Raw genomic sequence first — 56,780 nt, 5'->3', positions numbered from 1 at the left:
ATCAGATCTGTCAGCTCCATCCGCCCGTGGGCAGTGATTTGCTGAACAGGCCAGTTGAGACGACCAGCGATCTCGGTGATACCTGAGGTTTTGCCAGACCCGGTAGGGCCGGTTACGAACAATGCGTCACCGCCAGGCTCTTTGAGATAGGCCAAGACCTCTCGCAGAAACTCTTTGCGGAAAACGTAGTTGGTATCAGTGGCAGGGATGAAAGGGTTTGAACCGTCAGCGTAGCCGATGGCCGTTACCTTCTCCGGAATGCTGGGCATACCGAAAACCTTGCTTACTGAGAATTGAGAGTATTGAGACATAGGTGCGCTCCTATTGTGACAGGCGCACCACGTCCCGAACCGGGCGGATGCGCCCGGTTGGGCTAGTAAATTAACGTTAATTTGCTGTTTGTTTTTGGCGACCAGCTATCGCACTTTTCGCTCTCCGAAGAGAACAAAATCTGCTTACTGATGGTATTCACCATGAGTAAGAAGACTTTTAAGGAGCGAGGAGAGTAGCCTCTCCTGGAGGCCACTCCCTCAATGGACGAACATCACCACATCGTCGTTTTGACCAATGACCCCGGTTTCTTTGGCCCACTTCACTGCTTCACTGTGCGCCTGGTAGGAGCTGGAATACAGTTTCGGATCAAATTTCACCTCGCGTCCATCAGCCAGATAGATGATGCCTGCGTGATCGTCGTAAACATGAAGATTCTGTTGCATTCGACATTCCCCCTGTAGCTTGTCGTCAAAGCCAACTGACACCAGAAGACTTTGAGGACAAGCCACAGAGGCTTGACCAGAAAGAGAGGGGTTGCCCCCTCCCTTTGCGTTGACTATCAGCAGTAACCGAACGATTCAGCGATTCTCACGAAAGGACGAGAGATTGCCCAACCAGTAGGGATACACAAAGCGATGATAGCGATTTCCATGATGTTGCTCCTAAGCAAAAAGGGGCAACATCCCCGTCGGGGTATGGTTGCCCCGATGGGTTTGAAAGTGTCGAAGATTACTCAGCGACAGTTATTACCAAACAAGTTCCTTGCCCTTACGAAGGTAAGTCGGGATTTCGAGATAATCCCAGTCAGGTTCTTGTTTAGCGACTTCTTGAACTTGAGTTACCTCAGGTTCAACGACTGCTTTGGCTTGTTCAGCCTTGGCAGCACGTTCTTTGATGACGGCCTGTACAGACCGCATTGCAGGAACTGCGAATTTGTTCCAAAGGAACAAACCGATACGCTGGAACACTTTAGCGAGAACGATGAAGGAAAAAGCAAATGCCTTCGCGCCTACGTACAGTGCGCCCAGAGATGCAAGCAGAACTACAATGAAAGTGATGATGTGCATGGTGTTGCTCCTATGTAAAAAAACAGGGGCAACACCCGAAAACCGGGAGAAGCCCCCGGCTTGGGGTTAAGTAATGCCATACGGCATAAGACTAGATGCTGTTTGTTTTCGGAGACCAGCTATCTCACCTATAGCCGCAGAGCGACTAAGATGATTCAAATATAGCTCACCTTTGCTAAACAGAAAACGCTGTAACTGTCCATTTTGGGCACTTCGAGAGGTCAGGTTACAGATTGACCGCATTTATCCTTTCCAGTGCGTTTATCTGTACCTCAAATTTAGGAGTATCTCTAATGGCAGAAGCACAAGTAGCACTGGACACAAACAACGACCGCAGCAACCACTACTCTCGCCCTGTTTTCAAGCAAGTTCTGAAAGTAAATAGCCTCCAAGCTCAGCGCGTCATGGAACGCAGCTTTGAGCGAGTTTCCAACTCCCTGTTCTCCATCGACGTGATCCTTCGCATCATCGGTGAGCAGGACGAAATCGACCAGGTTGAAACCGTCATCCTGGAACACATTTCCAAGGTCTCCGAAGACCTGGACAAAGCTACCGCCCAGCTCAACAAGCTGATGGAAGACAACGGCATCGACATGATGCCCGGCTACACCAACCCGAATGAATACACCATCGAGATCAACTCTCCTCAGGTTGCTCAGTTTGCACACCTGATCCGCAAACTGGATACCCTGATGGGGATCGTTGACACTCTCTGGCTGAACACCGTACTGACCAGCAAGCAGCGCACCGACGCCACTTACCAATGGCAGCAACGCCTCATCAAGCTGGCCGGTCGAATCATCGGCATCGAGAAACGGGCTCGCATTTCCGCCCACAGCAAAGGCAAAGAAGGTGAAGTGGCCGAAGCCGCTCCGGAATCTGCAACCGGCGACAAGGAAATCGCAGACGAAGCCGAGAAAACAAAAGCAGCATAACCCAGCCCAAACCTTTGCCCCTCGCCCGAGGGGCTTTTTTTTGTCTTTTATGGTTGCATTTTTTGATGCTGTGATATTATCGAAGTAAATCAGATTCAACTCAGGTAAGAACGGAGAACAACATGAAAAAGGCTTTAATCACCACCGTGGCTCTGGCTGTAGCAGCTCTATCTGGCTGTGCATCCACCAGCAGTTACGAACCCACAGCGTACAAAACCAATCACAGTCGCGCTTACAACATCGCGGAGGCCGGTGGCCTGGTAACAGGCATCCAAGACGCTTCTGTTCCGCGTGACAAGCTGGAGCGTCTGACCGACACCAAAACGTTTGGGGCAGCCTACGTGCTGTCTGGCTACATGTCCCCTCAGCTCGGAATGACCGACTGGCAAGGTGGCTTGGTCAACCTTGCGAACTGGGCTATCGGCCCCAAACAGCATGGCGCTCGCAATAGCTTGATCGCTTGGATGCCTGCTAACGAAGCAGTTTCACCGGCAGACGCTCAGGCCAAATTTCTTTCACATGTGAAAGTTTCCATTGAGTCAGCGCTGACTGATTTGGGTGCCAATTTCACGCTTCTGTATGACAAAGATGGTCGCCTAACCTATCAGTTCTACAAGAATGAATGGGGTTGCCCGACGTGGGTGAACGGACAAAGTAAGGTAGCTGACATGTGTTCCGTTAAGGTGAAAATCGTGGAGCCTCGCCTAGGGTCAGCTCCTAATTTTGTCTCTGGCGTTCAAGGTACAGCGTATGCCTTCACATCAGGCCATGAGACCGCATACAACTTTGTGAATGTCGGTAATGGGGCAGCAAGCCATGCTCCTCAGCAAGCGATCTACGCAGCTATTAGCAAACAGCTACCAGCTTGGGCCTACCTCTACCTTGCTCCAAAATCGGTTGAGCTGGATAATGGCGAAAAAGTTGCTTTCCCTTACCTTCTTGATCAGGGAAAAGCAGAGTTATTTGTTTACCCAGAAGCGTAATCAATCTACATGAGAAAGGGGCCGAAAGGCCCCTTTTTTTATCCACCACCACCAGTTGGCGCGCCTGTTTGAGGGTCTATGCTGTTTGTCGCCTCTTTTCGCTTCGCGTCAATATCAATCCCTTCCAACCGCTCCAACGCCCTTTCCTGAGCATTCTTCCGCGTCCCGTCAATATTGAAGTCATTCCCTGCTCCAGTCAGCGAGTCGAGATTTATTGAGGCCGGATCAGGGAATTTACCGTTCTGCTGTAATATCCCAAGCCACTCATCCAAATTAATTTTGCTCCAATCAATTTCGGCAATTTTATCTAGTGGAATCCCTTCACACTGAGGATTTTTGGGGTCTCCAAAGTTCTGCCCCAATTGAGGGCGAACCTGTTCTTGTATAATACGAGAGAGCGGAGAATTGAAGCAGCAATACGCTTCTCTTTTTTCAATACAAGCGCCCAACACCTTAGATTTACAATAAGAGCCTACATAGGTGCAATTCTTGAGCGCTCTTTTGGCGTTCATAGTGAACTCTTCTTCCTCGCACTTATAAATCATCTGGATCATCACCATCGCAACGACATAGACGGTATATATCGTCATGGCAGTGCTAAGCCATGTTGTCGCAGTCTCCATCATTGCTTCGGCAGCTTGTTCAGATGCTGCGGCAGCCGCCTGCTCTGTTGCTGCATCTTGGCCTGCTGATTTCATGACATCCATCATCACTTCTTTGACTTGCTCTTTGAGCTGGTCAATGAGTTGATCAACAAACTGCTCTACAGGCTGGAAGAACGAATCAACAGCACCTGAAACGTTCTCTATATAACTTGTGAACGGTTTTGTGACTTCTGTCCACCCTTGAAGGGCAGGTTCCCTAAGTACCTGATAAGCACCTTTAAGCGCATTACCATCAGTCAGCCCCATCACTGCGCCATCGAGCTTTGGAACGGCCATTATTAGGTTCAGATAATCGGCAAGAGATATATTGGTTGGCTTTTCACAGCAATCAGAAACTCCCCCAACAGCTATCTTGCATTCGCCAGCTTCCCCTGCAAAAGCAGAGCAAATAACGTTTTCATCCCCGGTAGGATTGTCATCCCCATCTTGGCCTGTGCAGCTCATATCCTGCGTCATGAATTGGGCTGCATTGAGCAACGCAGTAGCGCGAGCAAAATCAGTGCTTTGTGTTTTGGTCAAATCAAGGCAGTCATCTCCCATGCAGCGTATAGGCCCACCGCACTGGTACTCAGTTTCCTTTTCCAAGGTCGGAACAGAAACATCTGTACCACAGTCATAAGTATCCTCGTGGACGTAGCACGTACCAGAACTTCCCTGAGCACCATCAACACATTTGGAACTGATGAAGCCGCACTGAGGGTTTTCTTCATATTTCTGACAGCTATCGAGATTCCCGCCCGTGTTTACCGGACAGTGCGTTTCACCTTGAGGGTCTGTCCAGCAGTCCATTTGCCCCTTATAAAAGTCATAGTCAGCTTTAACTCGAACCTTTTTGCATAGTTTTGGAATACCAGGCAAAGGTGACGGCTTGAGTTGAGATTCGCAAACTTTGATCCCATTGATGACTGTGCAGCCCGTAGCATCAGTCGGGTCATCTATACATGTGATCTCGCCTTCCGCAAAACCATCTACAACCCCTTTGGCTGAATCCATGCAGCTCTGTGGAGCCCACTCATCCTTGGTAATGGCTTTTGATGGGTCATAGCGTAGCTTTATGCGGCCAAAACCCTCACCTGCGCCAGTTACTGAAACGCGGATCTTAAACGTAACAACATCACCATCTTTCACATTCTTGAAATAGGGAGTGACATCAATATTAGGGTTTCGCTCCCAACTTGTTGACAATTCACATCGGCCAGCCGTTTCTGGAGGGAAATTGCCGTCAGGGCCGGACCATACTTTAGTTTCCTGACCTGATTTACCAACCCAAACTTGCATGTAGTCATCCCACTTGGCGTACTCAAGAGTTGCAGACACTATGGCGTCTGGATTACTGACTTGGACCCGCGTGTATTCCTCATAAATCGAACAGTTGCCACTCCAGTAGTCGTTACCAACTCGGCCAATCCACAACTCAGTACAGCCTTCTCCACAAGATTTGAGGTTATATGGACCATCATAGTGCTTCACCACAGAGGCATCGTAGTCATGGACAACCTCACAGTCCGCGCTTTGATCTACAACACGCTGACACCGTTCATACTCTGGAATGTGGGCGTTGATAGTATTCTGATTGATGGTTGTTTCGGCAGAACAATCCCCAAAGCCACCTGCGATGAGGTCCATATCCTCATAGGTCTTTTTGCTTAGATTTAGTACAGGGTCATTACTGAAATCAGGGCGTGATCGATTAGAGGCATCGAGAAGAACCTTGTATGCCGCACCAGAGATTGATGGATTAGCACTATTGGCATCACTCCACAGCGACCCTTTTGCATTATTCCCCACGCTGTCCATGTCATCGCCAGAGTCGTAAATGCCTTGCAGACCGCCCACATCAGGTTTATTGGCATCAGGGAAGTAATAACTATCAGGTTTATTGTTGGTCCCGCTCGTTCCGGGGAATAGATCATTGACATTAATCTGACTCCCCCCGTTCATTTGGAATTGACCGTCTTTCAACGTCGGCATAGAGATTGTGCCATCTTGCACAGTCCCCGAGCTCGACTTGAATGAGTTTGAGAGGTTTTGTCCGAAAGCCTGGGCCTCTTTACCCACCGCTGTGATGTCCTGGTCTTGGCTACCGTTAGCGTAGGAATGTATCGGCAGCGCAGACATGGTTACTGTCAACAGCGAGGCCACAGCTTTCATAAAGTAATTATGACTTCGCATTGTGTTCTCCATTTCAACCTTCCCATGCTATCTGAGAAGACAAGGGCCACCTGTACGTGTAGTGGCCCTTTTGGGGCATAATCTAAAATGCCCGTGCAAATTCGTTAGGGTCTGCTCAATTGTTACAGCAATCATTCCATCGCCAGATGGTGTAAATAGGGTCTTGCCCAATTGCCGGTATAGTTCGCGCCAGACCCCACGTAAGAGTGGATTCGCCAATTACGTGAGATGAGTTTGTCTCTGGAACCGGATGCAATAGCGTGAATTTGTACTGCGTTTTGGGTAGTGTTGGGCTAATAACACCTCTACACATAGCCTCAGAACCCATTGTCTTCCACGCTAACCCCCGGCGATGCAAAGCAGCCAGAACCCTTGTGCTAAGAAGACTGCTATCGCGGATAACACCTTTTCCACCATTCTGGTTGCCACTAAATGGATACAGGGTGCCCCATGAACCAGCACACCAGAAAAGCTGTTTTAAAGGTTTTCCAGCGGTTGATGAGACAGCATCAGCAGTACACGCAGCCGCCGCAATTGGGTTTGCTACTGCCGCCGCCTCTGGATTGGTAAAAAAAGCGAGCTCATCATTGTTCCAGGTCGGGTCGAGCTCCGACATGTACATGATGTCGAGATCCATATACCCATCAGCATTACAGGTCTGCTTAATAAATAAATCGAGCATCACCAACAGAGGAAACGCATAGTAGTGATAGTGCATAAAAGAACCATCACCACCATCCATGTCTCCCATGCCATGATGCCCTTGGTTAGTCCTATCAAACGGGAACCTGACACCATTCAAGACAGATGAGCAGCCAGGCACTCTCTGAAATTCAACAAGCCGTGCTGGCTCCCACATAGAAGTGGTGACTCCAGGCCGAGGGACCCCTAGATTATCCTCGCACATACACAGAGGGTTGCTTACGGCTTCACTCGGGAATGATCCGCCTCCACCACTTATAGGAACCCCTGCTACTTTGATGGGAAAAATACAGCTCCAGCAGATGTCAGTAATCAGTTTTCCGCCGATTACTTCCGCATTCTGGCACCCAGGGTCAGCCGATACCGAACGAACCCAAAAGACCGCGCTAACGGCAATGACCCGTAGAATTTTTTGCATCATGGTAAGGCCTTTACGTAATTCAAGTGTTTCTCCATGACAGCAGGCTTCCCGTGATAGAAACCTTGTTGCCATGACAGTCCAAGTAATTTGGCGCTCTCCCCCAATGGGAAGCTCTCCACCTGCTCAGCAATGAGCTGTATGCCTTTTCGGCGGCAGTGGAGGATGGCCGAGTAGTCTTCAAGCGACCGCAGTCTTCTCGCGTCAAACTTGCAATAGTGCCAGTCATAACGACTCAGGCGCTCCAGCGAAGAGTTTTTGTCTCCATAGTCATCCAGCGCCAGCTCAACCCCTATTTCGGTAAGAGCCTCCCATCTCAATGCGAGAGAGGCATCCTGAATGCCCTCGGTAATCTCGATGACAAGCCGTGATGAGTGATTCTTAGCAATGTCGCGGACAACCCTCCACCACGCTTTGAAAATGACGTCTGATTGCAAAGTATGTTCAGAGACATTCAGAAAAAGAGCTGGGTACAGATCCAAGCAATAATGAAGGTTGTCCTGAATGAACCGTGCCATCTCCATATCCACCAGCCCCCAATAAGGAGGTGATGACAGAGAGGATGGTGTAAGAACCCGGCCTTCGTCGTACCAACGAGCCAGTACCTCAGCAGCGACAAACGAACCTGTGCCGACGTCTTTAATTGGTTGGAAAGCCGGGGCAAAAATCATTCACCGCCCTCCTCAGCAAGTTCGCGGACAACAAACTTCTTGCCTCTGGCAGTAATGACGCTCGGTGTGTGCTCCAGCTCGAACCGGGTAATCAGATCTGGCGTCAGCAGATATACCGGCGCGTCAAAGTTGTCGGTGACACTCTTGTAGGAATCCCAGCCTTTGTCTTTGTCGAACTCTGTGGCGATATAGGTAATCCGTTGTACGCCAGGTTCCTGCTTAATTTCAGGCAGCTTCTTGGCGAGCAGCTCCATTTGCTTTTTGTCCAGCGGGTCGAAAACTACGACCGCTTGGGTAAATGGCCGCGTTCCAGGCTTGCAAACTTCCTTCGGATCGCACAATGGGTTGATCACGTCACCCGCGTGAGCGAACACAGTGCCATCCGGAGTGCTGATGTCACTGGTGATCATGACGCTAGGGTCAATTTCTCGTGTTCGAGATTTTGGCGCTCTGGGCAGCTCATTGAAATTCTGCTTGGTCCAGAAGCGCTCTATAGCCTGTTTCTTCTTCTCTTCCCAGTCGATATTGGCAAGGCGTTTCTTGGCAACATCAATAAGGTCTGGCTCACTGATTTTCTCCACCGGCCCCTTAACGCCGAGATCGCCTTTTTCTCCGTTATCCACTTCCCGAGCCAACCATACCGGGTCGGACAACCCGGAGACCTGGGCGACGACGTTTGGTTGTTCGCCAGGCAGCGGCTCATCCTCCAGCATCACAATCGTGGGAACGGCTGTGATGTTGTACGTTTTGAACAACGTAGGGTTGATGATGATGTTCGGCACTGGGTCTTTTTTGGCCGCGAGCGCCTGAATAGCTTTAACTCCCTGCCCCAAGTTCATTCCTTCCGGGATGCCACGGAACACAATTACAGAATCAGGCTGGCCTGACACCGCCGTTAGGACGTCATCTAACCCCTGTTCGCCAAGAGACAACGAGGCGAAAACCAGTATCCGATGGTCAGAGTAGATACCCTTTTCAGCCTGTTTCCGGTGCATCTCCTTGAGCGTTGGGTTAGTAGTTTGGAGCTGCTTGAAAAATGCCTTGGCTTCGGCCTGAGCCTCGTCCATGTGTTGGTTTTGCAACAGAGATGGCATTTCCATCTTCTGGGCCTTTTGGGCAATTTGCTTTCCTTTCTCAATAAGCGCCTTATCCTGCTCTGTGAGCGGAGACTCTTGAGCGTATGCCCCGCCAGCCACAGAGAATATCAACGCCACCAGAACGCTCTTAGAACAGGGGATATGCGCGGCCAATGATCTGATCATTTTTCACAGTCCCCCAGTAACGTGAGTCGAAGCTGAATGGGCTTTTGCCCATAAACCAGTAGTTATTCTCTTTCAGCGTGGTCTTGCCGTAAAAGTGGCTCTCTGGCAGATGTAGTTTCCCTGCGAGCTGGAGCCCCTCTCCGACGACATCACCATTGACGGTGATCTTCCACTTATCGTTGATCTCGACTTTATCCCCCGGCATACCGGTGAGGATTTTGACCATGCGAGTCCCGTCCTTGTAGAAAGGCTGCATGTTCTTGGCTTGGAAGGCGTAAACAGCTCCCCTCTCCAGAGTTTGGTCGTTCAGATCAATGAGGAAGAAGGTGTAACCCGGCAGGCACTTCTCCTGTTGTGGATCAATGCCAATACGGTAGCGGCTGGCAAAGGCCGCACCAGCAGCCCAAAGAACCAGTAGTGTCACACCGGCCTTAACCCCGAAGCGCTTCCAGGATTCCTTTTTGACGAAATACTTCTTGAGTGGAAAATTCATTTCAGCACCTCATCAGGGAGGTACACGTCACTTGGAGCACCGACGACAGCACTTGCGTCAAGGACCAAATAACCTGCGTCTTTCAACTTCAAAATTGCGTCATTGGTCTTGACCATCAGTCTTTCAACTTCCTCCTGAGAGGCACCAGCGGGATACGCCGACGCCACTTTAGCGAAGTCAACCACGACCACTGGCGGGGTTTGATTCAAACGCTGATGGATGCTTGCCGTTTGTTCGCTCATCACGTAGTAGCTACCGCCGAAGCCACCAGCGGCACCGAGAATGGCGGCGATTGCGATTGATTTAATGTCCATTACTGTCTCCCTGGTTATGCAGCCTGCTGACGGCTTCGCATCACGGCCTTGATTGCCTCAGGAATGCTCATGCCTTGTTTCACAAACTGGTCGATGGCGTTAACGTCCACCGGATCGGTCGAATAAAGCAGCTTCTGGAAGTCGCCCACTATCAAGCGTCCGACGCCCATGCCGCTCTTCGATTTGATAAAGATTTCTGAGTACACGCCCTGGATGGTGTGTACCGTCTTGAGGGTGTGGAACCCGCCCTCTGAAAGGGTCAGACGACCGCTACGTTTAACAGATTCCACGGTTTCTTCGGTTTGGCCGAGCAAGTACATGCTGGCCGAGTTCTCCGCGATGGCGCGGCCCACTGCGTTCTCATAGAGGTCGTTGATGGACTGCGTTGCAATGACAACGGAGCCACCGTACTTACGGAATTTGCGGTAGGCATGTTCCATGAAGACCGAGACCTCGCCCTCTTTGAGCAGGTCCCAGGCCTCATCCACGATGACGACTTTCTTGCGGTTACGTTCACCCAGGAATACTTCTTGCTGGATCTGGTAAATAAGCTGGAGCAGTACAACCTGACGCAAGTGCTTACGCCCTTGCAGTTCATCGAGCTCCAGTACAGTGAACTGGTTCTGGAAGCTGACGTTGTTCTTGCGAGAGAAGTATTTCCCGTAGCTACCTTTCGACGTAAAGGCGTAGAGCTGCTGACCAATATCCTTGAGGCGCTGGTCGTTTTCTTCTTCCAGACAGCGCTCAGCGATGTCGTCAACCTTCATCTCTTTACCTTTCTCTTCCCACAGGCGAGAAAGGACCTGTTTCAGCGCAGAGATTTGCCATTCATCCAGCAAGCCTTTGGCCGACGCCATTGCACAAACGAGGCTGACAATCGCGTCTTCTTCGTCCTCGTAGTTCTGTATGAGCTCGAACGGGTTGAGGCAGACGTGCGTTCCTTCTTCAAAGTGAACGAAGTCGCCATTGAGCATTTCCGACAGCTTCTGGTAGGACTTACCGGCATCAATAACCCAGACCTGAGCACCCTCGGACAAGTAGGAAAAAATCAGTTCGTTGGTAAGGAACGATTTACCCGAGCCGGATTCGGCTGCGATCACCAGGTTTTTGTTGGTATTACTGTCGTGAAGAGACAGACTCATGAGCTGGCCGTTGCGGGAAATCAGCGCTGCATGATAGGTCCCGGTCCCCTTCCATTCCCCAAACACCGGCAGGACCACAGCCGCCTGCTCGGTTGTCATGGTCTTGTAGCGGAATAGGTCTCGCACTGCATCCCGGTCTGTACAGAATGGCAGGCAGTTGAGGAACATCGGCAGAGCAACGAACTTATCCTCCATCAGCTCGAACCGAGATTCACGCCAGATGTTTCGTGCGGCCATCGCCGCCGCTTCAACACGTTCTTTGGTTGGAGCAAATAAAACCACCGAGTAGGTGATCTTGACTGGCTTAGCCCCCTCTTTCATGGACTCATAGAGAGTGTCGAAGCTCTCCTTTTTGTCCGCCAGCACCGGCACGAATTTGAGCATCGGCCCGTAGGCTTGGTTTACAGTGAACTGGCGTTTGCGCTCCAGAGTGTTTTTCGTGCTTTCTGCCTCAGGGAAAAACACATTGGTCACAACCATGTAGTTTTCTTTGATGCTGGAGTTGCCGCCGCTGAGATCCCCGGCATAGGTCAACGCATCACCAAAGTAGAAAACGTCAGGCAGCTTTTTCGCTGACATGACTTTCGCGTGGTAGTCCCCCAGCCTGATGCCGTTCTTGCTGACTTCCACATCAGTGCCGTAATCGAAGATTTGCTCGCAGATGGGCTTATCCATCTCCCAATCCACAGAGTCATGTCGCCATGAAGCATCCGGCCCCCAATTCAGGATGGTGCTCATGATCCGGATGTAGTTCACCGCCGTCATTGTGCGGGGACGCAGACCAACGGTTTGAAGCGATGATTCGACCTTCGTGCGAAGCTGTGCGAGCTGCTGGAGTTCGCTTTCAGTCGGGTTATTGTTCTTGATGGGGACTTTGCACGTAACGAACAGCTTGAGGTCTTGGATCAAGCCATTGTCGTAGATACCTTTGTTGGTCTTGGCAAATATGCGTTCTGTCGTGTGGTGCTGGAGGAAGTTAATCCGTTCCTTGATGACAGATGTCAGCAGCTCGTGACGGAAGCCATCACGCAACCCCATCATCCGGTACATCTCCTGATTGATGTCCGGGGAGCGGAACAGAACAAACTGGAGCGTAGTCTTCGACGGGAACTCCTGATTCAGGAAACCGTTCATTCGCTCCTGAACTTTTTCATCGGCACCACACAGGGGCTCACACATGAAACCAAAGCCTGCACTGTGGTCATCCATAAGGAAGACATGATCGTCTTCGTCATAGGCCAGGACAGGAATAATCCCGGCAGCTCGCAAGTGCTCCGGGATCAACGTTTCTTCGAGTTTCTTTTTGATGGTTACGATCATTCAACACTCTCCAACCATGATTTCAGGTTCTTCGGACGTCCTTTGCTGACACGACCATCCGGAGCAACCACGAACGGAACGCCCTCAATCCCAATGAAATGAGCTGTCAGCAGCGTTTGATCGTATTGGCCGGGGTCGCAGGTTTCTTTTGAAGGAAGGGAACCCAAGGTGTTGTTCATCAGCGCATTGAGCGCGTGGGTTTTGTCTTTCGCGCAGTACAAGTTCTTTGCCAAGCGGTTGGACTCAGCACCCAGAGCAGGAATCACGATAAATTTAAAGGTGTAATCATCCACCAGCGATTTGGCATCACCCATGAGCTGATGGCAAACCGCGCATCTAGGATCGACAAAGACCACCACCTCTTTGTCACCACGCCCCATCGAAACGGTGTTCAGCGTGTCCACATCCATGCCCATGCTCTTGAAGTGGATACGCTCCGCTACATCCCTCATTTGGGACATCGTGTTGAGGGGCTTCTTGCTCCACAGGTCGTAGATTTGTCCTGAAATAACAAATCGCCCGTTTTCAGAGAGGAACATGATCTGCCCATCACTTTGGACGGCTCGAACCCCTTTGATGGGTAGCTCTACGATGTCCTCTATCTTCGCCGCTCTGGGATCGGTGATTTCCAATTTCGATGACGCATGAGCCGTGCCGGTAATAATCCCGAACACCATCAGCGCCCCGAGTAATTTTGTCCGCATGTCTATCCCCTAAGATTGGATTACTGGATGCTGGGCAGTGTATCCGGGGGAGGGAAATAGACTCGCCTCTGTAATAGCCCAATTTGGACAATTCCAGCGCGATACAAAAAAAAGCCCGGTCTGAACCGGGCTTTGAGAGGAATGAACCTTAGTTCATGGTAACAGCTTCGGATTTGCCACCAGAGTCATCGACCCCAACCAGAGAGATGGTCGGCATCGTTTCATAGGTGCCCTTGCTGATAGTCACTCGATCAGAGCTGATGCTCTGCAACTCACCGGCAATGGTCCATTCGTAGGACTTCATGCGGCCATCGGTATCTTCGCAGTTCGCATAAACGATCCACGACCCAACGGTCTCTCGTGAGCTCAGGCTACATGCAGGCAACTTGTTCTCTGCCACATTGATGTTCACCTCGCCCTCAGCTTCATGCCCCATTTCTGAGGTTATTTTCAGCTTGATGCTGTGCTCACCAGCGCCCAGAGTTGCTCTGCCGTAGTAACCGCTGCTTTCCAACGGCGTACCATCTACCGAGTAGACGCGAGTCGAAATACGGTCGCGTGGGTGGCCGCCAGAAATGTACGGTCGCAACAGCACATCCAGAGGCTCACGCTCGTATTTGTTCGAGCCAGAGTATTGCAGGTCGATAGCATAGGGCTCTGCCTGGCCGATCTTGAGCGGTTGCTCGATCACGGTTTCATGGCCGCGAGCATCACGGACAGTCACCTTGATGTTGTAATCGCCCGGCTCATTGATCACAAAGGACCGGACAATATCCTGCCGCTGATCCTGAATCACTGCGCCTTCCGGCAACTCCCACTCGTAGGTCGGTTCTTCCAGCTTGCCGTTGAAGGCAATTGGCCGCACTGACGCGGTGATCGTCGCAGGAGCCACGTCAGCGTTCTTCCTGACCTGCATTCCGAAGCTCGGCCATACATACTGCCACACGCGGGAGCGTAGGCTATGCGAGGCTTCTGCACCCTGATCTCGGTATCCTTCGATCCAGGTGGTGTACTTCGTTTCTACAGTAGCCTGGTTGAGGTCAGTGTCCGAAGGCACGTACTCAGCAGTATCACCCTGCACAATTGAGCCATCAGGCAGCGTGAAGAACCCGTTCAGCTTCACGTCCATCCCACGGTAAGGCAGGCTGGTTTCGGCTTTGAACACATACTTCTTACCGGTCTCAATGACTCGCGGCCCTGTCACGTAAGGACGGGGGGCCTTCACTGCTCGGAAGTCAACTGCCGTTTTCGCAACTTCATAGGCATAGCCGTCATCAGCCGGTGCAGTGGCAGAGCGCACACGAGCCCACAGGCGGTATCGGGTTTCTTCATCGCTCGAAAGCGTGATGCTATCCCCTGTCTGCGCGTAGGTTTTGCCACCGTCAGTAGACCACTCAACAATGGCATTGCCACCGGAGATTGGCTCATCGTTCAACGTCAGGTTCGCTGTGTACTTGCCTTCACTTCCGACAAACAACGTGGTCGGGCCGATAACAGCAATATCAGGTTTGTCGTAAGCGACAACACTGACCGCTTCGGTGTACTTTTCCGCACCTGAGTTGACGTTCACCACCTTGGCCCGAACCTGGTACTCCCCCTTATCGAAGGTCTTCACAAGCTGATACTTGTATCGATCTTCTGGGATGAACTGCTCCCAGGTTTTACCGTCGTCCTTACTGGTTTCCCACACAACCTGGCCGGTAGCCCGGAGATCCTGACGGTCGTCCAAAGATAGCTTGAACACAGCAGTGAACGGAGCTTCACCAGACAACTTGCGAGCCTCCACGCCAGCACCGATGGCACCACCACGAAGCACTGTCAAGAAGGCAGGTCTGATAGACAACTCTGTGCGGTTGTAACCCTCAACAGGGCTTTCCAGAACAGCCTCAGCAGCGATACGGACGGAGGAAGTATCCACACCAGACAGGTCTACTGAGAACTGAGCTTCACCGTTCGATGCTTCCGCATAATCAGTGAGCGCAACCGTCTCGTTGTAGGCCTTTTGCTGGATCAGGCGTACTTTCCACACCCCCATCGTGTTAGCGTCATAGTCACCATCAGGTTTGTACTGATCACGGATGAGAACCCTAACCGGCAATGCCTGGGTGTCAATCGCGGTATCACCTTTAACTTCAACGATAGGACGGATACTGTCAGAAGGTGCAGAGATAGCCCGGTAGACAACCTCAGTCTTCACATCAGGCACCTTGTTGTAGGCCGCGTTCACCTTGTAGGTGGTCTCCTCCCACAACGCTCGCTCATCGGTATTGATGCGGCGATACACCTTATTGGTGGCACCCCATCCCGGAGTGAAGGTCTCAGACTCAAGAACATCAGAGTTGCGCGATATGGCAATATCCAGATCAGCTCGTTCAGAGTTGATAATGGCATCACCCAGGTAGTTACCTGTCATCGGCACCAAGTAGATGTTGTCTTTGAAGTTGTAGTCGGAGGCTAGTTCAACGGTCGGAGCTGGTGGGTCAACCGCTTCGACATTGAAAGTCTCGTCGTTCAACGTCACCCGAGTGCCGTTACGGGTGAAAATACTTACCCGCCACCCCAGAGGGTGATCACCGTTCTCGGCCAGGGAACCTGACAACGAAGGAGATTCCGATAACGGGTCTTGGACCAGTCCATCGGGGATCTGCTGCCACTCGAACAGACAGGTGCGGCTTGCACTGCCAACAGCTTTGTTCGCGGCCTCGTTTTTCGCACGGTCAGCACTGAGAGTGATTGAACAATCAGGACCTTTGCTCTGCTTGAAGTTCACATCAAAGTCTTCAATGACGCGATTCACCTGAGCAATGTCATCAATCGGGGTGTAACCAACAGAGCCATAGGCAGTAGTTACCGTCAGGTTCTGAGAGCCAGACCCAACTTTTACCTTGGAACCGTCACCACTGAACAGGTACAGGCTGTATTCGACAGGTTGTTCACCAATGCTCACAGCCTGCCCCACCAGCCCGGCAACTTTCATCCCGTTGTTGTCCTGCGTAGTTTGTTCAGCCTCATCCGGAGTTCTGTCCCATTGGAGCAAACACACCGGGTCACGAATTGGGTCTGCGGCCATAGCCACATCCTCTTTCGTGGTGAACCGGCAAGGCACACCCGACTCTGGCAGGGCATAGATTTTCACCGGGTCAATAACCTGGCGAATTGTCCATGATTCAGCCGAGAGCTTGGCCGTCCCTTTCCAGGTATTGATGTCCACAACCAAGATGGGTGAGTTCGGCGCGGAGGTCATGACAAGAAGACTGGAAGAGCCGACCACATCAGGAACAGCCGGTTTAACCGGAATGCTCAAACGACCACCTGACGCACCGAAATCATGTTGGCTCATGATCCCCATTGTCTGGCCCGGCTCGATACGCACCCCATTCACCACCAGCGGCACTTTCGCATCAGAACGGAGGGTCGCAAACACGTCGTATGAACCTGTCACGACAGCACCATCACTGAGCGTCAGCGGCTTGGTCTCGATGATCCGCTTGCCATCTGCATGAACAAATTCATGAGTGACAGCGGGGACCATAACCTTGCCATCCATCCCATCCGCCAGCATCACCTGACGCGGTTTGTACTCGAAGCCAACCGCCTTTTGAACCGCGTTGCCTTGTGCGTCCTCACCGGAAACAGTCAGCGTGTAAGATTCCCCTTCCTTCAAAGACGGGAACATTACCGGGTACTCAAGGCGGAATCGACCTTTCGACTCCTCACGCCAAGACAACTGCACCTTGTCATCGGCTGGGCCTCCGACGAGGGCAATAGAGGTCAGCTTAGGACTCGGGTCGGCAGTATCAGTCAAGGTGATTACAACATCATCCAAAGACTGGATTGGTGCTCCATCACTGATCGATACGGTTAGTGTCGGCGCTGAATTATCTATGCTCATAGCATATTGGGAGCCAGTGAATACCTGCTTAACCTCATTACCGAAAGCATCTTTAGCTACGAGAGATATGCCGGTATATGTGCCCTCTGACAGATTCTCAGCAGAAAATGTGAAAAACCAATCATTTGTGCTACTACGAAGAACTTCAGTACGAGACAACGGACGTTCTTCGCCAGTCGAGGTTATCGCAGACGCACTTGAGTTGTTAGAAATAACCCACTGGTTAACACCCCAACCGTCAAATGAATCAGGCTCACGGAAATGAGCTTTAAAAATCCGCCCATTTCGTTCTAACCCAGCAATTTCAGGAGGGTTAAGGTCATAGCAGAACGTTGCCCCAATCCGATCAGACGGAAGTTCAGGCTTCCCTTCCGGTCGAGACCAATATCCAGGCCATGAACATGAGCGCCCACTGAACGATATATCCGTATCCACTTCTGCATAAGAAGCATTTGCCGGAATTTTAGTAGTAGGCAACCAAGATCCCCATAACTCCTGAGCGTAAGGTCTCGGCTCAACATGAAATCTCAGTTTTTTATAATGGTTAACTGAGCTCATATTAATGGTTTCACCGCGGACCCACTGACCATCATCCCTAAGATATTCAACATACTTACCGATGGGAGCCAAGCTAACCGATGGATCAGCTTTCACACTGACGGATGTATTACCAAGAGAGTTCATAACCCAGTCGTAAATAATAAACGACTTAGTTTTTGTCCCATGTTGCTGGAATACATCAGCTTGCGTCTGCCGATAATCATATGTACCGTCTTCGGCAATGATATTGCCTTCAATACAGTTTTTATAATCACACCAGTTACCGCTTTGAGCACCGTAAGGTGAAGAAGGATAGGAGTTTGTTTTGGGTATCCGGTAGAGCACCCTGTAGGTATCGGAATAAATGGTCATTCCGTTCTGATAAGGCGCAAAACCTGATAGGGCCTGACCATTAACCTTAAAAGTTGAGGCCTGCGGGTTCTTAGGGTCATACACTGCTACTGGCTCAGGATTCTCTCCAGACTTTGCACCTACTGAATCCCAAGCAATAGGATAGGCTATTGACCCTTTGTTCCCTGCTTTATCCAGGGCCTCGAAATGAAGCGTATATAGATCCTCCCCATTAGGGAACACAGTGCTCCAGTTCAACAACTGGCCTTGGCCGTTGGCGTAATTAACCGAGACAACAGGACTCCTCTTGCCTTTGCTATCTACAGCATACGCCTGTATAGAGGAAACCGAAGAACCGGCATCAGATGCAGACACATCTATACCTGAAAATCGGTTAGGACCTCGCAGTAGCGTTCCATCAGAAAGCGCCCGGTTCCATTCCCCTTTTACTGTCACGTTTGCCAAACTTGGCGCTGTCGTATCGACTTGAAGCGGGTATTCATCAGTCTGAACGGAACTTCCGTCTGACGCCAGTATTTCGGCCCTTAGTTTGTAGACTCCCTCGGAAGGAGCCGGTAGTTGAAGTTCCGCACCATAGTAGGATTTTCCACCCACTGTGATGCGATCAGTAGCCCCAAGAAGGTGGCTGGTCGCTGTCGAAACCACTGTTCCATCCGACCGAATCACCGAAATCTTTACCTTTCGGTCGATACCGGCACTCAAGGCAAACGAGATATTGCCCGTTGGGTTGGCATAGTTGGCATTCGGAGTCAGAGACCGTTGCGTACCATCTGGAGCCTTAAAGGTGTATTCCAGCAGCTCTGCATGAGCAGCACCAGCGGTAAGAACCGCCAGAGCCCCAAGCATCGCCGGAATTTTAGGCTTGAAATTGATCATCGCATTCTCCATTCGTTTTGAGTTACAAGAACCCAATGCTGGAGGTTACGGGAGGGAGTGCATAAACATGGGCTGTGGAAGTGCCCTTTTTGAGCAAATAAGGAAATAGTTGGAATTTGTTATGACTGGACTTTTTGCCAAAAAATAAGGGCAGCTTTTAGGCTGCCCCTATCACCCGTTGATTAACGGCAAGGTGTCTTTTACACCCCCAGGCCATTGCTGAGTTGCACAACAGCCGGGATGACCTTCTCTGCATGTTCCAGAGTAGCAGACATGATGGATTCCACTACGGTCGGGGAGTTGTACAGGCCCATACCGCCACCGATACCCATAGCGAAAGCCATGAGGCTCTGGCGAGCGATACCACCAACAACACCGACCAGGATCATCGCACCCGCAACGATTCGACCCAAAGTACCTTGGGTCCAATCCTTGAGAGTTACCCATACGTCGTCAAACGCTGTACCACCAGTACCAGCGTGGGCCTGATCCGGCACGAGCAGGAAGGCTACCACCATCAACCCCAGGAAGAGGAAGAGTGCGTTGTTTTTACTTGAGGCATTCGCCAACTGATTTGCGTTCATCAAGAACATCTCCTATTTGGTTGTTTCAGACTTCGGTTCGTGTTGTACCGTTTGCAGCGGTCTCAAAACTGGCTCACTTTGCGGTGTGCCATCCCCAATCACCCACCTGCGCGGTTCGATTTCGGTATAGACATACCCTGTCACGATGAGATCACCATTGGTGTCCTCCCAGGGAGCTACCCAAATCCGCATAACCTGTGCTGGTGTACGAATTGGAATCGGGCGATCCGGAAGACGCGGTGCGACATAGTTGTCAATCACCGGGTCTCCGGAGCTAGATGAGTTCGCTGAAACGTTTGAGGAACCTTCGCCATCCGCTTCCGCTTTGGCCTCGACTTCCTCTGGTTTCATTGGGCGCGGGACATTTCCGTCATTGGTTGCGGCGTAAACGTCTCGCGCTGACATACACTGAACACCATTCGGCATTCCCGGACAGCTATACTCATCCTTGCCGATGTTGAACGTCGAACAGCCCGACAAAATAAGTAGCGCTGCACCCACCCCCAACATCTTTGCGGATCTTACTGCCTGTTCCTTTTGAGCCTCGCCTCTGGAACTGCCCTTTCTGGTCAAAATGTTCAAATTTTTCATTTCTTGGTTCCCCCGGTGGAACGAATTTGTAGCTTGGTTCCTTTGGTCACGATGATGTCTACCTGACGGCCAGCATCGACCTCGATAACGGGGAAGATGCCTTCGGCCATGTCGATATAGAACTGAGCGATGCGATCTAGCGCCTTACTGGCCCCCTTCACTGCTGCTCCCTGCAACATCTGGTCGGAGAACACAGACTGGTACTGGGTATTTGAGCCAGGGTTAGTGCTGACGACCGGCACAGGATTGACGTCAAAGGCTTCGGAAACGCCACCAAGGAAGCCTGCCATCAAGCTCTTGGCGATGATTTGCCCCTGCTTCGATACGACGCGACCACGGACACCGGCCTTACCGTCTTCACCCACTGCATAGGAATCCAGCTTCGCTTCTATGACCCCCCCATCATCCCGAACGCACGAGAAGGTCTCGCCACGCAGGTACGCTCGCTCTGAACTGAGATCTCCATAGCCTGAAACAATCAGGAAGCACTCACGAACATCCGCACGGAAGCGGTTAGGCAAAATAGCCTCTTTCTGAATCCTGAGGGTCGAAGGGAACGGATCTCGACGAGCACCTTGAGATGTTGGTGCGTCCATACCGTTGATGAGCACCCCTGTCAGGATGGAGCCAGAAGGTAGGTAGATAGACTCATCATCCTTGTTGTCCTTCTCTTCAACTTCTGGCGCTTTCTGCGAGTAGCTCACTATTTGGATGCCTGGTTTAGTTGCATCACGACCGTCTCCCTTGCCAGTTGCAGGAGCCCCACCCTTCGAGTCAGGAAGCGGTGCGTCCCGAAAAAAGGATGCTGGATCTTTGTAGTCGAGCTTTTTCTCCATGAACTGACCATCACCACCAGATGCACCATTAACATCGGCTCTGGCATCCTCTGATGAAGAGGATGTTTTTCCACCAGCAGCGCCGGTTTCGACTTTCTTAGCCAATTCCATGTTCTTCTGGGTCAGGCGGTCCAAATCTTGACGAAGGCGGGTCATCTCACGGCCAACATCACTGGATTTCCCGGCAGTGGTTTTGGTTTCCTCCAGCTCTTTCTTGACTCGTTCCAGCTCCTTTTTCAGGTCGGAGTTTTCACGAGACACCATCTTCACATCGGCAGACAACGAATCTATCCCGATCTCACGGGTGTTTTTGTCTGTGAGAACGTGCTTGATGGTTTCTTGGCGACCGCGCTTCTCTTCTTTCTTGGGTTCACCAGAGAACATTGTCACGACCGCAAAAAGAACGAAGACGCCGCCAGCGATAGACACCCAACGCTTCTTGTTGGGGTCTAACTGTGTCCAAAATCGCTTAATCATTGGGCACCTCCCAGCAGCGATGGACGCTTAGACGTTGGTGCGAGACCACGCTTCTGCTTCTTCGCCACATAGATCTCCGTCTTCTGGCCGGGCTCAAGCACGTTAAGCGGCCACGTAGTCACCGCAGCCACATCCCAGCTCCCACACAACGCCTCTTTGAACTCAATAGGCTGATCAGAGACGTTCAGGGCGACACCGATGAACACGTTAAGGTGGTGGCCCATCATGTATTGCCCCTTGCTAAAATCCACCTTTACCCCAGGATGAGCGCAGCTCGGCACCGCAGCACCAGCAGGGATGCGGTTCAACGTGTAACCTTGAGGGACTTCACCAAGAGCAATCTTTCGGAATACTGACCGGATGGTTTCGACATAAGGCTGGCTCTGTTCCCAGGTCTCAGCCTTGGTATTGGCAAAAGCACCAGTGATACCTACACCACCATCGAGCTTGAGAAAGACTTCTCTGGGCGGAATACGACGGGGAACCATCGTCAGGCTGAGAGCTTGGGCTTCCGAGCCTTTTTCAGTAATGAACATAGTCACCGGATACTGCTTATCCGTGGCGACATAGACCACATTCTCTTTGATGCAGACCTCACCACACTGGCCGTTATCCGTCGCCCCGGTCAGAGATGTTGAAACGATCTCAGGATTGCTGAAAGGCGTGACGATTCGGTTCGGATGACCAACGGCTATCGGGATGATCTGGTTAACCCCCGGCTTCATCGTCAGTAAGGGGTTTTCATTCATGCTGCCCACAACCTCATGGGAGCTTTGTCCTGACGTCACAGGGGCAGGAACATCCTTTTTCATAACACTGGCCGGGACAACAGGAATGTCATCCGAGGCATAGGCCATTGAAGTTCCAAGCGCCAAGGACAGCGCCAGGAGCGAAAGTTTAGCGTTGTTCTTCATGCTTTCTCCGGTTTTCTTCTTTGCGCTGGAGTTGCTCCAAAACAGTTTTGGTGCGTGGCTTTCCTACATAGGTGTCGATGTAGTCCAGCACGGGCGCGTAGTTTGAAATCTTGATGGCGAACTCGTAGGAGCGTTCGCTACGCTCTTCGTTAGAAGAAGCCCCTTTGACGTAGGAATATCCGTAGACAAACACCTTGTCGCTCTTGGGCTCGTACTCAACAAAACGCGGCTCAAACCGCATGGTTACGCGGTCGTTCTTGATCTGTTGAGCTTGAATTTCGATGGCATCAATCACGTCCTGATAGATGCTCGGGGAGAGAAGCGGGGTGATCCGTTCTTTCACAAAGTCAACGGTTCCTGGCGTCACATTGCCAAGGAGCTGAGCAAAAGCGAAACCCCAAGCCTCTTTATAGGACTGAGAGGCGTTATTTTTCGTCACCCAGGCTTCTTCCGTGAGCGTGAAAGGCTGGATAGTGACGATGGTTTCCTTGCTGAATACTTGGACCACCAGCAGGAAAACGATAGCAATAAGACCACCCTGGAAGATTCGTCCCCACTTATTTTCTGTTTGGGTCCCTTCCCAGGTCTTGAGATACTTTTTCAGGTTCAAGGCAAATACCTCCGGACAAACGGATTCTTGAGAGATTTGGCCTTGGTCATGATGAACCCGGCCCAGTAGATCATGTGGAGCAGGTATCCATCCGGATGGTTATCCCTGAATCGGCGATAAAGGTTGGTTACAAGTAACCCCCCCAGAAAGCAGATCAGGGCCTTACCGATGATGACCCCTATCGTTAGCCCCAAAAGCATCGGGGCCAACTCATCTGCGCTCCACAACAGCAGATGCGGGGGCTCATCGACCCGGCGCGGTATCTTTACAGGCTTCATAGCAACCCTCTTCTTTTCCTAGTGGCCTGTATTCTCATTCAGGGTCACTGATTTTCTGCCACGGCTTCGCGCCCTTTTCGGGCACTTCCAGCGACAAATAAAAAAAGGCGGCCTAAGCCGCCTTTTTTGCGTTTACTGGATCGGTTATTGATTTTGAGGAACCGCTTCCGAATGTTTTTCCGAAGCCGCAACGCTAACTTCATTGGCTGGTCGGGCCACCCCCAGAGTTTTCACTTCCTTGTTAGCATTGGCTTTAAACTTGAACATCAGACTGTACGCCGCCAGCAGGAAGAAGCTGAGAATGCCCCAGTAGGTCTGAACCGTGCCCAGAGCCTTGGCCGGGTCACTTGCAGCTCTGTTGGCCGTATCAGCAGCCAACTTAACCCACTGACTCCAGTCAAAACCTGCCGCAAAAGCAGACAGCCAAAACGCGACGGCCACTGGAACGATGAAGATGCACATCAGCACCGCGTTCATCAAAAACCAGAAAAATTGTTTATTAAGGTTCACACTTCCTCCCATTAACCTAGAAAATTGAATGCGTGTTCCAGGTTCATCCCTGCAACAACACCTATAACGAACATCACCTGCCAGACAAGGAACTGCCAGGAGATGAATGAACCAGATGAGCTTTCGCTTTCTCTGACGTGAGCTTGTGCGGACATAGACCCTCCAAATAACTTGTCGTCATCACGGAGTAATCGTCTCTTAATTGATCAATCTAGGAACAGTGCTGTTACGGCCCATTTTGGGCACTTTATGGAGGTTTATTCGAGGAGATGATAAGAGCGGGAGGCGAAAAACTTTCACATGTGAAAGTTCAAAGCGGCCAATGGCCGCTTGTTTCACACTGTTCTATTGTAACGGAGTTCTCGATAAGCATCCCATGCTTGCTCTGATGAGACACCTCGACAACCAACATCTGTGGCGCACTCAAGGTCCATCTTGTACTGCTTAACCTTCTGGTCTGCTGTATCGCCCCAGCTCATGGCTGATGGGTACTTGGAAACACTAAACACATTTTCAAGTTCAGCCTGATAGTCGTCGTTTTGTAACAGAGGTTCGGTTTCACCATCATCCCAGCGAATGTAAGCCTTACCCTGGAGAGCCTTCAAATGCAAAGGCACCAGTAAGGTGGAAATCACTTCGTCAGCCCTGATGTCTTTGTAAGCACACCAGTGAGGTTTAACGGTGATCACACCATTTACCAAAACGATGTCACACGCCAGTGTCGCTTCAACATTATCGTTAACATCCTGCCGAGCGTAGATCTCCACGAAACCAACCTGCTCTGGAACAACCTTGTCGATGAAGCTCCAAAAGCTGGGGTACGACGTTCCATCGCTGAGCGTCAACTGACCGTCATGCTCTTTCAGCATACGGTTCAGTTGTGCAGTGAAGAACTCTGCCGACACTTTTCTTGCCAATGGTTCCATATCACTCAGTCGTAGAGTGGCTCCTGCACCCCCCTCATACACCTCTCCAAAAAAGAAATCTCTCTTACGCATTAGACTTTGCCTCCTTTAATCGCTTGCTGGGTCAGCTTGATCCAGTTCAACGGGTTTTCACAGTCAACATGGTTGCCAGCGGCACCAACTACCGTTTTGTATGCCTCCGAGCCTGCCGCTGTGTGTACTGCCAGCATAAACGAAAACATAGGGTCATTTTGCATGGTGCCAATCATCATTGCACTGGAAGTGTCTTTGAGCTGGCAGTTTTCAACCCGCAGATTGAGTACATCTTTTGCCACCATCTTACAGTCGGGACACACCTTCTCAAGGTTCTTGAGCTTTGCGTCGTCATTGAGCACATCAGGAGCCGCGATGGCAGTACCGGCCATACACAGCCCCAGTGCCAGCAGTTTGAGTTTATTGGTTACTTTCATGGTTCCTCTCTATATCGTTCCAATTTCGTTTCGGTAAAAGAACAGTGGCCCAGTGACTGTTCTGAGTTCCGGCGTTACTTGCTTTACTCTTGAGCAAATATGCTGCTTGAAAAAGTTGTGGTATCCGTACAAAGCTGGGCGTGTAAAAACGGAATAGATAATGAGGGTGATGGCCGCACCAGCGGCCCACCCGATCACGTCCGGAGAGATAAGTCCTGACACGTCTGAGATACGTTCTGGTTCAACCAAGCGGCACACCACCAGCACCCAGAACCACATTACCGGCATCACAAAGATCATCTTTCCGACGCAAGCAATGAGCACCTTCACCAAATTCAAGCTCTGCGCCCAGTAAAGCCACAACGCAGACAAGGATTGGCGACGTATCACCTGGTAGACGTTCAATGGGATGTCGCACAGATGCACCCCATCTTGATTTATAACGGAGTAGCTCATCCTCCCTCCCTATACCCGTTTCTGGAGGTTGCCGAACGTCAGGCCAACCAGGACACAGCACGTCATCATTGTCATCGGGATGACAACCGGATCGAGCGCTATGGGGATGAAGAACGCGATGAACAATCCGGCCATCAGGTACATCGTTCCGCGAACGCTGTAACGATGGAGAACCGGACTCGCATAATCGAAGTTGGTCCGCTTAATTCGCCATGTCATCATCCCGTCATATACCGCAGGTACGAACAGGATCAGCATATAGGGAGCCCACGCGGCTAACAGTGCCAACCTTGTGTAGAACTGGTAAATGACGTTGACAAAGGCTTCCATGCGGCCTTTGACCCACACAAACCAGCCCTTGCCCATGTCCTGCATCCCCTTGGACTTCTGGCGCTCCTCTTCTGATGGGATCAGCGTTTGGTACATCCCCTCATAGAATCCTGAATCAATAACGCTCGACCTGAACCAGGTAGATGCTTTGTTCTGTATCCAGTCTCTTGCTTCGACACCAAGACTCTGTTCCACCAGCTCGGATTCCCTTTTGATGGCTCTGTCTGTCCAGTCGCCAGGGATCAGCAGCAATATTGCCAGCAACTCAATAACCAGCAGCCATGCGACCAGCAACCACGGCTTCTTCATAGTCGGTTCTCCTTAAAACAGTTTTCACGCTCTCACAGGTGATGAGCTCATACAGCAAGCCACGCAAAGAGGTCTCATCCTCATGGGGCTGCGGGTTAATGGATAGTTCTCCTGGATGGGAAGAAAGCCACAGTGAGAACGACTCTCCTGAATCGACAGACCATGAATCACCGCCACTATCGACAATTTGCACTTCCAACGCCCGGCAGGTTTCGGTGATCAGGGTTTCCAGAAATGCCCCAATTCTGGCCGGGTCTTCATATTTCTCTCTCTGCTCATGAAACACGAGCTGGCTGTAGCGATGCAGAGCTTCTTCAATGATCGGGTAAATCACAGGCTCCTGATTAGCCTTAATCCCGTCTGTGATGTAGCAGCTCAGCTTCTCGATGATGGCCTCCGATGCAGGCCAGTCGAATTGGAGGATGCTCAGGATGTGAGCGTTCTTGCGGCCACGACTTTTCAATTCATTCATAACCCTGTCGAAAGGGTTCACATCGACCATGATGGCTACCTCGTAATTTCTATACTTCTTGTCACACATAGCTCTGCTCTTACTGGGTCAATATGGGCAGACGGCCTTTTACGATTGTTCCGCCTGAAATTTTGGCTATGTATTCCAGGTTCGGAAGCATTCCCAATAACTGGGCTGGGAACAGATCAGCTTCCTCCTCCATCAAACGCTCGCCTTGGTTGCCTCCGTGCATAATGGGCTCCTTGCCATCCGAGTTCTGGCCTTGAGTCCGCATGACGTACTTGAGCCGGGTCTTCGGCAAGTTATCTGCGATATACTCCTGTGTTTCACCATCGACGATACGCAGAGCAAACGTGTTGTTGATGTTCCCCAACACTTGGAGCGCTTTGTCTTTGCTACCCAGTCGAGCTGCGAAGTCAGCAAAAGTCTGAGTTGCAACGAAAAGACGAAGTTTCGCACCGCGACCTTTGTTCAGGAGCTGGATGAACGGGTCGTTGATCACCTCAGCAGCCTCATCAACAAAGATATTTACGGGTCTGTTGTTGACGCCGTAGTTGTATCTGTCACCGGCAACCGCTGTCAGGTCTGACAGGAAGATGGACCCCATAGCACTACCAACCATGTTGTCGGTCAGGGAGTCGAGCCCCAGATAAGCAACTTGAGCGTTGTTGATGATTTTTGCGGAATCAGTGATCTGGCGTTCGTCGCTCAGATCAGATGAGTCTGGAGACAGCAGAGGGCCTAGCTCCCCGGACGTCAGCATATTCATGATCGGCAGGAGGTTCGCCACCATCTTGGAGAAGTGGGTTTGGTCGTGCTGGAACATCGACAGCAAGCCTTCCAGATCAGAGTTTGGGTGCTCAGGTTGGATGATGTCGTAGTAGAACTTCATCAACGCGAAAGCGATCTTCTCACGCGAACCGTTTTTGACTTTCTCCAAATAAGCCGCTGCTTCTGCCTCCCAGTCGGGCATAACTCGCTCTGAGTAAGCCTGAACGGCCTTGATGACCAAGCCAGCAGCGCCACCTTCAAGGAATCGGCGGAGCTTTGTCAGGTTGGGACGATCATGAGTGATGACCAAGCCCTGAGCGATGTTGTTCAGTGCCTGCCATCCAAATGATTTGAACGGGTCGGCCCCTGCTTCGGACGGGATCAACGCTGCCAAACGACTTGCAATTTCAGTCACGCGGGTGAAGTTACGCAGAGGGTCGATACGCACCGACTCTTCCGGGAATGCTGGATGAAATGAGACGAATCTTTCCGGCTGCCCCATAGCTTCACAGGCACGTCGTGCATTGTCCCGCATCTCCTTATCCCCTTTCGGGTCTATGATGATCACGGCTTCCCCACGCAGAATGGCCTGTGAAATCAGGATGTCGAACATACGGGTCTTGCCCGAGCCGGTGGTCCCAACGATCAGCGAATGCCCCTCAGTGTGCTTGAGTGGCTGCATCAGCTTCTCTTCTTTGGGTTCTACCCCGTGAATCCAGGGCTGGCCGATTGGCAGCTCCTTTTTCTTACCCTGTATCTTCCGGACAACCTTTTTGACCGTGGACTCTCTCCCTACGATGGAAGTCCAGTCGCGTTTCAGGATCTCAAACACGCGCTGGGCATGGCGGTTTTCCCACAGGAACCCACTACCAAGCCACATATCGTCCGGCGTGTCCTTGATGTACTTTTGGAGCTCCGCAATAGAAATAAACTCCAGATCACGCCCCTTCAAATGCTTTTGGAGCAGGTGAAGTTTGATAGCCTTTGGCAAACGAGCCATCGCCATCACGCCACAGATCCCCGTCATCCAATAGAAGGGCTCCGGAGGCATCGTGCTGACTTGCTCTACGGCCAAAGCCGCGCCGGAGGCGGCAAGCCAGCCTGCTACAGCATTTTTTTCATAGTTGGGCCGCCACGGCATCTCGTAGGCGAGCGGGTCATAACTCATTGTCATGTTTCATTTACCTCTAAATACAGTTTTCCCTGACGTTTCTTGAGCAAAGGCCGTCTCTGTGCCCGGCTCAGCATCCCGCAGAGGATGTGTTTGCTGATGCCGATGTTTTCACCGGCAATCATGTCGAAGGCTTTGTCACTGGTTACTAAGCAGCCATCCTCTTCCAGGACAGGTGTCACGAGCCATCTGCCCGAGCGTTTTTGGATCATGTCCTTGAGCATCTGGAGTGCTTTCTGAGGCGTAACACCAGACGGCAAGAAATCTTCCGCGTTGATGTCTTTCGGGTTTGTTTTCGCCTTAGGCGGCTCAAACTCCCTAACCTCTGGCTCTTCCCTTTCTCGCACCTCGACGTGTCCCAATTCCTTCTCACGCTCAACTTTGGGCTCAGGAGCCACTGGTTGAACCTCCCGCTTAGGAAGGCGAGCCACGTTCTGTTTTTCTTGGACCGGCTGGCGCTGCGGCTCTTCAACCGGAGAAGTAACATCGACCTTCTTCTCCTTCTGCTGTGGCTGGGAGTCCTTACCTTTCGCCTTTTGTTCAGGCGAGGGTTTACCGGCGTTAACCTCAGGCTTCTGCTGCTGCGCCTTTTTTCGGCTTTGTTGTTTCGGTGCAGACTTATTCTTGCTTGCATCCAAGCCAGGGGGAGAGACGAGCTCAAAGGCATCCTGGTATCCCCCCATTGACGCCTCGGCATCCTTAATGGCCGCTACGACTGCATCTGAAAGCTGCTCCGCCAGTACAATTGCCTTCACTCCGCTGAAATCACGAACTTTGCGACCTGGCATAATCGGGTCTGGAACAATCGCGTTGGCGTGGGACAGCTTCGAGAGAACCTCTGACGGCGCACCCAGCGACCGAGCGCCATCCGGGTACAAAATGACGGCTTGACCCTTCATCAGGCATAGGACTTCGCCCAGCGTCGTTTTACCTTCCAAAACAGGCATGATCGCTTGTTCAAGCAACGCCGATGCTTCTCCGTACCCGGCTAACATCTCAACGAGTAAGGTCTTTGCGTCTTTCTCATGCAGATTAGGTTTGTCCGTAGGTGGCATTGCTGGCGCTGGTGTTGTTTGTTCTGGTGCGTCAGTCAGCATAGGGAGCGGCTCAATCGCCCATGATGGCGGTTCATCAGAACTACCGAACATTGGAAAGTCATCGCCCTGCAGGGAGTTTTGTTCTTGTGGAACGAAGTCCTGTTTTGGCTGCTTCTCTTGCTTTCCGGGCATTGCCACATCTGGGATTTCTGAGTTTGTTGCGTCAGTGCTGGCTGTCTCTGCCGATGCGCTGAATGCGTCAAACGGAAAGTCGATGTCCCCCAGTCCACCCCCAACATCCTTGAGTGCTTGTAACGGATTGTCGTTTGCCAAAGGTGGTGCGTTTTTGGCAATGTCCTGAGGGGACAAATCCTCTTTTGCCTCTGGTTTGTGGGGTTGTTTCTCTGTATCACTCTTCGGTTTTGCTTTGCCCGGTTTGCTCTGCGGCTTACCCTTCTTGCCAGCGTCAGGCTTAGATGATTCCGTTGATCCAGCATCTTTTTGCTCTGGTTTCTCCTCGACAGCATCTGAGGTGCTTTTCAGCATCTCCATCGCATCACCAAAGCCAAGACCAGCTAGAGCTTTCTCTGCTTCCTGCTCTGCGGCCAACATGTCATCGTTCAGAGCTGACACATCTTCCTCTTGGTCGTCATCGACTTCCTCAGGATCAACGAACTCAATCTCAGCGTCCTCAACATCACCAACAACTTCCGCAGCAACAGCCGCAGGAGGCTCAGTCGTAAACACCAGGTCGTTTGATTCGAGTCGGAGCATCAAGATCTTCACCGATCCCGCCGCCTCCTGGAGCATCTCAGGCAAAACTTCCCAGTAGCGGTAGTACGCACGTTCACCCTTCTCCTGCACCGTGTTTGGTACAGCAAAACCACGTTCGATGAGAATGTCGGCCAGTGTGTCAGGGTCTCGTGGAATACCGGGGATCTTGTCGTGGCTGATCAAGTCATAAAGGTCCCCAAGCTGTTTCCAGGCAATGAATACACCTTGGTTGAGGTGCCAGACTTTCGCGCCTGGCTCATTGACCTTCCATTTTCCGGTTTTAACCAGGCGGCGGATGGCATCGAACACGTACCGCTCGACAGGCACACCATAGGAGAACTCGTCCACATCGAGACGACTCTGGCGAAGGTCCCGTGAGACGCTCTCTTGGTCAGCGCGAAGCATCAGCTTGGTCACAGGCTGATTGACGCTGGTTCCTGAGATAGCTTCCAGCATCGCTTCCATGATGGACGGGCCAGACTTGGACAGAAACTCCCGAGTCTCAGCCGGAATAATTCGATCCACCGCCAGCAGCGAGAATTGCTCATGTCTTTTGTGTCGCTTGTCGCGCCACCGGATAAAGTAACGGTCGATTTCGTGACGGTGTGCCCAGTCATGAAGTGACTCCGAATACGGGTTCCATGTGATTGACCCGTCTTTGTCCGTAATGGACACATCCGAGAGCGGTTTACCCACATCATGCAGCAGCCCGGAGAAACAGCTCGCCAGTCTCCAACGCGGCTCATTGTCACGGCGTTCACGAGGCGTCCCCTCGATGGAAAAGATAACTGACTCAGATGCCTGAGCTGCCCAGAAGGCCACTTCAAGCCCATGTCGGAACAGACCACCAGCGCCACGGTGGTGGTGTGATTCGGAAGCTGGCAACAGGTGAACAAACGCGGCATACCGCTGGATCACCGGCAAAACAAGCCGGTTGAAGTCGTCCACAGTGAAACCGAGAGAGTTCCGCACTTTCTCAATCAGTTCAGCTTGGGTTGCCAGTATCTTGTCTAGTGGGGCCACTGGCAGGCCCTTGGCAAAAGGTGGGTATCGAGGGATTTCTTCATCTTCCACGTCTTTAAGCGGCAACACTCTGACGCTCGGCGCGGTCTCGATCACTCCACTTCGCCCACCAAATAACTTGTTAAGGGCTTTCAGCATGTAGGTTGACCATATTCCTATCGTATTTCTCGTCGCTACATGCTCTCAAAACACCTTTAGATCGCACACACGCCTATCTGTCCAATTTGGGCAGTTTGAGAAACCAGCTTTCCATCCCCCCCCTTTTAGAATGGGCTCATCGACAATTTTTTATGAGGAACGACACGATGAGACAACTGATAGCAATTCTGGGAGTGGCAATTCTGGCCGGGTGTGCCTCTAACGCCCCCGAGCAAAAGCCTCAGCCCCAGACTGCCCCTGCCGAAAATGACAAACCTGCCCGAGTTAGCCGGGAACTGTCGATGGCATGGGACAACATGGGGCGCGGTGGTGCTGCATTACGTCAACCTGGTTATATCCATGTGCTGGGCGACGGTAATGTCAGCGCAACGATGAACAAGGTCAAAGATGACTCCGCTGGTTCAGATAAAACTCCAGCAGGGATCAAACAGCACGGGGATGTCAACGAAGCCATCAATACCTTCAAGTCCATGAATAAAGGCAAAGGCTACTCGCTGTACGAGTTGTCACGCTGGGAACGCTATTGCGATGGTGGCAAAGGTATGGACGAGCACGATTGGCGCTTTGTGGAAGCCGAGGGAACCACAAACATCCCCAAGGACGTTGTAACCGGCTGCATACCACCTACCCACACCTATAAAGATTATCTGAATGCCTGGACGCACTTTTGCACCAGTCAGGCTGTAACTGACGCAGATCGCCGCATTGTGCGCGAGTCCGTGCGTCCCTATTCAGTGGTGAACCCATGCAAAGCTCTGAAATAAGAAACCAGACAGAGCTAGGCCGTAAGGCTGAGCTCTTCGACGCTTTATTAATCATGCTCCAGGAGGCCGGTTCGAGGGGTAATTCCAGCGAAGCGGCCTATGTCATTTCTGGAGTCCTCGAAAACCTCTCCAGAGACTACCCCGAAGTCAAAGGTCTGGCTCAAAGCTGGACTGAGCTGGCGAATCTGGAATCAAAGATGAGAGGAGCTGCTTAATGGACCTTTATATCTGCGAGAAGCCTTCTCAGGCAAAAGATTTGGCTGGCGTAATGAAGGCCTCCCAACGAGGTGATGGATTTCTCCATGATGGAGGAAACCGCGTTATTACGTGGGCGTTCGGCCACCTGCTGGAATTGTATATGCCAGACGATTATGACGAACGCTACAAGTCATGGTCACTGGAGACCCTCCCTATTGCACCAGAGTCATGGCGGTACAACGTTCGCAAGAGTGCGTTCAAACAGTACAAAATTGTTGAGGGACTGGTCAAAAAGGCGAGCACCATCTACATCTCAACGGACTACGACCGAGAAGGTGAGGCTATCGCCCGTTCGCTTCTGGATCGATTCCGCTACTCTGGCCCTATTCGCCGAGTTTGTTTGACGGCTCTCGATGAGTCAAGCATCAAGAAAGCGCTGAACAACGTAAAGGATGGCAAGGATACGGTCTCACTCTACTACGCCGCATTGGCACGGCAACGCGCTGACTGGTTGGTAGGCATGAACGTGAGCCGCCTCTACACAGTGCTGGCCCGAGATGTCGGCTTCAACCACACTCTTCACGTTGGCAGGGTTATCACCCCAACCGTCGCTCTTGTTTGTCAACGGGACCGAGAGATCGCCGGTTTCACCCCCTCACCATACTGGACTCTGGGTGTGAACGTGTCCGTACAGAATGGACAGTTTGCCGCCCAATGGATACCACCAGAAGAGTGCAGTGACGAGCAAGGCCGGTGCGTCAATAAGGCCTATGCCGAGCAGGTAGCCTCCCAGGTCAATGGTGCCAATGCTGTTATCAGCAAAGCAGAAACCAAACCAGGTAAAGAGTCAGCCCCCCTCCCCTTCGATCTAACGTCGCTGCAACAATACGCGAGCAAACGATGGGGATACACAGCTCAGCAGGTACTGGATGCAGCTCAAGCTCTGTACGAGACGCACAAAGCGACCACCTACCCTCGTACTGACAGTCGTTATCTACCCGAGAGCCAAAAGGAAGACATTCCGGACATTCTCCAGGCGCTCATTTTGTCCGATCAGAACGTCTCTGGGCTGGTGGCTGGCGCAGATCCTCATCGCAAGGCCAGGGTATTCAATGACGCCAAAGTGACCGCGCACCACGCGATCATTCCAACACCGGCCAGAACAGACATCAGTGCCATGTCTGAGATCGAGTTCAATCTTTACGACGCCATCCGTCGTTTCTACATCGCGCAGTTCTACAGCGAGTTCGAGTTCACCAAAACCTCCATCGAGGTGCAGTGTGGGCGTCACCTCTTTGCGTCCGCTGGTAAGACACCTACCAAACAAGGCTGGAAGGTTTTGTTTGCTTCTGATAGTGAAAGCAGTCCCAAGGACGAGGGGGAAGACACCGACGCGCCGGTTGAACAAGAGAAGCTCCCCAGGGTTAGCCAGGGCGAACCTGCCTTGCTGAATGGGGCCGAGCTGGCAAACAAAATGACGCGGCCAGCACCGCACTTCACCGAAGCCACATTGCTTGCCGCGATGGAGAACATTGCCCGGTTCGTGACTGAGGAGAAGTTCAAACAAATCCTCAAAGACACAGCCGGTTTAGGCACTCCAGCAACACGCGCAAGCATCATCCAGGGCGCTGTTGATAAAGGCTACTTCAAGCGTCAGAAAAAGGTACTGCTTGCAACTGATAAGGCTCATGCGCTTATAGCAGTGCTTCCACCAGCCATCAAATCACCCGGCATGACTGCGGCTTGGGAGCAGGAGCTTGAGAAAGTTGCCTCCGGCTCCGGGAACATGTCTGTCTTCATGAAGCAGATTTCCACCTGGATCTGCCAAATGGTTGAGCAGCTCAAAGTGGCCGCACCGGTTCTGACCAAAGAAGGTGGCGCGATGGCTAAAGCCTTCGAGGGCGCGAAGCCTCCTTCACACGAATGCTTCAACTGCGGTGGAGAGATGCACCGGATCAAAGGGAAGAACGGTTTTTTCTGGGGCTGCCAGAACGAGGCTTGCAAGAAGACGTTCCCAGACAACCGAGGGAAACCCGAGAAACGTATCGCGGCGGAGGATTGTCCAGACTGCCCAGATTGCGGTAGCCCGATGCGTCTCAGGAAAGGAAAAGCCCCTGGCAAGAAACGAGCCTCTAAGTTCTGGGGCTGCACAGCGTATCCCGATTGCAAAGGCACTATGCCCTTCAAAAAGTCGGACTTTATGGATTGATAGAGGAATTAAGTATGTTTGGAAAAATCATTTTAACTGCGATGCTCACAACCAGCTCTGCCACTGCCGAAGATGCCGGGAAGAACATCGCCTCAGGCTTGGCAACTGCATCTACCCGCCAAATAGGTCAGGCCATCATGCCAACTCTAGCTATCGGCTCGGCCATTGCAAAAAGCGCAGGAAAAGGCATGGTGTTAGGTTTCGCTGAGACATCTGCCAGCTATATTTCCCACGATGACCTGAGCGCCACTCGAAGCTATCAAAACCCTGAGGCTGTTGATATGGCAAAAGGCCTGGGGACCTTGAAAGACGTCCCTGATTTCCTCTACGTCATTACAGACGTAAATGCCAACATGGCTGACAAATGCAAGCGCGTCTGGGAGCCTCAATCACTGGCTTTAAGCCAATTGATTGTTGAGCTGGTGGCACTGCGTAAGACGAACAACAAAGGTAGCTACGAACAAGCGCTATCCCACCTCGATTGTTCAATATTCACAAACTAAAACAATTAAGGGGCCGTCGGCCCCTTATCTTTAATTACCCAAGTTCTTTTGATACCTGAGCTACAATAGTTTTAAATCAGAATACCAAAATCAATTCACATGGATGGCGAATACTTCAACCGGATAATCTCCAAAGTGCGGGTGCGTTATGACGTTCCTTGAGAAGCCACGCCAAGGACGAATCTCTATCCTGGACATATCTCCAGCCTTTGGGTAGCCACACTTAACATGGACTTCATCATACTCGCGCCCCTCTAGTCTTTTTATCCAGTAGTCTGTGACGAGGCGATATTCATCTGGTTTTTCTCCAGATTTGATCTGATCGAAGTAAATCTTTTTTACGGGCAGATGAAGTATTCTCTTTTTCATAATCACCACCTGATAGCTCATCAGACTATCTAACTATTAGACAAAACATCCCTTTTTCAATTTCTGTCTCTCTCGCCTCATGGGCCAATACAATATCCGCGATAACACGAATATTCCCTTCATAGTTGCGAATGGCCGCATCCCGCATCGTGTCTAAAGTGTCCTGACACTTCGCTCGCCTGAATTTAACGAGCCAACTTTGCCGATCTATCTTGTCCACACCAAATCCCATTCAGCGAACCATGTATCCAGCTTCTTTTGCCGCAGCATCAAGCTCGGAGGAAAAGTTAACGTCGGACTTTTCTGCCGCGTTATAGAGGGCTCCACACTTGGGCCATGAGCGCCCTACCAGTTTCATCGCCAACGCATCCGCCAGCATTTCTCGGATCTGTGTTTCAGCCTCACCAAAATCGGCTAGAGTTTCGTCTATGCCCGACTCTTCCATCAGCTCGATGAGCTGAGGTTGTTTGAGCCAGACGCCTGTTTGCATTTCCAACTGGTCTCTTGCATCTGCCACCAATTGGCGTTCAAGGGTGACGCCATTTACGGTCTTAACAAATTGCTTTGGCTGACGCTTTACCTTTTTTGGTCTGGACACATCAGAGATAACCGTCACCGGCTTCCCACGCAGTTCACGCGGCAACGGTCCACTTAGCCCCAGAACTAAGCGACGAGCGTACTCATGCTCGTATGGTTTCAACCCTCGACCTTCACGGTACATCTCAGTATCCACCAGCAGATCACCGCGCAGCCTCGCGTTTTTCCGCACTTGTTCGGACAAGACCGATTTGCCCTTCCCGCTGGCTCCCATTACGAGCGAGTGAGATTCTACTTTGTTATCAAAAAACATAATTCCGCCCCCAAAGAGGTGTTGCTATAAAACATGGTTTGAACATCTGGCGCTGTTATTGCGCCCACCGATACTCTGGGCAACGCACTCTGTTGTGGCCGCTTTTCCCTTTGCTATTGGTGATGTCATCTTCATTCTTCGCAGCCCCCAGCTTACTCAGTATTTCAGCTTTTGTGGCGCGATGACCGCGTATTAAAAGAGCATTCAGCAGGTATCCAGTGAACACCTCTGTACTCGGCATACGGTCAAGCAACTCAACATACTGCTCATCCGTCAAATCATGGATCTCACAATATTTTTCCACCGCCTTTTCGTAGGCTTCTGCGTAGCCATGAGTGGAAATCCTGAAAACAATATCCCCATTGCCGTAGCCTGGCTTTGTGACGAGAAAACAAGGTGCGAAGTAGGTTCTCTTCACCCCCATCCGGCTCCGGTTCTCGATACTGATATAAGCCCTCAGCCCCTCAGCAATGATATTTGGCCCGGAGTTGCGTCGCCGCTTACAAGTCTTATTCTGACGCTTCACCTCTTCTGCCTCAGCTTCCCACTTTCGGTCCAAGCTGTAGGCCAGCCGGTGAGCTGTTGCGTAGGAATACTCTCTCAAGGAGAAGTATTCCTGCCGGTAATCATCCGCCACCCCAACTGTTCGTGCGACACGGAACCCGACGAAACCGGCGTCATGGGTTCCCTCGCCGTAGTAAATGACTGCCATTATTTACCTTCCTTACTTCTGATACCGTGCTGCACCACGGTATGGCGACCGCAATTCACATTCAGGTGATCCCGAACTGCGGCCATGACCGCTGAATGCAATCTGTAATCCACACTCTGCCCAAGTGTTTCTGTCGCTTGTTCTTTTGCCATCCACGAAATATCAAAGCTATCAGGTATCGACATCAACTCCTGAACCAGATCGACCGATGGCTTGTAAATGCGGCCACCGTCTTGGATGTACACTGCATCCTTTACCCCACGATCCTGAGACTTGAGGATGGTCGGGCAACTGGTGCTTTCTCTCGTCAAGAACGCAGGCATCCTGCGAGAAGTTGACTCTCTGGCCTGAATTGACTTCAACGCTGTGACGTCTGCACAATCCCCGAGGTGCTTCTCGATCACCGGCCACAATCGTCCACCAGCTCTCTGCTCAGGTTTCGGTGGAACGAACCCAGGGAAGACCGACGCCACCATGTAATAGCGTTCTCGCCCCTGGTACGCGCCGAAATCCAGACCGTTCAAGACCATCTCAGTGAGGAAGTACCCCATCCGCCGCAGTGTCGTTCCCATCATCGCCCCGGCTCCGGATGCTTTGAAGTTCGGGACGTTTTCCACCAGCACGACGGCAGGGTTCACGACCTCGATCTGTTTTAGTGCCGGGTAAACCATGTCGAGCATGGTGGAGAGATCTTCAAGAGAACGCTCTTTGTCCCTTGGACTTTTGGCGTTTGAGTGGTCATCACACCCCAACGAGTAATGGGCCAAACCAATTGGTGGGCACTCCGCCAGCAAGGCTCCAAGGCGATCCAGCTCCAGGTGATGAATGTCTTCATTCAGCAGGATACGCGGGGAGCTGTTCACCAGCGTATTGAGCGCATGTACTTCACTCAGGTTCCGCCCGGATGCTCTGTCTCTGGCTTCAACTGGACGATGTTCCAAAACAATCTCAGCCTTCCAGCCAAGCGATTCCATAACATGAATGTCTACCCCGCCAGTCAATGCCACAAAGGCACGGAAAGGGCTGGTTTTTCTGAACCGATCAGCAATGGCAAAGGCTCTGTTTGCGACGGGAGTGAAGACTACTCGACCTTTTCGCATTTCGACGTGGAAACGCTCTGTATAGCGAGGGAAGCACTTATCTATGAGCCCTTGTCCAGAAAACTCAATAACGGTTTCCAGCGGGTTGTTGGAGCGACTCTTTGGTTGATACCGGCGCTGATAAACCTGGTGTGTCTGTAGTTCATCGGTCGCTGGGATCACCGAAAAACCGCCCATCCCCTCCCCTGGCTCAACGGCGATGCCCATACCTGGCTTGAACCCCATAACATCCAAAAAGTTGGACGAAACCCTAACCTTGCGTTTATCGCCTACTCGATTGAACGCAAGTTGTTTGGTTACTACGGAGGGGGAGACGATCGGTAACATTGGTCAACCTCTTTTCTTCTTGTTTTGCTCGCGCTTCACCATTGCTCCAGCAGCTTTCAGAAGTCTCTGGTTCTCCGCCAGCTCCTCTTGGAGTTCCTGAGTATCCTCTTCTGTCTGAGCCTTTTTCAGCTCGGCCTCGCAATATTGGACCTCTTCCTGCAAGCTGACTTTCGCAAACTTGAGAGCGGCCAGTCGCGTCGTATAAACGCCAAAAGGCAATTCGCCACCTTCCCGGAACTGCTTCAAGCACCAGCTCGGTATAGATGGCAACCAACCAAAGTCCCCATTCTTCCGTGACCTTTTCCCCCACGTAATCCCATCTAACTTTTGGGCAAGATTGACATAGCGTTGATCGCTGGTTGAGTTGCGTCGTTTCTGAATAGAGCGAACTATCCACTCTGTAACCTCGACCTTTGCTTTATCATCATCAGAGATGTAATAAAGGGCTGCGTACAACACAGCGCCTTTACGAATGACTGATGGTGGGTATGCCTGGGCTTTCATCTATCCCCCTATCGCTTTTTCTTTCCGACAAGACGGAGATGATCGGCGGCCAAGTCATACTGCTCGTTTTTGTCGCGGCGGCGGAATCTGTCAAAAAACTTCCCTCGTGGCAGGGTTTCTTCCATAGCGATCAGGCGGTTCAGCCACACTTCTTGAGGTAGCATCCCTGCTGGAGTCGGCCCGAGCTTACGTCCTTCCTTGACGTGCTCCATTGTTTGCGTGGCAGTAAAAATCGCACCACCAAACTTTCTCCACTTGAATTGCAGGGGCATATCTGGAGACTCATCCAGCATCAATTTCTTATTGGTTTGTTCTGTCACGACAATTACTCCACCATCCATTCTTCACTAAGCAGGAACGCCCAGCGCTCTTCTGCTTTTTCTGGGTTGTCTTTGGCCTGTTTGATCATGATCTCGGCGGCGTTAAAGCCTACCTCTCCACTGAACCGGCCCCATGAATGGCTATGCCACTCGCGCATCACACTTCGGCCAAGCGATGCAAGTTCTGGACTTACACCCTCATGGAGGGCATAGAGCTCCCAAGCATCCCACCCGTATCGTAATAGGTTGTGCCCTGGGGCGTTAAAGGCCTGAGCAGCCTTGAACCGCTCTCCAGGCTCCTTCCCTCTAACATCCACACCCTGGAGCACCAACCCCATTACCACTTCAATGACAGGCTCGCGTTGCTTCTTTGCCAGCTCGATGGCAGCCACCAGCATTGCTTTGGCGTCAACAAATTTCCCATGCCCTTGGCACATACCGCAGGTTTCTTTGGAAGGGGAAAAGTCATAAACACCGGAACCAGCACAAAGGCGGCATGTCAGGTCAATCATGGGCTCTTCTCTCCTCATACTCTTCGATGCGCTCTTTCAGACGCTGAACCACTGGTGCGAGCTCAGGGATAGCTTCCGCTTCCTCAAGCGTGTATCGCTTGTCTTCCTGGTAATCGACTATTTGAGGAGGCCTTGGCTGTTTAGGGAACTCAGCAAAGTCATTCAGCGACATCGAGGTAGGAAGTCCTCCTTCAATCTCACCTTTTTCGTTGAGTGACTGAGTGACGATAAGCTGTGTTCCGCCCACCTCGGTATCAAAGCGGTCATCAAAGCGCTCACCGATAGTCCAGCCGCCACGGCCAAGAACACAGGTCGTACTCATACGTAGGCGATTGAATGCTTTAGCGTCATCCCAGTTCAAAGGATTTTCATCCATGAGGAAAAAAGGCGCTTCGTCCCGAACGAACACCTTGGACTTGGCGTTATCGAAGATCGGCCCAAACACCCCCTGCTGGAGGTATGGTTCGACTTTCTCTGCAAGATCCTGGTGCCCTTGAGAACGCAGCGCCTCATAGAGCTGGGTGATTGTTTGTTTGCCGGTGTCCGGAAGGCAGGACAATACTGTCTGCTTTTCCTCGTCACTCAGGCTTACCATTCTGGACAAAAAGCTGACTACCAGCTCGTTGTGCCCATCGACCGTTTCAATGTTGAGCTTGTTCTCGTCCATCTTCTTCCTCAGTAATCGGTTCGATAAATTCAATGGAGTCCATGCTTACATGACTGATAATGGCTTTCAGGCCGCAGCAGTCGCATGGTTCAAAGGTCAGTTCTGATCCCTTGGGAGACTGATGCGTGACCGTTGCCACAGCCCCTAGAGGGATCAACCCCCAGCCGTTTTTTAGTACCCGAGTAGTTCTGACCAGCCGACCTTTGTACTCTCGTTTCAGTTTCGGATGCGGCACTACCGCATATCGCTTACTCATTTCGGTCCCCTTGTACCAAAGGCTCGACAACCAGCTCTTGAGCTTCGTCCCAGTCGGACACCTTTGCATCACCAAACGCAAAGGCAATTCGCATAGCCACTGTCGGCCTGCCTATTTTCATCAAGTAAGCCGCAGCACCGGCACACATCGACTCTTGTCCCGAAGGTGCATAGTTACCCTCTTCATCCCATTCACCACCTGACTTTGAGTGCACGGTCTTGTGGCAATGAAACGTCGTCATGTCGTTTTCAACGATGTCGTTGATGATGCCTTCTAATCGCCCAGGGGCCAGCTCGATAGCGCCCTCCTTCCGGAATGGACAGTTGGCGCAAGGTTTCTTCAAACGGAGATGATTTGCTTGCTTTGGCATACATATCACTTTTACAGCATCATTTTATGATTCTATGATATAGCCATATTCCGTGTAGTCAATATCTCACTAACAATTACTTTCTATCGGACGCTTACGCGCCCATTTTGGGCAGATAGACAAGTTATTTGGGCGTTTGGGCGTTTGGAGTGTGCGAGGTGGACAGCGGGGAGACTTTCACATGTGAAAGTTTTGTTTCTTGGTATCGTTTTATTGTCTCTTGATATTATTTTATGATGCTGTAATAATCATAAATAAGGGCCGCATCGCTCTTCGACCTTCGTTGCAGCCCTTACAACACAATCAAGCAATTAAGGAGCTTTGTTATGCTGCAAGGCAATACTAACACGAATAAGCGCATCCCGCTCGCGGCGTTCATGAAATGGCCGCTGGCGAAACGTCAGGACTTCATCGACCGGGAAATGTCCGGTTGCCCCGACTTTATCAAGACGTCTTTGCTTCGGCATTAAGGCGATCAGGCAGGAAAGCAAAGAACCTCGCTTCGGCGGGGTTCTTCGTTTCTACCTCTTGAATGTTTCGTCAGAACAAACTGGAGCGCTTATGTCACCAGAAACACAGCAACTTACATCCAAGGCTTTATCTCTCATCGAGCAGTCCCGATACAGAATGGGCACATCTCGGTTTGTTGAGGCCTTTATTGACCAGTGGGCATACTTGCAGACTGGCCTATACCCAGCCAAGGAGGAGATCCCGGAAGAACTTCAGCCGGTCGCCTTCGAGCTCTCTCACGTCCTGTCTGCCGCCATTAAGCGCGACCCCACCAGCGATGTTTTGGGTTACGTCCTAAGCATGTCTGGCTTCCACAAGAAGGGCACCAATTACTTCCCCACTCCTCCAGAGATTGGCCGCTTGATGTCACTCATTGTTGGCTCACAGTCTTCGGCAGACTTTTATGAGCCCTGCTGTGGTTCTGGCATCAACGCCATTCACTGGATGGAAAACCTGATCGAGAACCACGGTCCCGAAGCATTGAGAGAAGCCTCAATCTACCTGGAAGACATCGATCCGTTGATGGTGAAGTGCTGCATGATCCAGCTATTCCATTATTTCGAGTCCCGCAATACCACTCCCAAAACGCTGAGTATCGTCGGCATAGACACCCTTAGCAGACGAACCAAGAACATCGCCTACTACGCCGAAAAACCTCCAGCAACCGCCGCTACCGTGGCAGCATAAAAAAACCCGCCGATTGGCGGGTTTTGCATTCAATGCGCTGCTCTATGGCACCTTACAGTTTTCCGTACCGGTTCAAGAACGAAGACCTGTCTAAGATCCCCCAGTCTGTCAGCATGTAGTAGCCGGTGGCACCTCGTTCGCCGGTAGACTCCCTGACGAACAAGATATTCATTCCGAACTCATCACGCAGGGCAGACAACTGTCTCTTGATCGTTGATTCAGGAATATTTGTTGCCTTGTGAAGGTCTTGGAGACTTGGCTTCTCCGTTTTAGACAGGGCATTCACCAAAGCAAATTTTCTTTTCATGTCCTGTGAGATCTTCATATTCACCTGTTCTTGACAGGCCCAACCTCTCTGGCTGGGCCTCCTTTATTAGCCTTCGACACTCAGGAGTTCAATGTCTGACACAGGCACATGAACATGCTTTTCCTTGCCTTCGCCATCGAGCGTTTTAACCCAGACAGTAGACGGAACCAGAGCAACACGGTCGGTCATGATGACTCCACGTTTGGTCTCGCCATCCAGGTTAACGTTGACAGCAAAAATCAAACTGTCAGCCCGGACGTTCTTCCATTCCTTGTCCTTCGGCAGAGGAGGAAGAGCATCACCGCCTTCTTCATCTTTGTCCTTGCCGCTGTTATCTGGCTGCTTGACAGGATCTTTGTGCTCACCCTCTTCATCACGCAAAGGGTCTTCGTCATCATCGTCCTGACCATTGGAATTTTTACCCCCTTCCAGTTCCTCCTGGGCAAGGTTCAGGTCGTCATTCCCGGTTTGTTCCGACGTACCATCCCCACCCGAGTTGAGGGATTGCTCGTCGGTGTTGCCAGCGCCAAGCTCATCATTCTGGTGGGAGCCAGTCAGTGGGCCTTTTTCCATTTCGTCTTTGATACGTTTGGCATCATTCAGCAGCTCACGGCTTTGTTTACGAGTAATCCCGTCAGACATAGCCACCGCGCAGACGGCGCGACATCTTTCTTCATTCAGATCGAACAAGAGACGAAGGTTATTCAAGGTCTCTGTATCAGAACATACTTCATTATCGTATAACTCACGCACACAGTCAGGTAGCTTGAGCAACGACAGATGCGTAGATACGAAAGTGATATTCTTACCGAGCCGATCAGCAATATCCTTTTGCTTCCAACCTTCTTCAATAAACAGGTTTAACGCCTCGGCAATCTCTACCGGAGTCAAGTCATCCCGCTGGATGTTTTCGATCAGCTCACCAGCAGTCTCGTCCAAGTTGTTCTGGACCTTATCATTCACCACCAAGTCAATGGTCTCGATACCAGCGTGTTTACACGCTCTCCAACGCCGCTCCCCTTTTTGGATGACGAACTTGCCTTCTTCGTTCTTCGGGAACACGATGATCGGAGACTGCTGCCCTTCGGTCAGCAAGGTTGCCGCCAGCTCTTCAATGTTACGGAAGCGCTTACGAACCTGGACCTTGGATACAACGTCGTCAACAGGTACGGTAAGAACCTCTTTGCCTTTCTTGCCTTTGGCGGCTTTAGCAAGTTCGGACAGGCCTTTTAAATTGTTCAATGCCATCGCTTAGCCCACCTTCTCTAATAGTTCTTCCAACACCGCCTCAACTTCTTTGGCCGCGACATGTCCATAGCGAAGCTCCCAGACAGGGATGCCATCAGTCGTCGCCGTATCGAGCGGAGGCCGGTGCATAATTTTGTTCTCAAACAACAGATCCGGAACTGTGTTCTCCAGCGACTTGAGGGCTTTGTCGTGATTGACAGAGCGGTCCATGTCGTTGATCACGATGCCCAGGATCTCCAAATCTTGGTTGTACGCCTCGCGCACACCAATAATCGTGTTCAGGAGACCTTCTACGCCGTCCACAGCGAAGCCAGAGAGCTTTACTGGACATGCCACATGGGTAGACATCACCAACGCTGCCACCAGCTTTCTGCCGAGGCTAGGCGGACAATCAATCAGCACGTAGTCGTAGTTCTCAAACAGCTCAGCCAAATGGCGAGCCGGATTCATGGCCTGGTCAAGAGGCACAGCCTCCATCTCAAACAGATCCGGGTCGTTTTTCGGCGTATGAATGAGGTCTGCACCGCAAGGGCAGTGCATGACCTCAATGCCGTCCAGCTCGTAAGCGAACAGCTCTGCGGTTTTGGTTCCTGTGAGGATGGGCTCGTAGTCACCATCCTCAAGCTCTCGTCTGGGGGCCAGTCGAGAGGACGTGTTCCCCTGACCATCCATATCCAAGACCAGCACTTTCTTTTTCTTCTGTAACGCCAGATAAAAGGCCTGCTGGATACAGAGGGTACTCTTACCCACTCCGCCTTTCTGGTTGGCGAAGCTGATTACTTTTGCCATACCCACCTCTATTTTGGTTTCTCGCAGGTGATCAAGACCACCCCCAAACTTTCACATGTGAAAGATTGTAGCGATCATAAAATGATACTGCAATATCTAATTATGGTTCTGTTAAAACAAACTTTAAACAAAAAAACGGCCATGAAGGCCGCTTATTGACAAGGTTTGTGCTGTCAGCGCAATTGATTTGCTGCTCCAAGCCCATTCGCCAATAACTGCATCGCATCGTTGAACAGCGCGGAGCCCCGTTCCGGTGTGAGCAATTCCGGCATATCTTCTCGCGGCCAAGTACCGGCTACTTGAATGAGCAAACTGGCAGCCCAGTGGATCTGCTTTTCTTCACTTTCATCGGCCAGAGTGCATACGACGGGGAAACCGTACTTACGCCCCCAGCGACTCACCTCTTTGAACGATACCAGCTCAGGCTTTTGCAAATCCCGGCTGTAGGCCTCAGCTATCATGTGGTTCAGTTCTTTAGCGTCCATTTATCCCACTCTATTGTAAACAAGACATTTTTATCTTTTATATTCAATGGCTTATTTTCCTGCTAATTGGTAATACCATGAAAAATACCATGCTCAGAAAAGGCTTAACAATATTTTGAAAAATTGCCTACTGAGCGCTGCCGCACAGCTCCATAGGCCGCTTTCCTGGCTTTGCTTCCAGATGTATGCTATTCTGCTCCTGCAGCTAATGGATCACCGCAAACAGGTTACTCGCCTGGGGATTCCCTTTCGACCCGAGCATCCGTATGAGACTCATGCTCGATTATTATTATTATAGAAGCCCCCATGAATAAATCGCTCATCATTTTCGGCATCGTCAACATAACCTCGGACAGTTTCTCCGATGGAGGCCGGTATCTGGCGCCAGACGCAGCCATTGCGCAGGCGCGTAAGCTGATGGCCGAGGGGGCAGATGTGATCGACCTCGGTCCGGCATCCAGCAATCCCGACGCCGCGCCTGTTTCGTCCGACACAGAAATCGCGCGTATCGCGCCGGTGCTGGACGCGCTCAAGGCAGATGGCATTCCCGTCTCGCTCGACAGTTATCAACCCGCGACGCAAGCCTATGCCTTGTCGCGTGGTGTGGCCTATCTCAATGATATTCGCGGTTTTCCAGACGCTGCGTTCTATCCGCAATTGGCGAAATCATCTGCCAAACTCGTCGTTATGCATTCGGTGCAAGACGGGCAGGCAGATCGGCGCGAGGCACCCGCTGGCGACATCATGGATCACATTGCGGCGTTCTTTGACGCGCGCATCGCGGCGCTGACGGGTGCCGGTATCAAACGCAACCGCCTTGTCCTTGATCCCGGCATGGGGTTTTTTCTGGGGGCTGCTCCCGAAACCTCGCTCTCGGTGCTGGCGCGGTTCGATGAATTGCGGCTGCGCTTCGATTTGCCGGTGCTTCTGTCTGTTTCGCGCAAATCCTTTCTGCGCGCGCTCACAGGCCGTGGTCCGGGGGATGTCGGGGCCGCGACACTCGCTGCAGAGCTTGCCGCCGCCGCAGGTGGAGCTGACTTCATCCGCACACACGAGCCGCGCCCCTTGCGCGACGGGCTGGCGGTATTGGCGGCGCTGAAAGAAACCGCAAGAATTCGTTAACTGCACATTCGGGATATTTCTCTATATTCGCGCTTCATCAGAAAACTGAAGGAACCTCCATTGAATCGAACTAATATTTTTTTTGGTGAATCGCATTCTGACTGGTTGCCTGTCAGAGGCGGAGAATCTGGTGATTTTGTTTTTCGACGTGGTGACGGGCATGCCTTCGCGAAAATCGCACCTGCTTCCCGCCGCGGTGAGCTCGCTGGAGAGCGTGACCGCCTCATTTGGCTCAAAGGTCGAGGTGTGGCTTGCCCCGAGGTCATCAACTGGCAGGAGGAACAGGAGGGTGCATGCTTGGTGATAACGGCAATTCCGGGAGTACCGGCGGCTGATCTGTCTGGAGCGGATTTGCTCAAAGCGTGGCCGTCAATGGGGCAGCAACTTGGCGCTGTTCACAGCCTATCGGTTGATCAATGTCCGTTTGAGCGCAGGCTGTCGCGAATGTTCGGACGCGCCGTTGATGTGGTGTCCCGCAATGCCGTCAATCCCGACTTCTTACCGGACGAGGACAAGAGTACGCCGCAGCTCGATCTTTTGGCTCGTGTCGAACGAGAGCTACCGGTGCGGCTCGACCAAGAGCGCACCGATATGGTTGTTTGCCATGGTGATCCCTGCATGCCGAACTTCATGGTGGACCCTAAAACTCTTCAATGCACGGGTCTGATCGACCTTGGGCGGCTCGGAACAGCAGATCGCTATGCCGATTTGGCACTCATGATTGCTAACGCCGAAGAGAACTGGGCAGCGCCAGATGAAGCAGAGCGCGCCTTCGCTGTCCTATTCAATGTATTGGGGATCGAAGCCCCCGACCGCGAACGCCTTGCCTTCTATCTGCGATTGGACCCTCTGACTTGGGGTTGATGTTCATGCCGCCTGTTTTTCCTGCTCATTGGCACGTTTCGCAACCTGTTCTCATTGCGGACACCTTTTCCAGCCTCGTTTGGAAAGTTTCATTGCCAGACGGGACTCCTGCAATCGTCAAGGGATTGAAACCTATAGAAGACATTGCTGATGAACTGCGCGGGGCCGACTATCTGGTATGGCGCAATGGGAGGGGAGCAGTCCGGTTGCTCGGTCGTGAGAACAATCTGATGTTGCTCGAATATGCCGGGGAGCGAATGCTCTCTCACATCGTTGCCGAGCACGGCGACTACCAGGCGACCGAAATTGCAGCGGAACTAATGGCGAAGCTGTATGCCGCATCTGAGGAACCCCTGCCTTCTGCCCTTCTCCCGATCCGGGATCGCTTTGCAGCTTTGTTTCAGCGGGCGCGCGATGATCAAAACGCAGGTTGTCAAACTGACTACGTCCACGCGGCGATTATAGCCGATCAAATGATGAGCAATGCCTCGGAACTGCGTGGGCTACATGGCGATCTGCATCATGAAAACATCATGTTCTCCAGTCGCGGCTGGCTGGTGATAGATCCCGTCGGTCTGGTCGGTGAAGTGGGCTTTGGCGCCGCCAATATGTTCTACGATCCGGCTGACAGAGACGACCTTTGTCTCGATCCTAGACGCATTGCACAGATGGCGGACGCATTCTCTCGTGCGCTGGACGTCGATCCGCGTCGCCTGCTCGACCAGGCGTACGCTTATGGGTGCCTTTCCGCAGCTTGGAACGCGGATGGAGAAGAGGAGCAACGCGATCTAGCTATCGCGGCCGCGATCAAGCAGGTGCGACAGACGTCATACTAGATATCAAGCGACTTCTCCTATCCCCTGGGAACACATCAATCTCACCGGAGAATATCGCTGGCCAAAGCCTTAGCGTAGGATTCCGCCCCTTCCCGCAAACGACCCCTGGAAGCCCCGTAGCGACGCGGAGAGGGGCGAGACAAGCCAAGGGCGCAGGCTCGATGCGCAGCACGACATAGCCGGTTCTCGCAAGGACGAGAATTTCCCTGCGGTGCCCCTCAAGTGTCAATGAAAGTTTCCAACGCGAGCCATTCGCGAGAGCCTTGAGTCCACGCTAGATCTATCTCATCTGCGCAAGGCAGAACGTGAAGACGGCCGCCCTGGACCTCGCCCGCGAGCGCCAGGCGCACGAGGCCGGCGCGCGGACCCGCGCCACGGCCCACGAGCGGACGCCGCAGCAGGAGCGCCAGAAGGCCGCCAGAGAGGCCGAGCGCGGCCGTGAGGCTTGGACGCTAGGGCAGGGCATGAAAAAGCCCGTAGCGGGCTGCTACGGGCGTCTGACGCGGTGGAAAGGGGGAGGGGATGTTGTCTACATGGCTCTGCTGTAGTGAGTGGGTTGCGCTCCGGCAGCGGTCCTGATCAATCGTCACCCTTTCTCGGTCCTTCAACGTTCCTGACAACGAGCCTCCTTTTCGCCAATCCATCGACAATCACCGCGAGTCCCTGCTCGAACGCTGCGTCCGGACCGGCTTCGTCGAAGGCGTCTATCGCGGCCCGCAACAGCGGCGAGAGCGGAGCCTGTTCAACGGTGCCGCCGCGCTCGCCGGCATCGCTGTCGCCGGCCTGCTCCTCAAGCACGGCCCCAACAGTGAAGTAGCTGATTGTCATCAGCGCATTGACGGCGTCCCCGGCCGAAAAACCCGCCTCGCAGAGGAAGCGAAGCTGCGCGTCGGCCGTTTCCATCTGCGGTGCGCCCGGTCGCGTGCCGGCATGGATGCGCGCGCCATCGCGGTAGGCGAGCAGCGCCTGCCTGAAGCTGCGGGCATTCCCGATCAGAAATGAGCGCCAGTCGTCGTCGGCTCTCGGCACCGAATGCGTATGATTCTCCGCCAGCATGGCTTCGGCCAGTGCGTCGAGCAGCGCCCGCTTGTTCCTGAAGTGCCAGTAAAGCGCCGGCTGCTGAACCCCCAACCGTTCCGCCAGTTTGCGTGTCGTCAGACCGTCTACGCCGACCTCGTTCAACAGGTCCAGGGCGGCACGGATCACTGTATTCGGCTGCAACTTTGTCATGCTTGACACTTTATCACTGATAAACATAATATGTCCACCAACTTATCAGTGATAAAGAATCCGCGCGTTCAATCGGACCAGCGGAGGCTGGTCCGGAGGCCAGACGTGAAACCCAACAGACCCCTGATCGTAATTCTGAGCACTGTCGCGCTCGACGCTGTCGGCATCGGCCTGATTATGCCGGTGCTGCCGGGCCTCCTGCGCGATCTGGTTCACTCGAACGACGTCACCGCCCACTATGGCATTCTGCTGGCGCTGTATGCGTTGATGCAATTTGCCTGCGCACCTGTGCTGGGCGCGCTGTCGGATCGTTTCGGGCGGCGGCCGGTCTTGCTCGTCTCGCTGGCCGGCGCTGCTGTCGACTACGCCATCATGGCGACGGCGCCTTTCCTTTGGGTTCTCTATATCGGGCGGATCGTGGCCGGCATCACCGGGGCGACTGGGGCGGTAGCCGGCGCTTATATTGCCGATATCACTGATGGCGATGAGCGCGCGCGGCACTTCGGCTTCATGAGCGCCTGTTTCGGGTTCGGGATGGTCGCGGGACCTGTGCTCGGTGGGCTGATGGGCGGTTTCTCCCCCCACGCTCCGTTCTTCGCCGCGGCAGCCTTGAACGGCCTCAATTTCCTGACGGGCTGTTTCCTTTTGCCGGAGTCGCACAAAGGCGAACGCCGGCCGTTACGCCGGGAGGCTCTCAACCCGCTCGCTTCGTTCCGGTGGGCCCGGGGCATGACCGTCGTCGCCGCCCTGATGGCGGTCTTCTTCATCATGCAACTTGTCGGACAGGTGCCGGCCGCGCTTTGGGTCATTTTCGGCGAGGATCGCTTTCACTGGGACGCGACCACGATCGGCATTTCGCTTGCCGCATTTGGCATTCTGCATTCACTCGCCCAGGCAATGATCACCGGCCCTGTAGCCGCCCGGCTCGGCGAAAGGCGGGCACTCATGCTCGGAATGATTGCCGACGGCACAGGCTACATCCTGCTTGCCTTCGCGACACGGGGATGGATGGCGTTCCCGATCATGGTCCTGCTTGCTTCGGGTGGCATCGGAATGCCGGCGCTGCAAGCAATGTTGTCCAGGCAGGTGGATGAGGAACGTCAGGGGCAGCTGCAAGGCTCACTGGCGGCGCTCACCAGCCTGACCTCGATCGTCGGACCCCTCCTCTTCACGGCGATCTATGCGGCTTCTATAACAACGTGGAACGGGTGGGCATGGATTGCAGGCGCTGCCCTCTACTTGCTCTGCCTGCCGGCGCTGCGTCGCGGGCTTTGGAGAAATTCTTCAAATTCCCGTTGCACATAGCCCGGCAATTCCTTTCCCTGCTCTGCCATAAGCGCAGCGAATGCCGGGTAATACTCGTCAACGATCTGATAGAGAAGGGTTTGCTCGGGTCGGTGGCTCTGGTAACGACCAGTATCCCGATCCCGGCTGGCCGTCCTGGCCGCCACATGAGGCATGTTCCGCGTCCTTGCAATACTGTGTTTACATACAGTCTATCGCTTAGCGGAAAGTTCTTTTACCCTCAGCCGAAATGCCTGCCGTTGCTAGACATTGCCAGCCAGTGCCCGTCACTCCGCGGTCTTCACTGCGTGATCGAGTTGATCGACACCCGCCGTGACACGCTCCATGAAGTGCCTGCCTGCGTCTGTTAGCCGAACGCCCCGCGCATGGCGCTCAAATAGCAGGACACCAAGGTTATCCTCCAGCGCTTTCACACGCGCGCTGACGCTCGACTGGCTGATACCAAGTGCCTTGGCCGCATGCCGAAAATTCAGATGCTCGGCGACGGCGATGAACTGAACAAGGGAAATGAGCGGTATCCTGCCAGACAGGATACCGACATTCACGAGGTTTCGATGGTTAGTGCGCCGCATCGGAGCGGGCCTGCTACCAGTCGTCGGTTAGACGACTGGCGACTTCTCGGTGGCAGCCCCACGGAGCCGAAGGAGCACCAGCCCCAACGAAACCAGTACCGCCATCGCCGTGGCGTAACAGATCACGGGCCACGCTGTGTCACCGTTTAAAAGTGCCACCGCCAATGTCCCGACAATGCTGACTATCAGGCTTTGAACGCAGAAGTAGAACGCGACCGCTGATCCCGCGATGTCGTCGAACTCTGCCAAAGCGCCGTTCGCGGTAACGGACACCGTGAAGACAATACCGACCGCGACAACCCACATCGGTAGGATGAAGGTGAGGAATGACGGCGAGCCGTAAAGTTCGCCGATCCCCAACAGGACCGCTCCGCAAACAAGCAACGCCATCCCACGCGCCACGCATCCTGCGATGCCCCATCTGGCGACAAAGGACTTCGCGAAACGGGTTGTCACGATCATTACAAGCGCGACAGTGGCGAAGGCAAAGCTGAATCCGATCTCGGAATATTCCGCTTGGCCTATGAGCACACGGGGAGCCGTCGAGAAGAAGACGAAGTAGGTGCCCATACCGGCGCTAAAGCCGACAGTGTAAACCCAAAAAGCCGGACTCGCGAAGATCGGCAAGACAGATCGGCGCGTCTTGACTTGATCCAGAGGGCGGGTTTCGTGCCACCTGAAACCCGCATTTAGGAGTGCGAGCATCGCCAGTATAGCCAAAGTAATGAATATCGCCTGCCATCCCAAGAACTCGCCGATCAATACTCCGGCGATAGGGCCGAGCGCAGGCACGAACGCCAGCATCGAACTGAAAAGGCCGTAGATGACGACACCCTCAGGACGGTTGGCATAAACGTCGCGAACCGTCGCGAACGTCGCCACCAGCATGGCCGACGCGCCCACTGCTTGAAGTAGACGGAAAGCGACAAAGGCCGGTGCAGTTGAAGACCAAGCTGCTCCCAGAGACGCAATGACGAAAGCCGTTGCGCCCGCAAGTAGAATTGGCCGTCGCCCGATTCTGTCTGAGAGCGGACCAAAAATCACCTGGCCCACGCCGAGCATCACCATATAGAGGCTCAACGTGAGTTGGATCATAGCGGGCGTCGTGTTCAGGATGCCGGGCATCGCTGGAACGACAGGGAGATAAATATCCATCGCCAGTGAAGCGAGGATGTCGAAAGGAGCCATCAGCAGCAGTGCTGCCGGCAGCGTATAGGCCCACGCGGGGCGTGTGGTGGTCATGACGAATCAACCCTCGATTAAGGAATACCGGGCGACGTCTGCTCGTCAGCAATCAGATGAGACTAGCCTTACAGAGCGCCGCAACAACAATACTGGTTGTTGCGGCTTACTTGTCTGCTGACTTGGAATTTCCCATCTGATTACTCCACGCTTACGAATATGAATTGCTACATTTTATCCGATTATCTTTTGCTTCGCAATGCGGCATGGGCGCACTCAGCGTTCCAGCCCCCTCTGCCGCCCTAACTGCCACGACACCGACCCGCCCTGCACGATGCCCATAACCTCGCGGCCGAGTTGGCGGTCGATGATCGGCCGCCACGGGACAAGGGTGAACTCATGGGATTTCTCGACCACGGCGAACTTGCCGCTCGATAGATGCACGGTTCCGGTAAACTTGCCGCTGACGCTCTCGCCGTCCGTGGCGGCGCGGAACGGCAGGCCCTTACTCAAAGCCATATCCGATCCGACGCCGGCTACCTCGCGCTCCCGCAGGATGGCGAGAAGGTTGCGCCGGTAGAAGACGCGGCTGTCCCGGCTGCGGGTGGCGTCGCCCTGTTCGATATGGTGCTCGCGGCGCTGGTCCATGGCTTCGCGGACTTGTTGCCCGAAGCCGGTTGGCGCAAGGTCGGCCGTCTCGCCGTGGATCAGCCGCCGGTCCAGCCAGGTCGCGCCGTCCGATCCGATCTGTTTGTTCAGATCGACCGGGGAAAGGACGCGAACGCTGGCCTGACTGTCTCGGCCGGCGTCATGGGCGGCGGCACGGCTGACCAGATCATCGGGGATGCGCCATTGGTCGGCGTCGATCCGCTCGACGATACCGGCCCGGCGTAGCGCCTCCAGCCGGCGCACATGGGCATCGACATAGCCCTCATAGTCGCCGCCTGGAACGCGGCACGTATAGGAAGAATAAACGCCCTTTTCACCCAAGTCCAACAGCTTTGGACCGCAGTTGACTCTTTCGACACCCCTGCGATGCAACCCAATCCGGCTGACGGGGAGCCAGCAACGCTGAAAATTTACCCTCCTCTTTCCCACTAGCGGCTCCTTTTCCGACAACCAGCACGGCGGATCCCTGCCGCGGCGCTGTGAACGCAGCATTTTGATTGGTATCGTTGGCCTTCAGGCTCGTCAGTCAAACAGACCCAGGAGCAGCTCAGCCGGTGGCGCCCGGCTTTCGGGTAACGCCCTGGTCCCGCTGGTTTCGGCTTTGTGCTTCAGGTGATCAAGGATCTGCTTGATCACTATAGGGTCTTCAATGCAGGCGATGACTTTCATGGCGCCGCCGCAGCCGCTGCAGGTCTCGATGTCGATATTGAAAACACGCTTGAGCCGTTGCGCCCATGTCATCGACGCTCGCCGTTGTGCTGGTGTTGCCGGTTCATCAGCCACCCTGACCTTGTTGCCCCTGCCCCGTTTTGCCGGCGTGACCAACGCCCGGTGCCGACTGTTGGGTGCGAACACCCCGTGGAAGCGGGTTAGGTTGACTCTGGGCTTCGGTACCAGGGCGGCCAGCCTTGCAATGAAATCCAATGGTTCGAAAATGACGTGCGTGGTGCCGTCCCGGTACGGCGTCTTGAGCTGGTAGCGCACGTTGCCGCCTCGTGTTAACGACAGCCGCTTCTCGGATACCGCCGGGCGGCTGATGTACCGGCACAGCCGTTCGAGCTTCTTGCGTTCATCGGCCCTGGCCGCCACGCCGGCGTGCAGGCTGGACCCGGCTACCTTGCCAATCCCGTCACCGAACGGATCACCACTGGTCGGCAGAGTTTGCAAAGTGAACACCTTTCGCCCCGCCTGTGAACCGACAGCGATACGGTAAGTGATCGAGTGCCCCAGCAGGGGTGTCATCGGGTCGTCATCCACCGCATCCGAGGCCAGATAGCTGTTTTCGACATCCCGTTCCAGCAGGCCTTGCCGTTCCAGATAGCGACCCACCCGGTGGGCGATGGTGTGCGTCAGCTGGGTGAGCTCTGGGCTGGTCGGCGCCTTGACCCAGCGGAAACGCGCTGAGCCGTGGGATTGCTCGACATACACACCGTCGAGAAACAGCATGTGGAAGTGAACATTCAGATTGAGCGCCGATCCAAAACGCTGGATCAGGGTGACCGCGCCCGTCTTGGCCACTTGGTGGGTATGGCCCGCTTTCTTGACCAGGTGCGTGGCAATGACGCGGTAAACGATGCCCAGCACCCACCCCATGATCTCGGGCCGGCTGGCAAACAGGAAACGCAGCTGAAACGGGAAGCTCAACACCCACTGACGCATGGGTTGTTCAGGCAGTACTTCATCAACCAGCAAGGCGGCACTTTCGGCCATCCGCCGCGCCCCACAGCTCGGGCAGAAACCGCGACGCTTACAGCTGAAAGCGACCAGGTGCTCGGCGTGGCAAGACTCGCAGCGAACCCGTAGAAAGCCATGCTCCAGCCGCCCGCATTGGAGAAATTCTTCAAATTCCCGTTGCACATAGCCCGGCAATTCCTTTCCCTGCTCTGCCATAAGCGCAGCGAATGCCGGGTAATACTCGTCAACGATCTGATAGAGAAGGGTTTGCTCGGGTCGGTGGCTCTGGTAACGACCAGTATCCCGATCCCGGCTGGCCGTCCTGGCCGCCACATGAGGCATGTTCCGCGTCCTTGCAATACTGTGTTTACATACAGTCTATCGCTTAGCGGAAAGTTCTTTTACCCTCAGCCGAAATGCCTGCCGTTGCTAGACATTGCCAGCCAGTGCCCGTCACTCCCACTCGATTGTAAACAAGCACACAAAACCCTTTAGTGACAACAATTTGCAAGAACTATCAGGCTCAGTGCCATGAAAAATACCATGACCAGATCATGAGGTTGAACACGGCTTGCGCCGGCAGCGTTCACGCTCCTGGTCGGCGATCTCGCCCGGCTGCAATGCTAGCTCAGCATCGGTCATGCGCTCCAGCACGTCGCGTAGGCGGATGGTGCAAGGAATGGGCGGCAGCTCGAACTCATAGCCGCCGGCGATCATTTCGGCCGCAATCTCCTCGGTGATGAAAAACGGCTCGTCGTCTTGGTTCGGCTTCTTCATGCCCTTTCCTCCTGGCGCTCATCCTGGCCGACAGCGGCCAGGGCATCGGCTTCCGTCAATGCGTCCTCCACGAACGCGCCGTGCTGCTTCGCTTCGGCCTGGCTGACCTCGGCCCATATCCGTTTCACCTGGGCCGCACTGTACCCGGCCAGCTCGGCGGTCTTGTTGATGCTGTAGCCGGACTTGCGCAGCGCGACAACTTGGGCGCGGCGCTTCGGATCAGCACGGCGGCCCTTGTACCGCCCGGCCTGGCGGGCCAACTCAATGCCTTGGCGTTCGCGCCTGTCCTCGTAGTCGTCGCGGGCCATCTGCAAGGCCAGGCGAAAAAGCATGATCTGCACGGCTTCCAGCACGATCTTGGCGACGCCCTGGGCCTCGGCCGCCAGGTCGGATAGATCGACCACGCCAGGGACGGCCAGGCGTGCGCCTTTGGCCTGTATCGAGGCCACCAGGCGCTCGGCCTCGGGCAAAGGTAGGCGGCTGATGCGGTCGATCTTCTCGGCAATGACCACCTCGCCGGGCTGTAGGTCGCCGATCATGCGCAGCAGCTCAGGCCGGTCGGCGCGTGCGCCGGATGCCTTCTCACGGTAGATGCCGGCGACGTAGTAGCCGGCGGCCTTCGCGGCCGTAGTGATCGCCTCTTGGCGTTCCAAGTCCTGCGCGTCGGTGCTGACGCGCAGATAGACCCGCGCCACCATCGGCGCGGCTACTGGCTTCGTCCTGCGCATACTTGCGGGCTCCTTTGGGCATACGCAAAGTGTCCGGTCATGCTACCCCCGGCCAAAAAGGCCGTCATGCGATTTATCTTGGCCGGGTCGTTATTGGCGGGTCTAAATGGCCGCTCCGTGGATCTCATCGCCAGAAATGGCGATGCGAGATCCAGGGCAGGGCGGCCGCCATCGTCAGACCTGGCGATGGTCGACGCCGGCGCGCATCGTCGGATGTGGCGATGCGAGCTCGAGGTCGGTGGCCACCGCCGGCGACCTGGTGCCATCGTCGGCAATGGCGATGCTGCAGCTCGACGTGCGCGGCCTGGTCGTCTCGGCATCGTCGGATGCGGCGATGCTCGAGCGAGGCGAAAAAAAACCGCCTCGGGGTGTCCGAGGCGGCAAGTCTGCATGCGGTTCAGGGAGGAAGAAACCGCGCCGGCGATCAGGGAGGAAAACCGCGCGGCCTGATGTGCAGCTCGGCCACTTTAGCCGGATTTTTCGACTTATCCGATGCGAGCGGCCCGCCGTGGGCGCTGCTCGATCTGCTGTTGCTTTTTCTCGACGTGCTTCTGCTCCTGGTGCTGCTGCTCGTCGCGCGGCACTGTTGCAAAGTTAGCGATGAGGCAGCCTTTTGTCTTATTCAAAGGCCTTACATTTCAAAAACTCTGCTTACC

62 protein-coding genes and 1 pseudogene (1 of these 63 running past the window's edge) are annotated in these 56,780 nt (G+C 53.1%); 14 read left to right on the top strand and 49 right to left on the bottom strand.

Going from position 1 to position 56,780, the window contains the following annotated elements; genetic code table 11:
- The 3 genes from R8O11_RS15600 to R8O11_RS15590 all read right to left on the bottom strand — a co-directional run.
- Positions 1-311, bottom strand: partial view of an AAA family ATPase gene (locus tag R8O11_RS15600; RefSeq protein ID WP_000085162.1) — the 5' end (the start) only. Its footprint begins 658 nt before the window's first position; the window shows 311 of its 969 coding nt (coding positions 1-311); it begins with the start codon at positions 309-311; the stop codon falls past the left edge of the window.
- A gap of 219 nt (positions 312-530) precedes the next feature.
- Positions 531-716 (bottom strand): hypothetical protein, encoded by a 186-nt coding sequence (locus tag R8O11_RS15595; RefSeq protein WP_001186917.1) that lies wholly within the window; start codon positions 714-716, stop codon positions 531-533.
- A gap of 303 nt (positions 717-1,019) precedes the next feature.
- Positions 1,020-1,340: a hypothetical protein gene (locus R8O11_RS15590; protein WP_000547566.1), complete on the bottom strand. Its 321-nt coding sequence runs from the start codon at positions 1,338-1,340 to the stop codon at positions 1,020-1,022.
- A 293-nt stretch (positions 1,341-1,633) separates the two neighbouring features.
- On the opposite strand from R8O11_RS15590, the gene R8O11_RS15585 reads away from it, so the two are divergent.
- A complete protein-coding gene (locus R8O11_RS15585) occupies positions 1,634-2,275 on the top strand; it encodes a hypothetical protein (RefSeq protein WP_000796664.1) in 642 nt (213 codons plus the stop codon).
- Between the two features lie 122 nt (positions 2,276-2,397).
- Entirely contained in the window at positions 2,398-3,258 is an 861-nt protein-coding gene (locus tag R8O11_RS15580) for a hypothetical protein (protein WP_000709517.1), read from the top strand.
- Between the two features lie 38 nt (positions 3,259-3,296).
- Here the strand turns inward: R8O11_RS15580 and traN are convergent, their stop codons facing one another.
- The 24 genes from traN to mobH all read right to left on the bottom strand — a co-directional run bounded on the left by traN (position 3,297) and on the right by mobH (position 31,457).
- Positions 3,297-6,095, bottom strand: a complete 2,799-nt coding sequence (traN, locus tag R8O11_RS15575) for a conjugal transfer mating pair stabilization protein TraN (protein WP_001256487.1) — start codon at positions 6,093-6,095, stop codon at positions 3,297-3,299.
- A 115-nt stretch (positions 6,096-6,210) separates the two neighbouring features.
- Positions 6,211-7,218: a TraU family protein gene (locus R8O11_RS15570; RefSeq protein ID WP_000983283.1), complete on the bottom strand. Its 1,008-nt coding sequence runs from the start codon at positions 7,216-7,218 to the stop codon at positions 6,211-6,213.
- The gene (locus tag R8O11_RS15565) at positions 7,215-7,886 is read right to left on the bottom strand and encodes an EAL domain-containing protein (protein WP_001337754.1); all 672 of its coding nucleotides are present in this window, start codon (positions 7,884-7,886) and stop codon (positions 7,215-7,217) included. Before R8O11_RS15565 ends, R8O11_RS15570 begins: the two co-directional genes overlap by 4 nt.
- Positions 7,883-9,148, bottom strand: coding sequence for a TrbC family F-type conjugative pilus assembly protein (locus tag R8O11_RS15560; RefSeq protein WP_000621288.1), 1,266 nt, complete (start codon positions 9,146-9,148; stop codon positions 7,883-7,885). The genes R8O11_RS15565 and R8O11_RS15560 overlap by 4 nt, the downstream gene beginning before the upstream one ends.
- A complete protein-coding gene (locus R8O11_RS15555; RefSeq protein WP_001010738.1) occupies positions 9,111-9,641 on the bottom strand; it encodes a S26 family signal peptidase in 531 nt (176 codons plus the stop codon). Before R8O11_RS15555 ends, R8O11_RS15560 begins: the two co-directional genes overlap by 38 nt.
- Entirely contained in the window at positions 9,638-9,955 is a 318-nt protein-coding gene (locus R8O11_RS15550) for a hypothetical protein (RefSeq protein ID WP_000351984.1), read from the bottom strand. Before R8O11_RS15550 ends, R8O11_RS15555 begins: the two co-directional genes overlap by 4 nt.
- Positions 9,956-9,969: 14 nt before the next feature.
- Complete coding sequence (gene traC / locus R8O11_RS15545; protein WP_000637386.1) at positions 9,970-12,417, bottom strand: type IV secretion system protein TraC; 2,448 nt, start codon at positions 12,415-12,417, stop codon at positions 9,970-9,972.
- Positions 12,414-13,121, bottom strand: coding sequence for a DsbC family protein (locus R8O11_RS15540; protein WP_172692928.1), 708 nt, complete (start codon positions 13,119-13,121; stop codon positions 12,414-12,416). Before R8O11_RS15540 ends, traC begins: the two co-directional genes overlap by 4 nt.
- Before the next feature lie 148 nt (positions 13,122-13,269).
- Complete coding sequence (locus R8O11_RS15535; protein ID WP_000606833.1) at positions 13,270-18,801, bottom strand: Ig-like domain-containing protein; 5,532 nt, start codon at positions 18,799-18,801, stop codon at positions 13,270-13,272.
- A gap of 200 nt (positions 18,802-19,001) precedes the next feature.
- Positions 19,002-19,319 carry a TraA family conjugative transfer protein gene (gene traA / locus R8O11_RS15530; RefSeq protein ID WP_064754699.1) on the bottom strand — a complete coding sequence of 106 codons (318 nt, stop codon included), beginning with the start codon at positions 19,317-19,319 and terminating at the stop codon, positions 19,002-19,004.
- A 78-nt stretch (positions 19,320-19,397) separates the two neighbouring features.
- Positions 19,398-19,976 (bottom strand): type IV conjugative transfer system lipoprotein TraV, encoded by a 579-nt coding sequence (gene traV / locus R8O11_RS15525; protein WP_000793435.1) that lies wholly within the window; start codon positions 19,974-19,976, stop codon positions 19,398-19,400.
- Positions 19,973-21,286 carry a TraB/VirB10 family protein gene (locus tag R8O11_RS15520; protein ID WP_024131605.1) on the bottom strand — a complete coding sequence of 438 codons (1,314 nt, stop codon included), beginning with the start codon at positions 21,284-21,286 and terminating at the stop codon, positions 19,973-19,975. The genes traV and R8O11_RS15520 overlap by 4 nt, the downstream gene beginning before the upstream one ends.
- Entirely contained in the window at positions 21,286-22,203 is a 918-nt protein-coding gene (locus R8O11_RS15515) for a type-F conjugative transfer system secretin TraK (RefSeq protein WP_000794249.1), read from the bottom strand. Before R8O11_RS15515 ends, R8O11_RS15520 begins: the two co-directional genes overlap by 1 nt.
- Positions 22,187-22,813, bottom strand: coding sequence for a TraE/TraK family type IV conjugative transfer system protein (locus R8O11_RS15510; RefSeq protein ID WP_001049716.1), 627 nt, complete (start codon positions 22,811-22,813; stop codon positions 22,187-22,189). The genes R8O11_RS15515 and R8O11_RS15510 overlap by 17 nt, the downstream gene beginning before the upstream one ends.
- Complete coding sequence (gene traL, locus R8O11_RS15505) at positions 22,810-23,091, bottom strand: type IV conjugative transfer system protein TraL (RefSeq protein WP_000805625.1); 282 nt, start codon at positions 23,089-23,091, stop codon at positions 22,810-22,812. Before traL ends, R8O11_RS15510 begins: the two co-directional genes overlap by 4 nt.
- Positions 23,092-23,235: 144 nt before the next feature.
- The gene (locus R8O11_RS15500; protein ID WP_001052531.1) at positions 23,236-23,601 is read right to left on the bottom strand and encodes a hypothetical protein; all 366 of its coding nucleotides are present in this window, start codon (positions 23,599-23,601) and stop codon (positions 23,236-23,238) included.
- A gap of 11 nt (positions 23,602-23,612) precedes the next feature.
- A complete protein-coding gene (locus R8O11_RS15495) occupies positions 23,613-23,756 on the bottom strand; it encodes a hypothetical protein (RefSeq protein WP_001275801.1) in 144 nt (47 codons plus the stop codon).
- Positions 23,757-23,936: 180 nt separating this feature from the next.
- On the bottom strand, positions 23,937-24,599 hold the full coding sequence (locus tag R8O11_RS15490; protein WP_001231463.1) for a hypothetical protein: 663 nt from the start codon (positions 24,597-24,599) through the stop codon (positions 23,937-23,939).
- Positions 24,599-24,976 (bottom strand): hypothetical protein, encoded by a 378-nt coding sequence (locus tag R8O11_RS15485; RefSeq protein WP_000869261.1) that lies wholly within the window; start codon positions 24,974-24,976, stop codon positions 24,599-24,601. The genes R8O11_RS15490 and R8O11_RS15485 overlap by 1 nt, the downstream gene beginning before the upstream one ends.
- Positions 24,977-25,217: 241 nt before the next feature.
- Entirely contained in the window at positions 25,218-25,394 is a 177-nt protein-coding gene (locus R8O11_RS15480; RefSeq protein WP_169342285.1) for a hypothetical protein, read from the bottom strand.
- A 47-nt stretch (positions 25,395-25,441) separates the two neighbouring features.
- Positions 25,442-26,071, bottom strand: coding sequence for a DUF4400 domain-containing protein (locus tag R8O11_RS15475; RefSeq protein WP_000743449.1), 630 nt, complete (start codon positions 26,069-26,071; stop codon positions 25,442-25,444).
- The gene (locus tag R8O11_RS15470; RefSeq protein WP_000228720.1) at positions 26,028-26,573 is read right to left on the bottom strand and encodes a hypothetical protein; all 546 of its coding nucleotides are present in this window, start codon (positions 26,571-26,573) and stop codon (positions 26,028-26,030) included. The genes R8O11_RS15475 and R8O11_RS15470 overlap by 44 nt, the downstream gene beginning before the upstream one ends.
- 49 nt (positions 26,574-26,622) lie before the next feature.
- Complete coding sequence (traD, locus tag R8O11_RS15465; protein ID WP_000178857.1) at positions 26,623-28,488, bottom strand: conjugative transfer system coupling protein TraD; 1,866 nt, start codon at positions 28,486-28,488, stop codon at positions 26,623-26,625.
- Positions 28,485-31,457, bottom strand: coding sequence for a MobH family relaxase (mobH, locus tag R8O11_RS15460; protein ID WP_001326173.1), 2,973 nt, complete (start codon positions 31,455-31,457; stop codon positions 28,485-28,487). The genes traD and mobH overlap by 4 nt, the downstream gene beginning before the upstream one ends.
- Positions 31,458-31,624: 167 nt before the next feature.
- Between mobH and R8O11_RS15455 the strand changes: the two genes are divergently transcribed.
- Genes R8O11_RS15455 through R8O11_RS15440 form a run of 4 tightly spaced genes read left to right on the top strand, consistent with a single transcriptional unit; the run spans position 31,625 to position 35,152 of the window.
- On the top strand, positions 31,625-32,242 hold the full coding sequence (locus R8O11_RS15455; RefSeq protein ID WP_001249395.1) for a hypothetical protein: 618 nt from the start codon (positions 31,625-31,627) through the stop codon (positions 32,240-32,242).
- Complete coding sequence (locus tag R8O11_RS15450; RefSeq protein WP_001191890.1) at positions 32,224-32,457, top strand: hypothetical protein; 234 nt, start codon at positions 32,224-32,226, stop codon at positions 32,455-32,457. The genes R8O11_RS15455 and R8O11_RS15450 overlap by 19 nt, the downstream gene beginning before the upstream one ends.
- A complete protein-coding gene (locus R8O11_RS15445) occupies positions 32,457-34,649 on the top strand; it encodes a DNA topoisomerase 3 (protein WP_000366823.1) in 2,193 nt (730 codons plus the stop codon). Before R8O11_RS15450 ends, R8O11_RS15445 begins: the two co-directional genes overlap by 1 nt.
- Positions 34,650-34,663: 14 nt before the next feature.
- The gene (locus R8O11_RS15440; protein ID WP_000467110.1) at positions 34,664-35,152 is read left to right on the top strand and encodes a hypothetical protein; all 489 of its coding nucleotides are present in this window, start codon (positions 34,664-34,666) and stop codon (positions 35,150-35,152) included.
- Positions 35,153-35,242: 90 nt separating this feature from the next.
- Here R8O11_RS15440 and R8O11_RS15435 read toward each other — a convergent pair whose 3' ends face one another.
- The 10 genes from R8O11_RS15435 to R8O11_RS15390 form a co-directional block, all read right to left on the bottom strand.
- Positions 35,243-35,521, bottom strand: coding sequence for a hypothetical protein (locus R8O11_RS15435; RefSeq protein WP_000746034.1), 279 nt, complete (start codon positions 35,519-35,521; stop codon positions 35,243-35,245).
- 232 nt (positions 35,522-35,753) lie between these two features.
- Positions 35,754-36,302 (bottom strand): phage head-tail adapter protein, encoded by a 549-nt coding sequence (locus tag R8O11_RS15430; RefSeq protein WP_225452416.1) that lies wholly within the window; start codon positions 36,300-36,302, stop codon positions 35,754-35,756.
- A gap of 124 nt (positions 36,303-36,426) precedes the next feature.
- On the bottom strand, positions 36,427-37,083 hold the full coding sequence (locus R8O11_RS15425; RefSeq protein ID WP_000268552.1) for a hypothetical protein: 657 nt from the start codon (positions 37,081-37,083) through the stop codon (positions 36,427-36,429).
- Positions 37,083-38,510, bottom strand: a complete 1,428-nt coding sequence (locus tag R8O11_RS15420; protein WP_000936897.1) for a DNA cytosine methyltransferase — start codon at positions 38,508-38,510, stop codon at positions 37,083-37,085. Before R8O11_RS15420 ends, R8O11_RS15425 begins: the two co-directional genes overlap by 1 nt.
- A 3-nt stretch (positions 38,511-38,513) precedes the next feature.
- On the bottom strand, positions 38,514-39,014 hold the full coding sequence (locus R8O11_RS15415) for a hypothetical protein (RefSeq protein ID WP_000647188.1): 501 nt from the start codon (positions 39,012-39,014) through the stop codon (positions 38,514-38,516).
- Positions 39,015-39,022: 8 nt separating this feature from the next.
- Positions 39,023-39,334, bottom strand: coding sequence for a hypothetical protein (locus tag R8O11_RS15410; RefSeq protein WP_001447539.1), 312 nt, complete (start codon positions 39,332-39,334; stop codon positions 39,023-39,025).
- 5 nt (positions 39,335-39,339) lie between these two features.
- Positions 39,340-39,846 carry a hypothetical protein gene (locus tag R8O11_RS15405; RefSeq protein WP_000566443.1) on the bottom strand — a complete coding sequence of 169 codons (507 nt, stop codon included), beginning with the start codon at positions 39,844-39,846 and terminating at the stop codon, positions 39,340-39,342.
- Positions 39,839-40,513: a hypothetical protein gene (locus R8O11_RS15400; protein ID WP_000344149.1), complete on the bottom strand. Its 675-nt coding sequence runs from the start codon at positions 40,511-40,513 to the stop codon at positions 39,839-39,841. The genes R8O11_RS15405 and R8O11_RS15400 overlap by 8 nt, the downstream gene beginning before the upstream one ends.
- A complete protein-coding gene (locus tag R8O11_RS15395; protein ID WP_000044823.1) occupies positions 40,488-40,769 on the bottom strand; it encodes a hypothetical protein in 282 nt (93 codons plus the stop codon). Before R8O11_RS15395 ends, R8O11_RS15400 begins: the two co-directional genes overlap by 26 nt.
- Positions 40,762-41,139, bottom strand: coding sequence for a hypothetical protein (locus R8O11_RS15390; RefSeq protein WP_001125904.1), 378 nt, complete (start codon positions 41,137-41,139; stop codon positions 40,762-40,764). The genes R8O11_RS15395 and R8O11_RS15390 overlap by 8 nt, the downstream gene beginning before the upstream one ends.
- A gap of 326 nt (positions 41,140-41,465) precedes the next feature.
- On the opposite strand from R8O11_RS15390, the gene R8O11_RS15385 reads away from it, so the two are divergent.
- A complete protein-coding gene (locus R8O11_RS15385) occupies positions 41,466-41,609 on the top strand; it encodes a hypothetical protein (RefSeq protein ID WP_000939033.1) in 144 nt (47 codons plus the stop codon).
- 91 nt (positions 41,610-41,700) lie between these two features.
- Positions 41,701-42,336 carry an N-6 DNA methylase gene (locus R8O11_RS15380; RefSeq protein WP_000074431.1) on the top strand — a complete coding sequence of 212 codons (636 nt, stop codon included), beginning with the start codon at positions 41,701-41,703 and terminating at the stop codon, positions 42,334-42,336.
- Between the two features lie 52 nt (positions 42,337-42,388).
- Here the strand turns inward: R8O11_RS15380 and R8O11_RS15375 are convergent, their stop codons facing one another.
- The 4 genes from R8O11_RS15375 to R8O11_RS15360 all read right to left on the bottom strand — a co-directional run bounded on the left by R8O11_RS15375 (position 42,389) and on the right by R8O11_RS15360 (position 45,165).
- Positions 42,389-42,661 carry a helix-turn-helix domain-containing protein gene (locus R8O11_RS15375; RefSeq protein ID WP_000703827.1) on the bottom strand — a complete coding sequence of 91 codons (273 nt, stop codon included), beginning with the start codon at positions 42,659-42,661 and terminating at the stop codon, positions 42,389-42,391.
- A 48-nt stretch (positions 42,662-42,709) separates the two neighbouring features.
- Positions 42,710-43,891 (bottom strand): ParB/RepB/Spo0J family partition protein, encoded by a 1,182-nt coding sequence (locus R8O11_RS15370; protein ID WP_001207227.1) that lies wholly within the window; start codon positions 43,889-43,891, stop codon positions 42,710-42,712.
- A gap of 3 nt (positions 43,892-43,894) precedes the next feature.
- Positions 43,895-44,680 carry a ParA family protein gene (locus R8O11_RS15365; protein WP_001151304.1) on the bottom strand — a complete coding sequence of 262 codons (786 nt, stop codon included), beginning with the start codon at positions 44,678-44,680 and terminating at the stop codon, positions 43,895-43,897.
- Positions 44,681-44,853: 173 nt separating this feature from the next.
- The gene (locus tag R8O11_RS15360; protein WP_000338945.1) at positions 44,854-45,165 is read right to left on the bottom strand and encodes a hypothetical protein; all 312 of its coding nucleotides are present in this window, start codon (positions 45,163-45,165) and stop codon (positions 44,854-44,856) included.
- Between the two features lie 306 nt (positions 45,166-45,471).
- Here R8O11_RS15360 and sul2 point away from each other — a divergent pair, with 306 nt between their 5' ends.
- From sul2 to R8O11_RS15340, 4 genes are all read left to right on the top strand, one after another.
- On the top strand, positions 45,472-46,287 hold the full coding sequence (gene sul2 / locus R8O11_RS15355; protein ID WP_001043260.1) for a sulfonamide-resistant dihydropteroate synthase Sul2: 816 nt from the start codon (positions 45,472-45,474) through the stop codon (positions 46,285-46,287).
- A gap of 60 nt (positions 46,288-46,347) precedes the next feature.
- Positions 46,348-47,151, top strand: a complete 804-nt coding sequence (gene aph(3'')-Ib, locus R8O11_RS15350) for an aminoglycoside O-phosphotransferase APH(3'')-Ib (RefSeq protein ID WP_001082319.1) — start codon at positions 46,348-46,350, stop codon at positions 47,149-47,151.
- Positions 47,151-47,987 (top strand): aminoglycoside O-phosphotransferase APH(6)-Id, encoded by an 837-nt coding sequence (locus R8O11_RS15345; protein WP_000480968.1) that lies wholly within the window; start codon positions 47,151-47,153, stop codon positions 47,985-47,987. Before aph(3'')-Ib ends, R8O11_RS15345 begins: the two co-directional genes overlap by 1 nt.
- Before the next feature lie 305 nt (positions 47,988-48,292).
- On the top strand, positions 48,293-48,535 hold the full coding sequence (locus tag R8O11_RS15340) for a transposase (RefSeq protein WP_000844627.1): 243 nt from the start codon (positions 48,293-48,295) through the stop codon (positions 48,533-48,535).
- 31 nt (positions 48,536-48,566) lie between these two features.
- On the opposite strand, the gene tetR(A) is transcribed toward R8O11_RS15340, so the two are convergent.
- Positions 48,567-49,217: a tetracycline resistance transcriptional repressor TetR(A) gene (tetR(A), locus tag R8O11_RS15335; protein ID WP_000164043.1), complete on the bottom strand. Its 651-nt coding sequence runs from the start codon at positions 49,215-49,217 to the stop codon at positions 48,567-48,569.
- A gap of 105 nt (positions 49,218-49,322) precedes the next feature.
- Here tetR(A) and tet(A) point away from each other — a divergent pair, with 105 nt between their 5' ends.
- A complete protein-coding gene (tet(A), locus tag R8O11_RS15330; protein ID WP_000804063.1) occupies positions 49,323-50,522 on the top strand; it encodes a tetracycline efflux MFS transporter Tet(A) in 1,200 nt (399 codons plus the stop codon).
- Here the strand turns inward: tet(A) and R8O11_RS15325 are convergent.
- The 7 genes and pseudogenes from R8O11_RS15325 to R8O11_RS15295 form a co-directional block, all read right to left on the bottom strand.
- Positions 50,468-50,677, bottom strand: a pseudogene (locus R8O11_RS15325) (IS91 family transposase); the annotation flags it as partial. The gene tet(A) and the pseudogene R8O11_RS15325 overlap by 55 nt on opposite strands.
- A 111-nt stretch (positions 50,678-50,788) precedes the next feature.
- Complete coding sequence (locus tag R8O11_RS15320; protein ID WP_001255015.1) at positions 50,789-51,094, bottom strand: LysR family transcriptional regulator; 306 nt, start codon at positions 51,092-51,094, stop codon at positions 50,789-50,791.
- A gap of 27 nt (positions 51,095-51,121) precedes the next feature.
- Entirely contained in the window at positions 51,122-52,336 is a 1,215-nt protein-coding gene (gene floR / locus R8O11_RS15315; RefSeq protein ID WP_000214122.1) for a chloramphenicol/florfenicol efflux MFS transporter FloR, read from the bottom strand.
- A 216-nt stretch (positions 52,337-52,552) separates the two neighbouring features.
- Positions 52,553-53,437, bottom strand: a complete 885-nt coding sequence (locus tag R8O11_RS15310; protein WP_001447541.1) for a DUF3363 domain-containing protein — start codon at positions 53,435-53,437, stop codon at positions 52,553-52,555.
- 30 nt (positions 53,438-53,467) lie between these two features.
- Complete coding sequence (locus tag R8O11_RS15305) at positions 53,468-54,961, bottom strand: IS91-like element ISVsa3 family transposase (protein ID WP_001120888.1); 1,494 nt, start codon at positions 54,959-54,961, stop codon at positions 53,468-53,470.
- Positions 54,962-55,171: 210 nt separating this feature from the next.
- Positions 55,172-55,396, bottom strand: a complete 225-nt coding sequence (locus R8O11_RS15300; protein WP_000743213.1) for a hypothetical protein — start codon at positions 55,394-55,396, stop codon at positions 55,172-55,174.
- Complete coding sequence (locus R8O11_RS15295; RefSeq protein WP_318194262.1) at positions 55,393-56,124, bottom strand: recombinase family protein; 732 nt, start codon at positions 56,122-56,124, stop codon at positions 55,393-55,395. Before R8O11_RS15295 ends, R8O11_RS15300 begins: the two co-directional genes overlap by 4 nt.
- Before the next feature lie 326 nt (positions 56,125-56,450).
- Between R8O11_RS15295 and R8O11_RS15290 the strand changes: the two genes are divergently transcribed.
- The coding region (locus tag R8O11_RS15290; RefSeq protein ID WP_170868628.1) for a hypothetical protein at positions 56,451-56,780 on the top strand (330 nt) is incomplete at its 3' end.

The organism is Vibrio sp. 1288, from assembly GCF_033344475.1.
The sequence above is the reverse complement of the archived record's forward strand: the minus strand, read 5'-3'. Positions and strand labels throughout refer to the sequence as shown.

Bases quoted from the DNA above. Each gene is read 5' to 3' on its own strand.
- R8O11_RS15595 (WP_001186917.1), bottom strand. From the start codon at position 716: ATGCAACAGAATCTTCATGTTTACGACGATCACGCAGGCATCATCTAT.
- R8O11_RS15590 (WP_000547566.1), bottom strand. From the start codon at position 1,340: ATGCACATCATCACTTTCATTGTAGTTCTGCTTGCATCTCTGGGCGCA.
- R8O11_RS15585 (WP_000796664.1), top strand. From the start codon at position 1,634: ATGGCAGAAGCACAAGTAGCACTGGACACAAACAACGACCGCAGCAAC.
- R8O11_RS15580 (WP_000709517.1), top strand. From the start codon at position 2,398: ATGAAAAAGGCTTTAATCACCACCGTGGCTCTGGCTGTAGCAGCTCTA.
- traN (WP_001256487.1), bottom strand. From the start codon at position 6,095: ATGCGAAGTCATAATTACTTTATGAAAGCTGTGGCCTCGCTGTTGACA.
- R8O11_RS15570 (WP_000983283.1), bottom strand. From the start codon at position 7,218: ATGATGCAAAAAATTCTACGGGTCATTGCCGTTAGCGCGGTCTTTTGG.
- R8O11_RS15565 (WP_001337754.1), bottom strand. From the start codon at position 7,886: ATGATTTTTGCCCCGGCTTTCCAACCAATTAAAGACGTCGGCACAGGT.
- R8O11_RS15560 (WP_000621288.1), bottom strand. From the start codon at position 9,148: ATGATCAGATCATTGGCCGCGCATATCCCCTGTTCTAAGAGCGTTCTG.
- R8O11_RS15555 (WP_001010738.1), bottom strand. From the start codon at position 9,641: ATGAATTTTCCACTCAAGAAGTATTTCGTCAAAAAGGAATCCTGGAAG.
- R8O11_RS15550 (WP_000351984.1), bottom strand. From the start codon at position 9,955: ATGGACATTAAATCAATCGCAATCGCCGCCATTCTCGGTGCCGCTGGT.
- traC (WP_000637386.1), bottom strand. From the start codon at position 12,417: ATGATCGTAACCATCAAAAAGAAACTCGAAGAAACGTTGATCCCGGAG.
- R8O11_RS15540 (WP_172692928.1), bottom strand. From the start codon at position 13,121: ATGCGGACAAAATTACTCGGGGCGCTGATGGTGTTCGGGATTATTACC.
- R8O11_RS15535 (WP_000606833.1), bottom strand. From the start codon at position 18,801: ATGATCAATTTCAAGCCTAAAATTCCGGCGATGCTTGGGGCTCTGGCG.
- traA (WP_064754699.1), bottom strand. From the start codon at position 19,319: ATGGTGGTAGCCTTCCTGCTCGTGCCGGATCAGGCCCACGCTGGTACT.
- traV (WP_000793435.1), bottom strand. From the start codon at position 19,976: ATGAAAAATTTGAACATTTTGACCAGAAAGGGCAGTTCCAGAGGCGAG.
- R8O11_RS15515 (WP_000794249.1), bottom strand. From the start codon at position 22,203: ATGAAGAACAACGCTAAACTTTCGCTCCTGGCGCTGTCCTTGGCGCTT.
- traL (WP_000805625.1), bottom strand. From the start codon at position 23,091: ATGAAGCCTGTAAAGATACCGCGCCGGGTCGATGAGCCCCCGCATCTG.
- R8O11_RS15495 (WP_001275801.1), bottom strand. From the start codon at position 23,756: ATGTCCGCACAAGCTCACGTCAGAGAAAGCGAAAGCTCATCTGGTTCA.
- R8O11_RS15490 (WP_001231463.1), bottom strand. From the start codon at position 24,599: ATGCGTAAGAGAGATTTCTTTTTTGGAGAGGTGTATGAGGGGGGTGCA.
- R8O11_RS15485 (WP_000869261.1), bottom strand. From the start codon at position 24,976: ATGAAAGTAACCAATAAACTCAAACTGCTGGCACTGGGGCTGTGTATG.
- R8O11_RS15475 (WP_000743449.1), bottom strand. From the start codon at position 26,071: ATGAAGAAGCCGTGGTTGCTGGTCGCATGGCTGCTGGTTATTGAGTTG.
- R8O11_RS15470 (WP_000228720.1), bottom strand. From the start codon at position 26,573: ATGGTCGATGTGAACCCTTTCGACAGGGTTATGAATGAATTGAAAAGT.
- traD (WP_000178857.1), bottom strand. From the start codon at position 28,488: ATGACAATGAGTTATGACCCGCTCGCCTACGAGATGCCGTGGCGGCCC.
- mobH (WP_001326173.1), bottom strand. From the start codon at position 31,457: ATGCTGAAAGCCCTTAACAAGTTATTTGGTGGGCGAAGTGGAGTGATC.
- R8O11_RS15455 (WP_001249395.1), top strand. From the start codon at position 31,625: ATGAGACAACTGATAGCAATTCTGGGAGTGGCAATTCTGGCCGGGTGT.
- R8O11_RS15450 (WP_001191890.1), top strand. From the start codon at position 32,224: ATGCAAAGCTCTGAAATAAGAAACCAGACAGAGCTAGGCCGTAAGGCT.
- R8O11_RS15445 (WP_000366823.1), top strand. From the start codon at position 32,457: ATGGACCTTTATATCTGCGAGAAGCCTTCTCAGGCAAAAGATTTGGCT.
- R8O11_RS15440 (WP_000467110.1), top strand. From the start codon at position 34,664: ATGTTTGGAAAAATCATTTTAACTGCGATGCTCACAACCAGCTCTGCC.
- R8O11_RS15435 (WP_000746034.1), bottom strand. From the start codon at position 35,521: ATGAAAAAGAGAATACTTCATCTGCCCGTAAAAAAGATTTACTTCGAT.
- R8O11_RS15425 (WP_000268552.1), bottom strand. From the start codon at position 37,083: ATGGCAGTCATTTACTACGGCGAGGGAACCCATGACGCCGGTTTCGTC.
- R8O11_RS15420 (WP_000936897.1), bottom strand. From the start codon at position 38,510: ATGTTACCGATCGTCTCCCCCTCCGTAGTAACCAAACAACTTGCGTTC.
- R8O11_RS15415 (WP_000647188.1), bottom strand. From the start codon at position 39,014: ATGAAAGCCCAGGCATACCCACCATCAGTCATTCGTAAAGGCGCTGTG.
- R8O11_RS15405 (WP_000566443.1), bottom strand. From the start codon at position 39,846: ATGATTGACCTGACATGCCGCCTTTGTGCTGGTTCCGGTGTTTATGAC.
- R8O11_RS15400 (WP_000344149.1), bottom strand. From the start codon at position 40,513: ATGGACGAGAACAAGCTCAACATTGAAACGGTCGATGGGCACAACGAG.
- R8O11_RS15395 (WP_000044823.1), bottom strand. From the start codon at position 40,769: ATGAGTAAGCGATATGCGGTAGTGCCGCATCCGAAACTGAAACGAGAG.
- R8O11_RS15390 (WP_001125904.1), bottom strand. From the start codon at position 41,139: ATGCCAAAGCAAGCAAATCATCTCCGTTTGAAGAAACCTTGCGCCAAC.
- R8O11_RS15385 (WP_000939033.1), top strand. From the start codon at position 41,466: ATGCTGCAAGGCAATACTAACACGAATAAGCGCATCCCGCTCGCGGCG.
- R8O11_RS15380 (WP_000074431.1), top strand. From the start codon at position 41,701: ATGTCACCAGAAACACAGCAACTTACATCCAAGGCTTTATCTCTCATC.
- R8O11_RS15375 (WP_000703827.1), bottom strand. From the start codon at position 42,661: ATGAAGATCTCACAGGACATGAAAAGAAAATTTGCTTTGGTGAATGCC.
- R8O11_RS15370 (WP_001207227.1), bottom strand. From the start codon at position 43,891: ATGGCATTGAACAATTTAAAAGGCCTGTCCGAACTTGCTAAAGCCGCC.
- R8O11_RS15365 (WP_001151304.1), bottom strand. From the start codon at position 44,680: ATGGCAAAAGTAATCAGCTTCGCCAACCAGAAAGGCGGAGTGGGTAAG.
- R8O11_RS15360 (WP_000338945.1), bottom strand. From the start codon at position 45,165: ATGGACGCTAAAGAACTGAACCACATGATAGCTGAGGCCTACAGCCGG.
- sul2 (WP_001043260.1), top strand. From the start codon at position 45,472: ATGAATAAATCGCTCATCATTTTCGGCATCGTCAACATAACCTCGGAC.
- R8O11_RS15345 (WP_000480968.1), top strand. From the start codon at position 47,151: ATGTTCATGCCGCCTGTTTTTCCTGCTCATTGGCACGTTTCGCAACCT.
- R8O11_RS15320 (WP_001255015.1), bottom strand. From the start codon at position 51,094: ATGCGGCGCACTAACCATCGAAACCTCGTGAATGTCGGTATCCTGTCT.
- floR (WP_000214122.1), bottom strand. From the start codon at position 52,336: ATGACCACCACACGCCCCGCGTGGGCCTATACGCTGCCGGCAGCACTG.
- R8O11_RS15310 (WP_001447541.1), bottom strand. From the start codon at position 53,437: ATGCTGCGTTCACAGCGCCGCGGCAGGGATCCGCCGTGCTGGTTGTCG.
- R8O11_RS15305 (WP_001120888.1), bottom strand. From the start codon at position 54,961: ATGCCTCATGTGGCGGCCAGGACGGCCAGCCGGGATCGGGATACTGGT.
- R8O11_RS15300 (WP_000743213.1), bottom strand. From the start codon at position 55,396: ATGAAGAAGCCGAACCAAGACGACGAGCCGTTTTTCATCACCGAGGAG.
- R8O11_RS15295 (WP_318194262.1), bottom strand. From the start codon at position 56,124: ATGCGCAGGACGAAGCCAGTAGCCGCGCCGATGGTGGCGCGGGTCTAT.